The organism is Pseudomonas sp. KBW05, from assembly GCF_003852405.1.
Lineage (GTDB): Bacteria > Pseudomonadota > Gammaproteobacteria > Pseudomonadales > Pseudomonadaceae > Aquipseudomonas.
Genome location: NZ_QAJM01000002.1, coordinates 1 through 55825, shown reverse-complemented (window position 1 = coordinate 55825; position 55825 = coordinate 1). Strand labels below are relative to the sequence as shown.

55 protein-coding genes and 1 tRNA gene (1 of these 56 cut by a window edge) are annotated in these 55825 nt (G+C 62.2%); 23 read left to right on the top strand and 33 right to left on the bottom strand.

The window, feature by feature from the left end:
* The 6 genes from DBR46_RS01220 to deoR all read right to left on the bottom strand — a co-directional run.
* Positions 1 to 80, bottom strand: partial view of a sugar ABC transporter ATP-binding protein gene (locus tag DBR46_RS01220; RefSeq protein WP_124524668.1) — the 5' portion only. Its footprint begins 1408 nt before the window's first position; 80 of the gene's 1488 nt are visible here — the first part of the coding sequence; its start codon is at positions 78 to 80; its stop codon lies beyond the left edge, outside the window.
* Positions 73 to 1047, bottom strand: coding sequence for a sugar-binding transcriptional regulator (locus DBR46_RS01215; protein WP_124524667.1), 975 nt, complete (start codon positions 1045 to 1047; stop codon positions 73 to 75). Before DBR46_RS01215 ends, DBR46_RS01220 begins: the two co-directional genes overlap by 8 nt.
* A complete protein-coding gene (locus DBR46_RS01210) occupies positions 1044 to 2564 on the bottom strand; it encodes a ribulokinase (RefSeq protein ID WP_124524666.1) in 1521 nt (506 codons plus the stop codon). Before DBR46_RS01210 ends, DBR46_RS01215 begins: the two co-directional genes overlap by 4 nt.
* A gap of 91 nt (positions 2565 to 2655) precedes the next feature.
* A complete protein-coding gene (locus DBR46_RS01205) occupies positions 2656 to 3672 on the bottom strand; it encodes a galactitol-1-phosphate 5-dehydrogenase (protein WP_256659189.1) in 1017 nt (338 codons plus the stop codon).
* A 45-nt stretch (positions 3673 to 3717) separates the two neighbouring features.
* Positions 3718 to 4692, bottom strand: coding sequence for a substrate-binding domain-containing protein (locus DBR46_RS01200; RefSeq protein WP_124524665.1), 975 nt, complete (start codon positions 4690 to 4692; stop codon positions 3718 to 3720).
* A 154-nt stretch (positions 4693 to 4846) separates the two neighbouring features.
* Positions 4847 to 5605, bottom strand: a complete 759-nt coding sequence (gene deoR, locus DBR46_RS01195) for a DNA-binding transcriptional repressor DeoR (protein ID WP_124524664.1) — start codon at positions 5603 to 5605, stop codon at positions 4847 to 4849.
* 142 nt (positions 5606 to 5747) lie between these two features.
* Here deoR and deoC point away from each other — a divergent pair, with 142 nt between their 5' ends.
* Entirely contained in the window at positions 5748 to 6428 is a 681-nt protein-coding gene (gene deoC, locus DBR46_RS01190) for a deoxyribose-phosphate aldolase (protein ID WP_124524663.1), read from the top strand.
* A gap of 38 nt (positions 6429 to 6466) precedes the next feature.
* On the opposite strand, the gene DBR46_RS01185 is transcribed toward deoC, so the two are convergent.
* Complete coding sequence (locus DBR46_RS01185; RefSeq protein WP_124524662.1) at positions 6467 to 6931, bottom strand: hypothetical protein; 465 nt, start codon at positions 6929 to 6931, stop codon at positions 6467 to 6469.
* A gap of 224 nt (positions 6932 to 7155) precedes the next feature.
* Here DBR46_RS01185 and DBR46_RS01180 point away from each other — a divergent pair.
* Positions 7156 to 7242: transfer RNA gene (locus DBR46_RS01180), tRNA-Leu, on the top strand.
* A 62-nt stretch (positions 7243 to 7304) separates the two neighbouring features.
* On the opposite strand, the gene DBR46_RS01175 is transcribed toward DBR46_RS01180, so the two are convergent.
* Positions 7305 to 7907: a hypothetical protein gene (locus tag DBR46_RS01175; RefSeq protein WP_124524661.1), complete on the bottom strand. Its 603-nt coding sequence runs from the start codon at positions 7905 to 7907 to the stop codon at positions 7305 to 7307.
* A gap of 72 nt (positions 7908 to 7979) precedes the next feature.
* A complete protein-coding gene (gene hpaR / locus DBR46_RS01170; RefSeq protein ID WP_124524660.1) occupies positions 7980 to 8402 on the bottom strand; it encodes a homoprotocatechuate degradation operon regulator HpaR in 423 nt (140 codons plus the stop codon).
* A 207-nt stretch (positions 8403 to 8609) separates the two neighbouring features.
* Between hpaR (DBR46_RS01170) and DBR46_RS01165 the strand changes: the two genes are divergently transcribed.
* On the top strand, positions 8610 to 9866 hold the full coding sequence (locus DBR46_RS01165; protein WP_124524659.1) for an OprD family porin: 1257 nt from the start codon (positions 8610 to 8612) through the stop codon (positions 9864 to 9866).
* 145 nt (positions 9867 to 10011) lie between these two features.
* On the opposite strand, the gene hpaA is transcribed toward DBR46_RS01165, so the two are convergent.
* Positions 10012 to 10914, bottom strand: a complete 903-nt coding sequence (gene hpaA / locus DBR46_RS01160) for a 4-hydroxyphenylacetate catabolism regulatory protein HpaA (RefSeq protein WP_124524658.1) — start codon at positions 10912 to 10914, stop codon at positions 10012 to 10014.
* Positions 10915 to 11090: 176 nt separating this feature from the next.
* Here hpaA and DBR46_RS01155 point away from each other — a divergent pair, with 176 nt between their 5' ends.
* From DBR46_RS01155 to hpaI, 8 genes are all read left to right on the top strand, one after another.
* Positions 11091 to 11765 (top strand): fumarylacetoacetate hydrolase family protein, encoded by a 675-nt coding sequence (locus DBR46_RS01155; RefSeq protein WP_124524657.1) that lies wholly within the window; start codon positions 11091 to 11093, stop codon positions 11763 to 11765.
* Complete coding sequence (locus DBR46_RS01150; protein ID WP_124524656.1) at positions 11762 to 12562, top strand: fumarylacetoacetate hydrolase family protein; 801 nt, start codon at positions 11762 to 11764, stop codon at positions 12560 to 12562. The genes DBR46_RS01155 and DBR46_RS01150 overlap by 4 nt, the downstream gene beginning before the upstream one ends.
* 5 nt (positions 12563 to 12567) lie before the next feature.
* Positions 12568 to 14028, top strand: coding sequence for a 5-carboxymethyl-2-hydroxymuconate semialdehyde dehydrogenase (hpaE, locus tag DBR46_RS01145; RefSeq protein ID WP_124524655.1), 1461 nt, complete (start codon positions 12568 to 12570; stop codon positions 14026 to 14028).
* A gap of 84 nt (positions 14029 to 14112) precedes the next feature.
* Positions 14113 to 15036, top strand: a complete 924-nt coding sequence (hpaD, locus tag DBR46_RS01140) for a 3,4-dihydroxyphenylacetate 2,3-dioxygenase (protein WP_124524654.1) — start codon at positions 14113 to 14115, stop codon at positions 15034 to 15036.
* Positions 15037 to 15052: 16 nt separating this feature from the next.
* Positions 15053 to 15463 (top strand): 5-carboxymethyl-2-hydroxymuconate Delta-isomerase, encoded by a 411-nt coding sequence (locus DBR46_RS01135; protein WP_124524653.1) that lies wholly within the window; start codon positions 15053 to 15055, stop codon positions 15461 to 15463.
* 57 nt (positions 15464 to 15520) lie between these two features.
* Entirely contained in the window at positions 15521 to 16825 is a 1305-nt protein-coding gene (locus DBR46_RS01130) for an MFS transporter (RefSeq protein ID WP_124524652.1), read from the top strand.
* Between the two features lie 12 nt (positions 16826 to 16837).
* A complete protein-coding gene (gene hpaH, locus DBR46_RS01125) occupies positions 16838 to 17641 on the top strand; it encodes a 2-oxo-hept-4-ene-1,7-dioate hydratase (RefSeq protein ID WP_124524651.1) in 804 nt (267 codons plus the stop codon).
* Positions 17642 to 17654: 13 nt separating this feature from the next.
* Positions 17655 to 18458 (top strand): 4-hydroxy-2-oxoheptanedioate aldolase, encoded by an 804-nt coding sequence (gene hpaI / locus DBR46_RS01120; protein ID WP_124524650.1) that lies wholly within the window; start codon positions 17655 to 17657, stop codon positions 18456 to 18458.
* Between the two features lie 56 nt (positions 18459 to 18514).
* Here the strand turns inward: hpaI and hpaR (DBR46_RS01115) are convergent, their stop codons facing one another.
* On the bottom strand, positions 18515 to 18937 hold the full coding sequence (gene hpaR / locus DBR46_RS01115) for a homoprotocatechuate degradation operon regulator HpaR (RefSeq protein ID WP_124524649.1): 423 nt from the start codon (positions 18935 to 18937) through the stop codon (positions 18515 to 18517).
* A gap of 224 nt (positions 18938 to 19161) precedes the next feature.
* Here hpaR (DBR46_RS01115) and DBR46_RS01110 point away from each other — a divergent pair, with 224 nt between their 5' ends.
* Positions 19162 to 20460, top strand: coding sequence for an FAD-binding oxidoreductase (locus tag DBR46_RS01110; protein ID WP_124524648.1), 1299 nt, complete (start codon positions 19162 to 19164; stop codon positions 20458 to 20460).
* A 34-nt stretch (positions 20461 to 20494) separates the two neighbouring features.
* Positions 20495 to 20860, top strand: a complete 366-nt coding sequence (locus tag DBR46_RS01105) for a cupin domain-containing protein (protein WP_124524647.1) — start codon at positions 20495 to 20497, stop codon at positions 20858 to 20860.
* 53 nt (positions 20861 to 20913) lie between these two features.
* On the opposite strand, the gene DBR46_RS01100 is transcribed toward DBR46_RS01105, so the two are convergent.
* The 5 genes from DBR46_RS01100 to DBR46_RS01080 all read right to left on the bottom strand — a co-directional run bounded on the left by DBR46_RS01100 (position 20914) and on the right by DBR46_RS01080 (position 26000).
* Positions 20914 to 21510: a TetR/AcrR family transcriptional regulator gene (locus tag DBR46_RS01100; protein WP_124524646.1), complete on the bottom strand. Its 597-nt coding sequence runs from the start codon at positions 21508 to 21510 to the stop codon at positions 20914 to 20916.
* 27 nt (positions 21511 to 21537) lie between these two features.
* Positions 21538 to 22758 (bottom strand): multidrug effflux MFS transporter, encoded by a 1221-nt coding sequence (locus tag DBR46_RS01095; protein ID WP_124524645.1) that lies wholly within the window; start codon positions 22756 to 22758, stop codon positions 21538 to 21540.
* Between the two features lie 96 nt (positions 22759 to 22854).
* Positions 22855 to 23820, bottom strand: coding sequence for a transcriptional regulator FeaR (gene feaR, locus DBR46_RS01090; RefSeq protein WP_124524644.1), 966 nt, complete (start codon positions 23818 to 23820; stop codon positions 22855 to 22857).
* Between the two features lie 115 nt (positions 23821 to 23935).
* Positions 23936 to 24520 (bottom strand): DUF3156 family protein, encoded by a 585-nt coding sequence (locus DBR46_RS01085; protein WP_124524643.1) that lies wholly within the window; start codon positions 24518 to 24520, stop codon positions 23936 to 23938.
* Positions 24501 to 26000 (bottom strand): APC family permease, encoded by a 1500-nt coding sequence (locus tag DBR46_RS01080; RefSeq protein WP_124524642.1) that lies wholly within the window; start codon positions 25998 to 26000, stop codon positions 24501 to 24503. Before DBR46_RS01080 ends, DBR46_RS01085 begins: the two co-directional genes overlap by 20 nt.
* 272 nt (positions 26001 to 26272) lie before the next feature.
* Here DBR46_RS01080 and DBR46_RS01075 point away from each other — a divergent pair, with 272 nt between their 5' ends.
* Positions 26273 to 27601 (top strand): hypothetical protein, encoded by a 1329-nt coding sequence (locus tag DBR46_RS01075; RefSeq protein ID WP_124524641.1) that lies wholly within the window; start codon positions 26273 to 26275, stop codon positions 27599 to 27601.
* A gap of 121 nt (positions 27602 to 27722) precedes the next feature.
* Here DBR46_RS01075 and DBR46_RS01070 read toward each other — a convergent pair whose 3' ends face one another.
* Positions 27723 to 28673 (bottom strand): p-hydroxyphenylacetate 3-hydroxylase reductase component, encoded by a 951-nt coding sequence (locus tag DBR46_RS01070; protein WP_124524640.1) that lies wholly within the window; start codon positions 28671 to 28673, stop codon positions 27723 to 27725.
* A 68-nt stretch (positions 28674 to 28741) separates the two neighbouring features.
* Positions 28742 to 29911: a p-hydroxyphenylacetate 3-hydroxylase oxygenase component gene (locus DBR46_RS01065; protein WP_124524639.1), complete on the bottom strand. Its 1170-nt coding sequence runs from the start codon at positions 29909 to 29911 to the stop codon at positions 28742 to 28744.
* Between the two features lie 307 nt (positions 29912 to 30218).
* On the opposite strand from DBR46_RS01065, the gene DBR46_RS01060 reads away from it, so the two are divergent.
* The 3 genes from DBR46_RS01060 (at position 30219) to DBR46_RS01050 (ending at position 32742) form a co-directional block, all read left to right on the top strand.
* Entirely contained in the window at positions 30219 to 31706 is a 1488-nt protein-coding gene (locus DBR46_RS01060; RefSeq protein WP_124524638.1) for an aldehyde dehydrogenase family protein, read from the top strand.
* A 116-nt stretch (positions 31707 to 31822) separates the two neighbouring features.
* Positions 31823 to 32059 carry a hypothetical protein gene (locus tag DBR46_RS01055; protein ID WP_124524637.1) on the top strand — a complete coding sequence of 79 codons (237 nt, stop codon included), beginning with the start codon at positions 31823 to 31825 and terminating at the stop codon, positions 32057 to 32059.
* 77 nt (positions 32060 to 32136) lie between these two features.
* Positions 32137 to 32742 carry a cysteine hydrolase family protein gene (locus DBR46_RS01050; protein WP_124524636.1) on the top strand — a complete coding sequence of 202 codons (606 nt, stop codon included), beginning with the start codon at positions 32137 to 32139 and terminating at the stop codon, positions 32740 to 32742.
* Positions 32743 to 32784: 42 nt separating this feature from the next.
* Here DBR46_RS01050 and DBR46_RS01045 read toward each other — a convergent pair whose 3' ends face one another.
* The 9 genes from DBR46_RS01045 to DBR46_RS01005 form a co-directional block, all read right to left on the bottom strand.
* On the bottom strand, positions 32785 to 34203 hold the full coding sequence (locus DBR46_RS01045; RefSeq protein ID WP_124524635.1) for an aldehyde dehydrogenase family protein: 1419 nt from the start codon (positions 34201 to 34203) through the stop codon (positions 32785 to 32787).
* 14 nt (positions 34204 to 34217) lie between these two features.
* Positions 34218 to 35525 (bottom strand): aminotransferase class III-fold pyridoxal phosphate-dependent enzyme, encoded by a 1308-nt coding sequence (locus DBR46_RS01040; RefSeq protein WP_124524634.1) that lies wholly within the window; start codon positions 35523 to 35525, stop codon positions 34218 to 34220.
* Complete coding sequence (locus DBR46_RS01035; RefSeq protein WP_124524633.1) at positions 35522 to 37039, bottom strand: serine hydrolase; 1518 nt, start codon at positions 37037 to 37039, stop codon at positions 35522 to 35524. The genes DBR46_RS01040 and DBR46_RS01035 overlap by 4 nt, the downstream gene beginning before the upstream one ends.
* A 67-nt stretch (positions 37040 to 37106) precedes the next feature.
* Positions 37107 to 38387, bottom strand: a complete 1281-nt coding sequence (locus tag DBR46_RS01030) for an OprD family porin (protein WP_124524632.1) — start codon at positions 38385 to 38387, stop codon at positions 37107 to 37109.
* 128 nt (positions 38388 to 38515) lie between these two features.
* Positions 38516 to 40147, bottom strand: coding sequence for an ABC transporter ATP-binding protein (locus DBR46_RS01025; RefSeq protein WP_124524631.1), 1632 nt, complete (start codon positions 40145 to 40147; stop codon positions 38516 to 38518).
* A gap of 2 nt (positions 40148 to 40149) precedes the next feature.
* Positions 40150 to 41019 (bottom strand): ABC transporter permease, encoded by an 870-nt coding sequence (locus DBR46_RS01020; RefSeq protein ID WP_017734257.1) that lies wholly within the window; start codon positions 41017 to 41019, stop codon positions 40150 to 40152.
* Complete coding sequence (locus tag DBR46_RS01015; protein ID WP_124524630.1) at positions 41016 to 41957, bottom strand: ABC transporter permease; 942 nt, start codon at positions 41955 to 41957, stop codon at positions 41016 to 41018. The genes DBR46_RS01020 and DBR46_RS01015 overlap by 4 nt, the downstream gene beginning before the upstream one ends.
* Positions 41958 to 41968: 11 nt before the next feature.
* The gene (locus DBR46_RS01010) at positions 41969 to 43537 is read right to left on the bottom strand and encodes an ABC transporter substrate-binding protein (RefSeq protein ID WP_124524629.1); all 1569 of its coding nucleotides are present in this window, start codon (positions 43535 to 43537) and stop codon (positions 41969 to 41971) included.
* Between the two features lie 126 nt (positions 43538 to 43663).
* A complete protein-coding gene (locus DBR46_RS01005; protein ID WP_124524628.1) occupies positions 43664 to 44530 on the bottom strand; it encodes an alpha/beta hydrolase in 867 nt (288 codons plus the stop codon).
* A gap of 184 nt (positions 44531 to 44714) precedes the next feature.
* Between DBR46_RS01005 and DBR46_RS01000 the strand changes: the two genes are divergently transcribed.
* Genes DBR46_RS01000 through DBR46_RS00990 form a run of 3 tightly spaced genes read left to right on the top strand, consistent with a single transcriptional unit; the run spans position 44715 to position 46174 of the window.
* Positions 44715 to 44987 carry a CopG family ribbon-helix-helix protein gene (locus DBR46_RS01000; RefSeq protein WP_124524627.1) on the top strand — a complete coding sequence of 91 codons (273 nt, stop codon included), beginning with the start codon at positions 44715 to 44717 and terminating at the stop codon, positions 44985 to 44987.
* A complete protein-coding gene (locus DBR46_RS00995; protein ID WP_124524626.1) occupies positions 44987 to 45262 on the top strand; it encodes a type II toxin-antitoxin system RelE/ParE family toxin in 276 nt (91 codons plus the stop codon). Before DBR46_RS01000 ends, DBR46_RS00995 begins: the two co-directional genes overlap by 1 nt.
* Before the next feature lie 33 nt (positions 45263 to 45295).
* Entirely contained in the window at positions 45296 to 46174 is an 879-nt protein-coding gene (locus DBR46_RS00990) for a LysR family transcriptional regulator (RefSeq protein WP_017734261.1), read from the top strand.
* Between the two features lie 9 nt (positions 46175 to 46183).
* On the opposite strand, the gene DBR46_RS00985 is transcribed toward DBR46_RS00990, so the two are convergent.
* Positions 46184 to 46630 (bottom strand): hypothetical protein, encoded by a 447-nt coding sequence (locus DBR46_RS00985; RefSeq protein WP_124524625.1) that lies wholly within the window; start codon positions 46628 to 46630, stop codon positions 46184 to 46186.
* 137 nt (positions 46631 to 46767) lie between these two features.
* Between DBR46_RS00985 and DBR46_RS00980 the strand changes: the two genes are divergently transcribed.
* Positions 46768 to 47046 carry a hypothetical protein gene (locus DBR46_RS00980; RefSeq protein WP_124524624.1) on the top strand — a complete coding sequence of 93 codons (279 nt, stop codon included), beginning with the start codon at positions 46768 to 46770 and terminating at the stop codon, positions 47044 to 47046.
* On the opposite strand, the gene DBR46_RS00975 is transcribed toward DBR46_RS00980, so the two are convergent.
* From DBR46_RS00975 to DBR46_RS00955, 5 genes are all read right to left on the bottom strand, one after another.
* Entirely contained in the window at positions 47047 to 47418 is a 372-nt protein-coding gene (locus DBR46_RS00975; RefSeq protein ID WP_124524623.1) for a hypothetical protein, read from the bottom strand.
* Positions 47419 to 47429: 11 nt separating this feature from the next.
* On the bottom strand, positions 47430 to 47828 hold the full coding sequence (locus tag DBR46_RS00970) for a hypothetical protein (protein WP_124524622.1): 399 nt from the start codon (positions 47826 to 47828) through the stop codon (positions 47430 to 47432).
* A 63-nt stretch (positions 47829 to 47891) separates the two neighbouring features.
* The gene (locus tag DBR46_RS00965; RefSeq protein ID WP_124524621.1) at positions 47892 to 49277 is read right to left on the bottom strand and encodes an efflux transporter outer membrane subunit; all 1386 of its coding nucleotides are present in this window, start codon (positions 49275 to 49277) and stop codon (positions 47892 to 47894) included.
* On the bottom strand, positions 49274 to 52405 hold the full coding sequence (locus DBR46_RS00960; RefSeq protein WP_124524620.1) for an efflux RND transporter permease subunit: 3132 nt from the start codon (positions 52403 to 52405) through the stop codon (positions 49274 to 49276). The genes DBR46_RS00965 and DBR46_RS00960 overlap by 4 nt, the downstream gene beginning before the upstream one ends.
* 2 nt (positions 52406 to 52407) lie before the next feature.
* Positions 52408 to 53577: an efflux RND transporter periplasmic adaptor subunit gene (locus tag DBR46_RS00955; RefSeq protein ID WP_124524619.1), complete on the bottom strand. Its 1170-nt coding sequence runs from the start codon at positions 53575 to 53577 to the stop codon at positions 52408 to 52410.
* A gap of 114 nt (positions 53578 to 53691) precedes the next feature.
* Here DBR46_RS00955 and baeS point away from each other — a divergent pair, with 114 nt between their 5' ends.
* Both baeS and DBR46_RS00945 read left to right on the top strand, forming a co-directional pair.
* Complete coding sequence (baeS, locus tag DBR46_RS00950) at positions 53692 to 55113, top strand: sensor histidine kinase efflux regulator BaeS (protein ID WP_124524618.1); 1422 nt, start codon at positions 53692 to 53694, stop codon at positions 55111 to 55113.
* Positions 55114 to 55116: 3 nt separating this feature from the next.
* Complete coding sequence (locus DBR46_RS00945; RefSeq protein WP_124524617.1) at positions 55117 to 55779, top strand: response regulator; 663 nt, start codon at positions 55117 to 55119, stop codon at positions 55777 to 55779.
* Positions 55780 to 55825: the final 46 nt, after the last annotated feature.

Sequence of the window (55825 nt, the reverse complement as noted above, 5' to 3'; positions counted from 1 at the left end):
AGGGACGCATCGGTCAACGCGATCACATTCGGCGGAAAGCGCTTGCTGACATGGCGAATTTCCAGGGCCAACTCATTCATGATCCTGCTCCAGCAAATAACGGGCGGTCGCGGCGTCGGTGGCCAGCACATTGACGTAGCCGGCCTTGACGCTGGCGTGGACGATGCGGTGCTTGTGGGCGCCGACACACACGGCAATCGACCAGTCTTTTTCCCGCAGGGCCGACAGGCGCAGGCCGAGGGTGCGAGCGTCCAGCTCCGGCAGCACCGGCTCGCCGTCCATGCCGATAAAGCGGCCCATGATGTCGCCGACGGCTCCCAGGCGCTCCAGTTCGGCGAGCAAAGGCCGGTCGATGTAGCCGGACTCCATCAGCACCGAATGATCAGACAACTCCCCAAGGCTGAAGCACGCCACCGGTGCCTGCTCGCCAAGGCGCATGACCTCGGCGATCACCGGGTCTTGCTCCAGCGCTTCGCGGGTATGGGCATGCCCCAGAATCGCCGGCACCGGCAGCAAGGTGGCCTGGCCGCGCGCCGCCTGGGCAAAACGCTCGGCGACGTTATGGTTGGGCTCGCCTGAGGAGCGCGTATTGATCGCGCCATTGAGCAACACCACATTGACCCCTTCGTTCCAGCGCGGCACCAGCCATTGGGCCATCTTGGTCAGGGTGCGGCCCCAGGACACGCCGATCAGCGCGGGTTGGGGTTGCAGGTTGCACAGGTAGCGCGCCGCGGCTTGGGTGACCACGTTGAGGGCGTCGTCGTCCTCGACGTCCAGTACCAGGGCTTCACGCAGGCCGAAGCGGCGCTGCAACGCCACCTCAAGCGCAGGCACGCGCGCAGAGTGGGCGACGATATCGATGCGCACCACGCCACAGTCCCGCGCCTCGCGCAACAAGCGGCTGACCTGCCAGCGAGTCAGGCCGGTTTCTTTGGAAATCTCGCTCTGGGTCTTTTCCAGATCGAAGTACAGCTTGGCGACCTGCACCATCAAGTCGTCGCGCTGGGAGTCCCCGGTGAGCTTGGGTGACAGCGATTCGGCGCTCATGCTGCTGGCCTTACGCCGAGCACACGGTTGGCGGGCGGCTTGCAACTGATGGGCGCCACGCTGTCGGTGGCGGCGCGATAACGGCCAAGCAGCTCGATGTACTGCTCGTGGGCATAGGGGTCGGGTTCGATCAGGCGGCCGACGGTGGTAAACGCGGTGGCGGCTTGCTGCAAGTCAGTGAACTCGCCGAGGGCACATGCAGCCGCGGCGGCGGTACCGATCAACGTGAGGTTGTCGTGGGGCACCATCTCAAAGGGCACGCCAGTGGCATCGACGGTGGCCTGCAACCACAACGGGTTCTTCTGGAACCCACCGGCGGCGACCACCCGGGTGATCTCGATGCCTTCATTGCGCCAGGTGTGAAAAATATTCGCCGAGCCCAGCGCGATGGCTTCCACCGAGGCGCGGTAGAGGTCGTGCCGGTCGTGATTGAGGGACAAGCCCATGATCGCGCCGCGCATATCCGGTGAACGATATGGCGTACGGTTGCCCATCCAGTAATCGAGCACCAACAGGCCGGTGGAGCCCGGTTGCAACGCACCCGCCTGGCGGATCAATTGCTGATGGCCGGCGTCATCCAGGCCGAACATCTTTTGTGCCAGCCAATTGAGAATCGAACCGGCCGAGACCTGCCCGCCTTCCATCAGCCATTGGCCGTCCAGCAACGCGTCAGGGTACGGCCCCCAGATACCAGGTACATCGATGCGCTTGGGGGTGTGCATCAATTGCACCACCGACGTGCCACCGATAAACAGCAGTTCGCCCGCGCCGGTGGTACCGGCACTGAGCATGGCCATATGGGCGTCAATGCCGCCTTGCGCCACCAGCGTGTCACGGCTCAGCCCCAGGTGATTGGCCGCATCAAAGGTCAGAGGGCCGATGCGCCCGCCGACCTTGATCACTTCCGGCGGCAGCTTTTGCGCCAGTTCCGGGATACCCAATTCGGCATACAGCTCCACGGGAAAGCGTTGTTGCTGCGTGTCGTAGTTCCATTTGCAGCTGGCGTTGAGTTGGGAAGCCACCCAGCGCCCGGTGAGCTGGAAGTTGATCCAGTCCACCGCTTCGCAAATCCGCGCGGCACGCCGATACACTTCAGGCTCGTGCTCGGCCAGCCACATGGCCTTGGGCACCAGCCACTCCACCGCGTCGCCGCCCTGGTTCATCATGGGGTGGCTGATGTGGGCGGTGCGCGCCGACTCAACGGCGGCACGGCAGTCCATCCATAACAGTGCCGGGGCCAGGGGTTGGCCATCCGCTTGTGCAGCGACCACCGTTGAAGCGGTGGTGGCGACGCACACCGCCGCCACTTGGGGATGCCCGGCCTGGCTCATCAGCTGCCTGCACGCCTTGCCCAATGCCGACCACCAGTCGGCGGGCGCCTGCTCGGCCCAGCCCAGCTGCGGGTATTGCGTGGTGTAGGGCGCCTCGGCCACCTGCACCAGTTTGTGGCTGTGCAGGTCGTATAACCCGGCCCGCACGCCACCTGTTCCGAAATCCAGTCCCAACAACAAGGTCATCGGTCGTCCTCCTGCGTCTTGTGCTGCCGACGCTTTTTGTTTTAAACCCTGCAACGGCGGGCGTTGCAGGGCGGGGCCAAGCAAGCGTGCATCAAGGGCGGAAAATCACCTTGGCCGCCACTTCGCTACGGTCGGCGTAACGCTGGAACATCGCCGGCAACTCGGTCAGCGGCAGGTCGTGGGTGATCATGAATTTCCACTGCAAGTCACCCGAGGCCAGCTTGTCGATTGAGGCGGTCCACTCATCCCCCGGGAACGGTGCAGAGAACGAGTTCCAGGCGCCGTGCAGGGAGATTTCCTGGCGCAGAAAGTGCGAGAAGGTCGCGGTGCTCAGCGGCACTTCACCGGCAGGAATACCAATAAACACCACGTGGCCGCCGGCCTTGGTCAATTGCACCGCCTGGTTGATCGAGCTGGGATGGCCCGCCGCTTCGATCACCAACTGGCAACGTGGCAGGTCGACATCCGAAGCGCCACTGAGCAAGGTGTGGGTCGCACCGGCTTCACGGGCCATAGCGAGTTTTTCTTCGGCAATATCGATGGCGACAATGTCCTTGGCGCCCATGATGCGCAGCCACTGGATCACAAACAGGCCAATCGGCCCGCAACCCACCACCGCCCCGCTCTGCCCGGCCTTGAAGTCTGACTTCCAGATGGCGTGCAGGGCAATCGCCGCCGGGTCCACCAGGGACGCGGCAATCGGGTCCATGCCCGCCGGCACCTTGATCAGGTTGCTCAGCGGCACGTTGACGTATTCAGCGTAGGCGCCATCGCGGCGGCTGCCAAAGTAGTCGTAGCGCTCGCAGCGGGATGGGAAGCCACGGGCGTACTGGTCACTGGTCACATCGGGAATCATCGGTGGCACGGTCACCAGTTCACCGACGGAGTAACCTTCGACACCGCTGCCGATCTCTTCGATAAAGCCTGCGAACTCATGGCCGCAGATCAACGGCATCACGTGGGCGCCTTTGCTCAACATGCGCGGGATGTCCGAGCCGCACACGCCGCAGGCAGCGACACGCACCAGGGCATGGCCAGGTTTTACGCCAGGTTTTGGAACGTCTTCGACCCGGATATCACCCGGTTTGTACATGACGGCAGCTTTCACAGTGAATTCCCCTGTTGGATAGGCAATGTAGGTGTTCAGCGCGACTCAGAGTGCGCCGGGACGGTATTCGCCGAAGGTGGCGTCGTGCTTGATCTCGGCCGCATCGGCCTTGGTCACGACTTTGGTGCCGGCATCGACAAACGCCGGGATGGTCTTGCCGCTGATCAAGCCTCGCGCCGCTTCAATCGCGACTTCGCCGAGGTAGCGTGGATCGTTGAGGGCAGTGGCAACGTATTGATCGCCGTTCTGGATGGCGTTGATGGCTTCCGACAAGCCATCCACACCGGCGACCAGTACGTTTTTCTTGCCGCTTTCGTTGAGCACTTGCAGGGCGCCCATGGCCATGTCGTCGTTGTGGGCGATCACAGCCTTGAGGTCGGGGTGGGCTTGCAGCAGATCCTGCATTGCGGTCACTGCGTTGGCACGCATGTATTCGCTGTAGGGGCCGTCGATGATTTTGAAGTCGGTACCGGCCAGCGCCGTGTGGAAGCCTTTGCGGCGCTCTTTCATCACAGTGCCGCCGGCATCGCCCTGGATCTCGATGATCTTGCCGTTGACCACGCCTTTTTGTTTGAGGGCAGCCACCAGCGCCTTGCCGGACAGCTCGCCCATCTCGGCGTTGTTGCGCCCGATGGTGGCGGCAACGGGCGCGTTGATGGCGCGGTCCACGGCAATAACTGGCACTTTGGCGCGCTTGGCCGCTTCGAGGGAGGCGCCCACCGCATCCGGGTTGACGGCGTTGATGATCAGCACGTCGACCTTGCGGGTCAGCAAGTCCTGGATATCGTTGTTCTGCTTGCTGATGTCGCCGTTGGCATCGAGGAAGATCAGCTCGTCGCCGTCCCTGGCGGCGGCGGCTTTGGCGCCATCGCGCAGTTGCACATAGAAAGGGGATTGGAGGGTCACTTGGCTGAAACCGATCTTCAGGTCCTTGGCCTGGGCGTTCAACGCCAGTACCGAGGCCGCGACAGCCAAAGCAAGGGACAGCACATGAACAGGTTTACGGGCTATCTGTAGCATGGTGATTCCTATTTTTATTGTTGTCTGGATTCGGGCGCGACCTTCAGGGAGGCCGTGCTCACAAATGTGAACCGCGATCACATTTGAAAAACTATGCCTTGTGCCCGAAGGTGTCAAGGCTATTTTGTTAGAATCCAAACATACGATATAAAAATCACACCATCAGTATTGCTCCGCCCTCCTGGATGATTTGCTGGTGGGCCTGGGACAAAGCCGGGTCGCTGACGACCCGCTGGAAATCCGCCAGCTCGGCAAAATGCGCCGCACGCACCTGATCGAATTTACTGTGGTCGGCCACCAGCACACAGGTCTGCGCCCGCGCCATCACGCGCTGTTTCACGTCCACTTCATTGAGGTTGTAGCAGGTCACGCCATGGGCCGCGCTGACCCCGGCGGCAGAGATAAACGCCCAGGCGACGCGGATGCCGTCAACGATCCCCGCCTCGGCGCGGCTTTCAAATACGAGGTTGCGTCGATCGAGCATGCCGCCACACACGATCACCGTACACAGCGGCTTCTGCTGGAGTTTGAGCAGCACGTTCAGGGAGTTGCACAGCGCGGTGAACTCCAGGTCGTCGGGCAACGCATCGACGATAAACGGCGTGGTGGTCCCGCAATCGATGAAGATCGTATCGCCTGGGCGCACCAGGCTGGCGGCGCGCTGGCCGATCTGGCGCTTCTCGGCGATGTTGCGCAGGTCCTGCTCGGCCACTTGGTAATCTGGCTCAGGCGCGCCGCTGCGGGTGACGTGCCCACCCAGCAGGCGCAAGCCCTGGACGTTGTCCACGAGGTCGCGGCGCAGGGTCATTTCCGACACCCCAAGCAACGCAGCCATATCCCGCAGGTGGACCGCGGCCTCGCCTTGCAGGGCCCGGTGCATGGCTTTGAATCGTTCGGTTTTCTTTGAATCCACTGCGCTTTCACCCTGATCGATTGTGGCCGAATGACAAAACGGCTCACAAAATCCATTTACAATGTTATTTATTTCACATTTAATGCATTCAACTTAACACAAACCGGCTTTTGCCAGCACCCTCTCCCACAGGACTTCTGCCATGCCCCAAGACGCCTCCTCCCTCGCCGCCTACATCGACCACACCTTATTAGCCGCCGACGCTTCCCAGGCGAGCATTCGCCTGCTGTGCGACGAGGCCCGTCAATATGGCTTCAAGTCCGTGTGCGTCAATAGTGCCAATGTGCCGCTGGCCGCCGAGTGCCTGGCAGGCGCGCCGTCGCTGGTGTGCGCCGTTGTGGGCTTCCCGCTTGGGGCAGGCCTCGGTGCCGCCAAGGCCCATGAAGCCCACCTGGCGATCGAGGCCGGTGCGCGGGAAATCGACATGGTGCTGAACATCGGCTGGTTAAGGGACGGCCTGCTGGACCTGGTGCGCGATGACATTGCCCAAGTGCTCAAGGCCTGTGGCGAAGTACCACTCAAAGTCATCCTGGAAACCGGCCTGCTCAACGATGAACAGAAGACCCAGGCTTGTGTGATCTGCCGTGAGTTGAACGTCGCCTTCGTCAAGACCTCCACCGGCTTCGGCCACGGTGGCGCGACATTGGCCGATGTGCGCCTGATGCGCGAAGTGGTTGGCCCGGTGATCGGCGTGAAAGCCTCCGGCGGCGTACGCGACGTGGCGACCGCTCACGCGATGATCGAAGCTGGCGCGACGCGACTGGGCAGCAGCTCCGGGATCGCGATTGTCAGCGGCGCCACTGCGGTGGCAGGCGCCTACTAAGACCGGGTTTGGAGCGAGCAGGCTCGCTCCAGCACGCGTTACTTCACCTTGCTGCTCAAGGTATCCACACTGCGCTTCAAATCGTCCAGGCTGCGCTTGAGGCTGTCGATATCGCTCTTTTGTCGCTCGATCGTGCTTTTTTGATCGGCCACCGTGCGCTGCAGATCCGATAACTGACTGTCACTGGCGCTGGAACTGGAGCCGTTCTTGCGCTTGAACTCGTCGAACTCGCGGCCTTGGGCATCCAGTTTGCTTTTAACGTTTTGCAGGTCGGTATCAGTACGCTTTTGGCTGGCTAGCAGGCCTTCGATGTCAGCCACGGAGATGGCCGAGGTCTTCAGGACATACCTGTTCCCGGCCTCCTGCGAGGCGCCGGTCAGCCGGTCGCCGCCTGACGCACTAAACACTCCCCACTGCACCGTATCTGCCGCTTGCGCCGCACCCGCCAACATCCCCACAACACTTGCAGCAATCATCCAGGCACGCTTGCGAACACTGAGCATCATTGATTCCTTTCCAGAATGCCAAGATGGCATATCGCTATGACTGCACGATATGAATCTTGTTCCCGCGCCGTAGGAATCCTCTGTTTCCCCCCGGAAAGTCGGCGTAGATCACTGATCTATCGAGGTTTTTCTTCTGCGCCTTGGTGCAATAAAGCTGCCCCTCGGCCTTGCACCGAAGCGCCTGGGTCTATATATTCCCAACCCTGCGACAACGCGCTACCGCCCGAATGGCGAAACTGGTAGACGCATGGGACTTAAAATCCCCCGCTCGTAAGGGCGTCCCGGTTCGATTCCGGGTTCGGGCACCATATATATCAAGGGCTTGCGTGATTAACTTCATGCAGGCCCTTTGTGTTTCTGCTCCGCAATGCTAGAAAAGTTGTTTCATAAATTCCTGAGTCGTTACATCCAGCCCACGATCTTCACCGAATACAACTTTAACCCCCTCATTTGCCCTTAGCAGCATCTCACTGTGCATCCCAAGAGCGGCCTCTTGATGGTAATACTCGTACCGCTCCTGCATGTACTTATCCTTGTAGGCTTGCAGGCGCTCAGATGCCAGGGCCTTGCGGTTCGGATCCGTCTCTTGGGCTAGCGCGCGCTCATCCTCTAGCAGTCGCCGCTCAGTCATACCGACCCGCAAACTTGCCGTACGAAAGCGCGTCTGGGTGCGTATGACGTTCAAGGCGCGAGTTGTGAATTCTATTGCCGCCTCTCTTTTCGTCTCGGCGCCCGACCAATCGGCAGATTGCATCTCAAGCAGGTCGGCCGCCAGCTCCTTCTCAGCATCTTCACCGCGCGCCAAGTAGCTGGACAGGTCTAGTTTCGGTTCCCGTTTAAAAGCAAGCAGATGCCTGGACACCATTGATGACGCTTTTGCCACGTTATCCCGGCTATGCAGTTCGCTCCATCTATAAGCGGCTGCTCCACATCCGAGAATGACCAGTAAAAGCACGACAATAGTTTTTTTCATGGATCCCTCCACGGCCCCCTTTAAAACCCGCCTCCTGGCGGTTTTTTCGTTTGATCGTCACACACTGCCACATCAAGGCTTGATCTTTTTCAGCTCGCCCAGCAACTCAAGCAACTGCTGCATGTTGTCTTCGCCAAACTGACGCTGGATCTCCAGATAACCGCGCTCCATGCCCTCGCTCATCGACAGGAAGCACTGATGCCCCTGCACCGTCAGGCTGAGAAAGATACGCCGCTGATCCTCGGTGGATTTGCGCCGTGTTACCAGACCATCGCGCTCAAGGCGCTTTAACACACCGCTCATGCTGGGTTTGAGAATGCACGCCTGGTTGGCCAGCTGATGGCTTTCCAGTTCGCCCTGCTGACGCAGGATGCGGATCACCCGCCATTGCTGCTCGGTCAGGTCGTGTTCGTTGAGCCCTGGACGGAAGAAGGCCATTGCGGCCTCGCGTGCCTGGAGCAATGTGAGGGTCAGAGAAGGTCTGGGATTGGCCATTTCGTGTGCGCGCTGTGGAAGAACGGCCAGATTAAGGTCGACGGCCTTCGGGTGCAACAGCGGGACGGATGGCATGTCGCTTCGACCCACACGAAGTGTCGCAGGAAGGCTTTGCTTTTTTGCATTATCGATAATATGTTAACGACACAAAGGGGCACCCATAGTCCCTGCCAACGATCCCAATAAAAACAACAAGGAATCACCCCCATGCGCGTCAGCACCCGCAGTGCTTTGGCCTCATTGAGCCTGTGCACCACCGCCCTCCCGTTCCAGGCCTTTGCCGACTTTATCCAGGACAGCAAGGCCACGCTGGAAACCCGCAATTACTACTTCAACCGCGACTATCGCCAGGCAAATGCGCCGCAAAGCCAAGCCACCGAATGGGCCCAGGGCCTGGTCTTGCGTTATGAGTCCGGCTTCACCGACGGCACACTGGGGTTCGGCCTGGATGCGCTGGGCCAGCTGGGGCTCAAGCTGGACTCAAGCCCGGACCGCCACGGCACTGGCCTGTTGCCCTACGGCGCCAGTGGCCGAGCTGCCGACAGTTACAGCGAGCTAGGGCTGACCGGCAAAGTGCGCTTGTCGCAGACCGTGCTGAAAGTGGGCACCCTGCAACCGCAACTGCCGGTGGCCGCGTTCAACGACACGCGCCTGCTGCCCTCCACCTACAGCGGCGAACTCATCACCTCCAAGGAAGTCGGCGGTTTGACCGTAAACCTCGGCCGCCTGGAACAACAGAACCTGCGGGACTCCAGCAGCAACGATTCCATGAGCTACGCCGGCGTCAACACCCGCTATCTGGACCTGGCCGGCGGCAGCTATGCGCTGACCCCGACGCTCACCGCGAGCTACTACCATGCGCGCATGAAGGACATCTACAGCCAGGACTTCGCCGGTTTTACCCACGATATGCCCCTGGGCGGTGGGGTCAGCTTGCGCTCGGACCTACGCTACTTCGTCACCCGTGAAGACGGCGACCACCGCCTGCGCGCCGCCACCCGCGTGGATGGCGGGCGGATCAACAACCGGTTCTTCAACGGCATGGAAAGCTTGAGCATCGGCGGTCATCGACTCGGCGTGGGGTATCAGAACCTGTCGGGCCAAGGTGATTTCGCCTACCCGGGCCTTGACCCCTACTCCGTCAACCTGGTCACGATCAACGTCTTCACCAAAGCCGAAACCGACGCCTGGCAGCTGCGGTACGACTACAACTTCGCCGCCATGGGCCTGCCGGGGCTGACCTTCATGACCCGTTACGTCAGCGGTTCCCACATCGACACCAACCGCGTCAGTGGCGGCACCGAGCGCGAGCGAGACACAGACCTGAGCTACGTGGTGCAGAGCGGCACGTTCAAGAACCTCAACATCCGTCTGCGCAATGCGACGCTGCGCTCCGGCGGCGGCTTGACCACCGACATCGACGAAACCCGGCTGATCGTGGGCTACAACCTGTCGCTGTTCTAACGCCGTGGAAAGTGCAATCGATCCACCGTAAAGCGCATGTCCGTGCCGCGTAAAATCCATCAGCATGGGTCTCTCTTTCTTCAGCCGCGCCCTGCGCGGTTTTTTCGCAGCCGTTGGATGAAGACGGAACAGACCGATGCTGACGCTAGCGCAAACCCGCCTGACGTTGCCGATACTCCCCCGGGGTCATGTGGGCGTAGCGCTGGAAAAAACGGCTGAAGTAAGCCGGGTCCTTGAAGCCCAGCTGGTAGCAGATTTCGTTGGCCGAACCCCGTGTAAACAGCAACAAACGCTTGGCTTCCTGCATGACGCGCTCAAGCACCAGGCGCTTGGAGGGCAAGTCGGCGATACGCCGGCACACGTCATTAAGCCTTGCCTCCGTGACGCCTGCGGCCTGCGCATAACGTGCCAACGCCCAGTGCTCAAGGTAATGGGCTTCGATCAGCTCGTTGAAGCGATGGAAGATCTGCAGGTCCTCATGGCGCGCGGGTGTTGCCTCCAGGGAGTTGGCGCACAGGCGCAACAGGCTGATCATGATCAAGCGCGTCAGGCTCAACAGCGCCGCGCTGTGACCTGCCGCCGTGTTGTTCATCTCGACGCGCAACTCTTCGAACAAAAATGCCAAGCGCCGCGCTTCGCCCTGGTATTCGGGGGCCAGCCGATCCAGCGCAACACACGCCGCCGCCAATTGCGAGCCCGGTGCCAATTGCGGGTCACTCTCGATCAATTGCCAGACCAGTTGCTGGCGCACCGTCAACACATGCCCGTCGCTGTCGGCTTCGGTGACGAACGAATGGGGGATCGTCGGCGGCGTGAGGAAAAACATCGGCCCCGACTCCAGGTATTGCTGGTCGTCAAGGTAGACACGCACCGCGCCGCTTTTGACGTAGTGCACCTGGAAAAAACGGTCGTGCCGATGCACCGGCATATTGCGCCCGAAAAAGCCGGCGAGGTTGCCCAGCTTGTCGTAGTGCACCTCGCTGTCGCTGTAGCGCTGGTCGTAGACCTGCCCGATGTTGATGTTGGGGATCGGGTGACGATCATTCATCTGTCTGTACTCATTATTTTTATCGGTATCGCCTGCAGCGCCGCTCATGTTGCGCCTGCGAAAAGACTTTCGCCACCAGCGCAGGCCTTGACGATCGTTAACATCTTAATTATAACGTTAACACATTAACAATTGAGGTGAGGCCAACCGCGCCCCGCCCCTGCCAGGAGAAAAGCATGAGCCGTGCCTTGCATGACGCTGCGACCGGCACCCTGTTCGGTGTTGCACTGAACTACCAGGGTCTGGTTGATCAGCATCTCGCTCAATTCCACGAAGCGCCGTATAAACAGCCGCCGGTCAAACCGGTGTTGTTTATCAAGACGCCCAATACGCGCAACGGCCACGATCAGGCAGTGATTTACCCTGCGGGTATCCAACACCTGCAACCCGGCCCCGCGCTGGGTGTGGTGATCGGCAAAGACGCCAGCCGCGTCAGTGAGGCGCAGGCACTCGACTACGTGGCCGGTTACACCATCGTCAATGAGTTCAGCCTGCCGGAAGACAGCTACTACCGCCCGGCGGTCAAGGCGAAATGCCGTGATGGTTTTTGCCCGATCGGCCCTGAATTGATTCCCCGCGACCAGGTTAACAACCCACACGACTTGAGCCTGAGGCTGTGGGTCAACGGCGAACTGCGCCAGGAAAACTCCACGGCCAACTTCGTGCGCAGCCTCCCGCAACTGATCGCTGAAATCACTGAATTCATGACCCTGCACGCCGGTGACGTATTGATCACCGGCACACCGGAAGGCCGCGTCGACGTGCTGCCGGGTGACCGGGTCGAAGTGCAGATCAGCGGCCTGGGTAGCCTGGTCAATCACATCGTCGCCGAGCAGGAGGCCGCTGTATGAGACACGCACGTATCCGTTTTGAAGGCGCCATTCATGCCGCCACCGTGGAAGGCGACGACAACACCCTGCTCCTCGCCGACGGCCGCCGCGTCCCGGCCAGCGCCGTCGAGTGGCTGCCGCCTGCCACCGGCAGCATGTTCGCCCTGGGCTTGAACTACGCCGACCACGCGGCGGAACTGGCCTTCGCGCCGCCGACCGAACCCCTCGCCTTTGTGAAATCCGTAGGCACCTACACCGGCCACGAGCAGATCACCTGGCGCCCGGACAACGTCGCCTACATGCACTACGAGTGCGAATTGGTGGCAGTCATCGGCAAACCTGCCCGCAACGTCAAGCGTGAGGATGCGCTGGACTACCTGGCCGGCTACACCGTGTGCAACGACTACGCGATCCGCGATTACCTGGAAAACTACTACCGCCCCAACCTGCGCGTGAAAAACCGCGACGCCACCACCCCGGTCGGTCCGTGGATCGTCGACGTGGCAGACTTGCCCGACGCCTCGGACCTGAAGCTGCGCACCTGGATCAACGGCGAGCTGCGCCAGGAAGGCAGCACCAAAGACATGATTTTCGACATCCCCTACTTGATCGAATACCTGTCCAGCTTCATGACCCTGCAACCGGGCGACATGATCGCCACCGGCACCCCGGAAGGGCTCGCCGATGTGGTCCCGGGCGATGAAGTGATCGTGGAAGTCGAGGGCGTCGGCCGCCTGGTCAACCGGATTGTCAGCGAAACCGAATTCTTCAAGCAGCAAACTCTCAAGAACAAAAAACTCGCTGAGCAAGAGGCGTGAACAGCATGATCAAGCACTGGATTAACGGCCGCGAAGTCGAAAGCAAAGACGTGTTCATCAACTACAACCCCGCCACCGGCGAGGCGATTGGTGAGGTGGCCAGCGGCGGCGCCGAAGAAGTCGCGCAAGCCGTGGCCGCGGCCAAGGAAGCCTTCCCCAAGTGGGCCAATACCCCGGCCGCACAACGCGCCAAGCTGATGCGCAAACTGGGCGAGCTGATCGAGCAGAACGTGCCGCACCTGGCCGAACTGGAAACCCTGGACACCGGCTTGCCGATCCACCAGACCAAGAACGTGTTGATCCCGCGCGCCTCCCACAACTTCGATTTCTTCGCCGAAGTGTGCACCCGCATGGACGGCCACACCTACCCGGTCGATGACCAGATGCTCAACTACACCCTGTACCAGCCGGTGGGTGTGTGCGCGCTGGTGTCGCCATGGAACGTGCCGTTCATGACCGCCACCTGGAAGACCGCGCCGTGCCTGGCGCTGGGCAATACCGCGGTGCTGAAAATGTCCGAGCTGTCACCGCTCACCGCCAACGAACTGGGGCGCCTGGCCGTCGAGGCCGGCATTCCCAATGGCGTGCTCAACATTATCCAGGGCTACGGCGCGACGGCCGGTGACGCACTGGTGCGGCATCCCGATGTGCGTGCCATTTCCTTCACCGGCGGTACGGCCACCGGCAAGAAGATCATGCAGACCGCCGGGCTGAAAAAGTACTCGATGGAATTGGGTGGCAAATCGCCGGTGGTGATCTTCGAAGATGCCGACCTGGAGCGCGCATTGGACGCAGCGTTGTTCACGATTTTCTCGTTGAATGGCGAACGTTGCACCGCCGGCAGCCGGGTGTTCATTCAGGAAAGCGTGTATCCCGCCTTTGTCGCCGAGTTCGCCGCGCGAGCCAAGCGCCTGATCGTCGGTGACCCGCAAGATCCGAAGACCCAAGTGGGCTCGATGATCACCCAGGCCCACTACGACAAGGTCACCGGCTATATCAAGATCGGTATTGAAGAAGGCGCCACCCTGCTGGCGGGCGGCCTTGAGCGCCCGGCCAACCTGCCCGCGCATCTGGCCAAGGGGCAGTTCATCCAGCCCACCGTGTTCGCCGATGTGAACAACAACATGCGCATCGCCCAGGAAGAAATCTTCGGCCCGGTGGTGTGCCTGATTCCGTTCAAGGACGAAGCCGAAGCCTTGCAACTGGCCAACGACACCGAGTACGGCCTGGCGTCTTACATCTGGACCCAGGACATCGGCAAGGCCCATCGCCTGGCGCGTGGCATCGAGGCCGGCATGGTGTTCATCAACAGCCAGAACGTGCGTGACCTGCGTCAACCGTTCGGCGGCGTAAAAGGCTCGGGGACCGGGCGCGAAGGCGGCCAATACAGCTTTGAAGTGTTCGCCGAGATCAAGAACGTGTGCATCTCGATGGGCAGCCACCACATCCCGCGCTGGGGCGTGTAACCGGACCACCGTGTGCGGCGGGCTTCACTTATATTCGTCGAAGACCGCCGCACAAGCACCCAACAACAAGAAAGGAGCCTCATCATGGGCACGCTGGCACTAGCCGCCAAGATTACCCACGTTCCGTCCATGTACCTCTCTGAACTGCCCGGCCCACGCCAGGGCTTTCGTCAGGCGGCCATCGACGGCCACTATGAAATCGCCCGCCGCTGCCGCGAACTGGGGGTCGATACCATCGTGGTGTTCGACACGCACTGGCTGGTCAACGCCAATTACCACGTGCTGTGCGGCCCGCATTTCAAGGGCGTGTACACCAGCAATGAACTGCCGCACTTCATCAGCAACATGCCGTACGAGTTCCCCGGCAACACTGAACTGGGGCTGTTGCTCGCCGAAGCCTGCAACCGTTTCCAGGTCGAGACCATGGCGCACCATGCCACCACCCTCGGCCCGGAGTACGGCACGCTGGTGCCGATGCGCTACATGAACCAGAACCAGGACTTCAAGGTGATCTCGGTGTCCGCCCTGTGCACCTCGCACTATCTGGCGGACAGCGCGCGCCTGGGCTGGGCCATGCGCAAGGCCGTCGAAGACCACTACGACGGCACGGTGGCGTTCCTCGCCAGCGGCTCGCTGTCGCACCGCTTTGCGCAGAACGGCCAGGCGCCGGATTTTGCCACCAAGGTCTGGAGCCCCTTCCTGGAAACCCTCGACCACCGCGTGGTGAAAATGTGGGAGGACGGCGAGTGGCCGGAGTTCTGCGGGATGCTCCCGGAATACGCAGCCAAAGGCCACGGCGAAGGGTTCATGCACGACACCGCCATGCTCCTTGGCGCGCTGGGCTGGAGCGACTATGACGGCAAGGCCGAGGTGCTGACGCCCTACTTCGGTTCCTCCGGCACGGGGCAGATCAACGTGGTGTTCCCGGTGACCCCGCAAGACGGCGCCAACATTCCCCCGGCTCAAGCGGCCAACCCTGGCGCAGTGTTATCCACCAGCCGCCTCTAAGCGCAGGAGACTCGACATGCCGCACCTGGTGCTGCTTTACACCCCCGAGCTTGAGCAAGAGACCGACGTTTCTGCGCTCTGCCGTGCCCTGGCCGACACCATGCTGGAACAGCGCGACGAGGCCGGCAAAGCCGTGTTCCCCACCGGCGGCACCCGCGTGCTGGCCTACCCGGCGGCCCACAGCGCCGTCGCCGACGGCAAGGGCGACTACGGCTTTTGCTACGCCAACCTGCGCATGGGCAGCGGCCGCAGCCCAGCGGTGCACCAGGCCGTCGGCGACAGCTTGCTGGCGGTGCTGCGCGCCCATCTTGAGCCGATTCTCCAGCGCCGCCCGCTGGGCATCACCCTGCAAATCGATGAAAGCGCGGCGCAGGTCTACGACGCCAAGCACAGCAGCCTGCACCCGTTGTTCACCAAACCCACTTGAGGGCGGCCCGCCGCCCTCCTCCCCGTGCCTATCTCATATAAAAAGAAGTACAACATCATGAGCACAGCCAACACTGCCACACAGCCTTTGCGCCATTCGCAAGACAACACCCACAGCACCATCACCTGGCGGCTCATGCCGCTGTTGCTGGTGTGCTACCTGTTTGCCCACCTGGACCGCATCAACATTGGCTTTGCCAAGATGCAGATGAGTGCCGACCTGCACTTCAGCAATACCGTGTACGGCTTCGGCGCCGGCCTGTTTTTTGTCGCCTATGCCTTGTTTGGCGTGCCCAGCAACCTGGCGCTGGACCGTTTCGGTCCGCGGCGCTGGATCGCGTGCTTGATGGTGGTATGGGGGATTTTGTCCACCAGCATGCTGTTCGTGAACGATGCCGCTGGCTTCTACGTATTGCGCTTTTTGCTCGGCGTGGCGGAAGCGGGATTCTTCCCGGGCATCCTGGTGTTTCTCAATCGCTGGTACCCGGCGCGCCGGCGTGCCCAGGTCACCGCACTGTTCGCGATTGCCGTGCCCATGGCCGGGGTGATCGGCGGCCCATTGTCGGGTGGCATCCTTGAGGCCTTCCACGACTTCGGCGGCCTGCGGGGCTGGCAGTGGATGTTCCTGATCGAAGGCGCACCCGTGGTGCTGCTGGGGCTGGTGGTCCTCAAATGCCTGCCTGACTCTTTTGAAAGCGTGAACTGGCTGACCGATGCACAAAAGGCTCAACTGCGTGAGCAACTGCACAGCGAAGAGCAACGCAAAGCCATCACCTCGTTTGCCGGCATCCTAAAAGACACCCAGGTCTGGGTCCTGGTGGCGGTGTATTTCGCCGTCATGCTGGCGGTGAACACCCTGGCATTCTGGATGCCGTCGCTGATCCACGGCGCCGGTATCGGCAGCGATGGCAAGGTCGGCCTGCTGAGTGCCGTGCCGTACCTGGCGGGGTGTTTTTTCATGATCGCCTGCGGGCGTTCTTCGGACCGTCGCCGCGAGCGCCGCTGGCACTTGCTGGTGCCGCTGCTGATGTCCGCCGCCGGCATTGCCATCGCCGGCCTGCTGCCACACAACCCGCTGCTGGTGATGACGGGCTTGATCATCGCCGGCATGGGCGCCAGTGCCGCCCTGCCGATGTTCTGGCAACTGCCTCCGGCGTTCTTATCCAACTCGACCCAAGCGGCGGGCATCGCCCTGATCAGTTCCTTCGGCAGCATTGCGTCGTTCCTGGCACCGTACCTGATCGGCTGGATGCGCGACAACACCCAAAGCGCCAGCCTGGCCCTGTATGTCCTCGCGGCCTTTATCACCTTGGGCGCCTTGCTGGTGCTGCGCACCCAGGCCGCCATCGTCAATCCACAGTAAGAGACCCTGAACATGCTTCCTTCCAGCGTGATAAAGCAAGCCGCCGCACAACTGGACCAGGCCGAACGCACGGGCGAACAAGTGCGCCAGTTTTCCCTGGACTACCCCGACATCACCATCGAAGACGCCTATGCCATTCAACGGGCCTGGGTCGAGAAAAAAATCCAGGACGGGCGCAAGCTCGTCGGCCACAAGATCGGCCTGACTTCGCGCGCGATGCAAGTCTCCTCGAACATCACCGAACCGGATTACGGCGCGCTGCTGGACGACATGATTTTTGACGAAGGCACCGACATCCCGTTCAGCCGCTTTATCGTGCCGCGGGTCGAAGTGGAGCTGGCCTTTATCCTCGGCAAGCCGCTCAAAGGCCCGAACTGCACGATTTTCGACGTACTCGACGCGACCGAATGGGTCATCCCCGCCCTGGAGATCATCGACGCGCGCATCCAGCAAATCGATCCGCAGACCAAGGCCACCCGCAAAGTGTTCGACACCATCTCCGACAACGCGGCCAACGCCGGCGTGGTCATGGGCGGACGCGCGGTGCGCCCGACGGACATCGACCTGCGCAAAGTCCCCGCCGTGCTCTACCGCAACGGCGTGATCGAGGAATCCGGGGTGTCCGCCGCGGTGCTTAACCATCCGGCAAAAGGCGTGGCCTGGCTGGCGAACAAGCTGGCGCCGTATGACGTCACCTTGCAGCCCGGGCAGATCATCCTGGGCGGCTCGTTTACGCGCCCAGTGGCCGCCAATCCCGGCGATACCTTCCATGTCGACTACGACATGCTCGGTTCCATCTCCTGCCGTTTTGTCTGACGAGGAACCTGTCATGGATATGCCGGTAAATCTCTTCAAGCAACGCCTGGGCAGCGGCACCGCGCAAATCGGCTTATGGCTGGGCCTGGCGGACGCCTATTGCGCCGAACTGGCGGCCAATGCCGGTTTCGATTGGCTGTTGATTGACGGCGAACATGCGCCCAACGACCTGCGCGGTATGTTGAGCCAGCTGCAAGCGGTGGCGGCCTATGCCAGCCAGCCGGTGATTCGCCCGGTGATTGGCGATACGGCGCTGATCAAGCAAGTGTTGGACCTTGGCGCGCAGACCCTGCTGGTGCCGATGGTGGAAAGCGCTGAGCAGGCGCGCCAGCTGGTGAGTGCGATGCACTATCCGCCCCAGGGCATTCGCGGTGTTGGCAGTGCGCTGGCGCGGGCTTCGCGCTGGAACAGCATCCCCGGGTATCTGGAGTTGGCCAACGCGCAGATGTGCCTGCTGGTGCAGATTGAAAACCCCGAAGGGCTGGCCAACCTCGACGCGATTGTTGCAGTGGAAGGCGTCGACGGGGTGTTTATCGGGCCTGCCGACCTCAGCGCCGCCATGGGCCATCGCGGCAACCCTGGCCATCCTGACGTGCAAGCGGCCATCGAGGACGCGATCGTGCGCATTCAACGGGCGGGCAAAGCGGCTGGCATTCTGAGCGCTGACGAAACCCTGGCCCGCCGCTATATCGAACTGGGCGCGGCGTTTGTCGCGGTCGGTGTCGACACCACTGTGCTGATGCGCGGGCTGCAAACCCTGGCCGGTAAATTCAAGGACTCGCCGCTGCCCGGCAATGCTGGCGGCGGCGTTTACTAAGGCCGGCATCATCCTGTACCCAGACCGCTTTCATGTGAATGAAGCGGTCTTTTTGCTTAGCGCTTGATCGCCTTCAGTTCTGTGAGCAAGGCCAGCAAGGTCTGGAGTTTCTCGGCGCCGAAGCGTTCCTGCAAGCGCTGGTAGTTTTGCTCCATGCAATCGCTCATCGAGGCAAAACACGCCTGCCCGCCTGCTGCCAGCGTCACCAAGACCCGACGCTGGTCCTGGTCGGCCTTGCGCCGATGCACCAGGCCAGCCGCTTCCATACGGCTCAGGACACCGGTCATGCTGGGTTTGAGAATGCAGGCCAGGTCGGCCAGGCGATTGGTTTCCAGTTCGCCCTGCTGAGTGAGGATGCGGATAACGCGCCACTGCTGTTCAGTCAGGCCATGTTCATTGAGTGAAGGCCGGAAAAAGCTCATGGCGACTTCGCGTGCTTGCAGCAGATTGAGGGTCAAGGACGGACGGGGTTTGGACATGCTTCACAGCCAGCTATTTTGTTAATACGTTAACCAACTTATCACAGCCTGCCCAGCCTGTGGTTCTGCATCAGCCATCTGGCGCTGGCGATGGCACGCAGGTACAAAAGCGAAGGCAGGCACAGTCAAGACACCTACCGCTCGTTAGGCCCTTAATGTACGCCATGGAACAGGGCTTGCTAACGCCTTGTCGTGACGTTTTTTCAATCTATTCAGGCCGCGCCATGATCACTATCGAAACGCCAACCTATTACTCGGCCACCAAAAAATACAACCTCGCTTTCCCGACCCTGGAACAGGATATCGAAGCGCAAGTGGTGATCATTGGTGGCGGTTTTTCGGGCATCAACACCGCGCTTGAACTGGCCGAAAAAGGCATCACCAATACCGTGGTCCTGGAGGCGCGCTACCTGGGCTTCGGCGGCACGGGGCGCAATGGCGGCCAGATCATGGCGGGGATCGGCCACGACCTGGAAAAGATCAAGAGCAGCGTCGGCGAACAAGGCCTGCGCGAGATCTTTGAAATCAGTGAATTGGGCGCGGGCATCATCAAGGACCGCATCGCCAAATATGCCATCGATGCGGACTTCTGCCATGGCTATGGCTACATGGGCTTCAATGCTCGCCAGGCGAAAACCCTGCGGGCCTGGGAGAAGGACTTCAAGAGCATCAATACCCGCGATGAGATTCGCTTCATGGAAGGCCGCGAGGTCAAGCAGATCATCGGCTCCGACGCCTACAGCAGCGCCCTGCTGCACATGGGCGGTGGCCATGTGCATTCCCTCAACTTGCTGCTGGGCGAAGCCAAGGCGGCATCCGGCCTCGGCGTACGCATCTTTGAACACAGCCCGGCCCTCGAAGTGACCTACGGTGAACAGATCACCGTGCGCACTGGCCGTGGCTCGGTCAAGGCTGAAAAGTTGCTATGGGCGTGCGACAGCTTCCTCAACAAGCTGGAGCCGGAACTGCACAAAACCACGATCAACACCTACGCGTTCCAGATGATGACCGAGCCTTTGCCCGAAGCGCTGATCCAGCGCATCAGCCCGATTCGCGGGGCCTACAGCGATATCCGCCCGGTGATCGACTACTACCGTGTGACCAATGAGAACCGCCTGCTGTTCGGCGCGGCCACGCCGGTGATCGAGCATATTCCCAAAGACCTCAAGGCGTGGAATCGCCAACTGATGCTGAACATCTTCCCCTACCTCAAGGACGTGAAGATCGACCTCGCCTGGGGCGGACCGATGGCGACGGGCGCCAACCTGTTCCCGCAAATCGGCACGCTGAGCGGGCGCCCCAACGCCTTTTACGTCCAGGGTTACGCCGGCTTCGGCGTCACGCCGAGCCACATTATCTGCAAGGTACTGGCCGAGGGCATGAGCGAAGGCTCGTCACGCTACAACCTCATCAGCTCCGTCAAACACGCACAAATCCTCGGCAAGGATCATATCCGCCCCTTGATCCTCACCGCCGGCAAAAGCCTTCACCAACTCTCGGGCTACTTCAACGGCCGCCGTTGACTGCCCCGCTCACCCTACTCACTGGAGAACTGCCATGACCATTACCACTATCGAGCAACACGTCAAGCTGTCGGCACTGGATGCCTGGGGCACCGTGGCCGACCTCGGCTCGACCATCCTCGAAGGCGAAGTCAGAGCCTTTGGCAAAATGACCTTTGGCGCGCCCACCGACCCGGTCAGCAGCGCCTACTTCGGCACCACCAAGGGCAAGTTCCGCATGGAATACCCGTTCAACGAGCAAGCCACCGTCGTCACCGGTGAAGTCATCCTCACGGAAGAAGCCACCGGCAACAGCACGCGTTATGGCGTGGGTGACAGCTGGTTCGTGACCAAGGGCACTGCCGTGGTGTGGGAGATCGTCAGCGAAGAGTTCGTCAAGCACTACTTCGCTGTCGCTTGATCGCGTTGCGGTCGCTGCCTTGAAACCACTGCCGATCTTCGGCAGTGGTTTTTTTATGCCTGCCCGGCCGCCAGGGCAATCGAGTCCCCGAGGATTCGCCACAACGCAGCGACGCGGCGGCGGTAGGTGGCCTCGTTACCGTAGATCAGCTCGACGTGCAGGCTGTCGATCAGCCCGATATACGCGTCCTGGAATATCCCGAGATCGGTGGCGTTCAGCGCGGGGTACTTGGCCTTGAGGCTGATCCCGAACAGTTCGCGCATGCGCTCAAGGTAAGCTTCAAAACCTGCACTCACCTGCCCCTTCAGTTCGGCAGGTGGAAAAAACGCTGTGCGCAGCAGAAAGCGCAGCGCCGCCGAAGACTCATAGCGCTGCGCAAGGTGGTCGGTGTACAGCGTGTCAAGGCCAACCGAAGGGCTGGCAGCCACGGCAAACCGCTCCTCGAGGTACTGGCGTTCGGTGGTCAATGCCAATGCCAGCACCGCACTGAACAGGTCATCCTTGCTTTTGAAATGCGCATACAACGACGGCTTGCGCATGCCCGCCAGCACCGCGATGTCGTTGAGTGAGGAGGCGTCGTAGCCCCGCTCGGCGAAATGCACCAGGGCGATGTCGCAAATTCTGCCCGCTGAAGGGCTGAGCACTTTCATGTGAATATCCTTGCCAGCAATCTTTTATCAATGATTTAACGCGGTGACCTGATCCGCCTTGCCTTGGCGCACGCTGATCCAGGTAAGCAACCCCACCACCGCGGCGCACAGCACCAGCAAGCCGCCCCACGCCGTGGCGCCGTGGTTACTCACCAGGCCGGTCAGGGGTGTGGCGCACGCCGAGATGCCCAGTTGAAAAGCCCCCAGCAACGCGGCGGTCGAACCCAGCGCGGTGGTTTGCGAAGACATCACCAGGGTCATCAGCGTGGTTTCGGCGATCCCCACGCCCAGCAACGCAAGCGCCACTCCGGCCACCAGCCAGTACAAGCCCAGCCCGGCGGCTGCGGCAGCACAGGCGATGAGCGCACCGGCGCCGATGCAGCAAGAGCCCGCCACGGCCAGGGTAGCCAGACCGTATTTACCCACCAGCTTCGCCGCCAGCGAGGCCCCGACAAGGATCGCAATACCGGTTGCGCCGAACAGGGTACCAAACTGGGCAGCGGGCAACCCGAAGTCGTTCTGGTAGATGAACGTCGCCCCGCCGATGTAGGCGAACAGGAAGAAGAACACCGCTGACAGGGCCAGCGCCGGTTGCAGAAAACGCCAGTCCTGGGCGATGCGCGCGTACGTGCGGATCGCCCGCTTGAAGTTCAGCGGCTCACGCTTGTTCGCGGGCAACGTTTCCCGCAACACCACCATGGAATTGACCGCCACCAACGCGCCCAGGGCCGCCAGTACCACCATCACCGCGCGCCAGCCAAAGTGCGCATCAATGTAGCCGCCCAGTGCCGGCGCGATAATCGGCGCCACGCCTTCGATGGTCATCAGCAAGCCAAACAACTTGGCCGCCTGCACGCCCTGGGTGACATCACGCACCATGCTCATGATCACCACCAGGGTCAGCGCACTGCCCAGCCCCTGAACGAAGCGCGCCAGCAGCAACCAGTCCAGCGTCGGTGCTGCACCGGCCACCAGTGCGCTCACGCTGAACAACGCCAGGCCGGCAATCAATGGGCGCCTGCGCCCCCACGCGTCGACGACAGGGCCGAACAGCAATTGGCCGAGGCCCATCGCCAGCAGGAACACGGTGAGTGTCAGCTGGATACTGGCCACGCTGGCCGAATACTCCACCGCCATCTCCGGCAAGCTGGGCAGGTACATGTCGACGGCCGACGGGCCGAGGGCACCAATGGCACCCAAGGCCACGGCAAATTTCAACGAAGGATGGTTTGAATTGATCGGTTTCATCATAAGCTCACGACTTGCAACCTACCGGTCGGTAGGGTGAAGTCGTGAGGTTAGCCAATGCCCTGGCGAAAGGTCAAGCCGTTAATTAATTAACAGTCAGGCGGCACCGGCCAAGGCGCCCGAGAGCGCCTGCGCGCGGAAATCCTTGGGCGATTGCTCGAAGTGTTTTTTGAAGGAACGGCTGAAGTGCGCGGAATCGGTAAACCCCCACTTATAGGCAATCGAGGTGATCGACTCCGCACGCAGGAAGGGATTGGCCAGGTCCGTAGCGCTGCGCTCCAGCCTGGCGCGCTGGATGTAACGGCACACACTGTCGCCCTCTTCCTCGAACAGTCGGTAGAGGTGCCTGACCGAGATTTTCAGGCGCCCCGCCAGGCACGCGGGTGTCAGGTTGGTCTGGGCCAGGGACTCGTCGATGACCTTCTGCACATAGCTGCGCAGGTTCACGCCGCCGAGCACGGCAGCGTCGTTGGTCTTCTCCTCGGCCTGCTCGAACCCGGAAGCCAACAGCAGGATAAAGGCACTCTGCAAGGCTTCACCCTCGGCCGCCGCGCTGTCGTTGCCGTCACTGCCCTTGCAGGCCTGGTCCATCAACAAATGCAGCATGCGCCCGCAGGCTTTGGTCGACGAGATCTTGCCGAAGATCGGCGACACGCCTTTGAGCTGGCGCTGCACTTGCGCGCGCGACAAGGACAGCGACACGTGCTCGATCAGGCCATGGGGGGCAATGGCGCAAGGACCGACCGAATCCATCAGCATCAGGTCGCCGGGCGCCAACTGGATGGTCACGCCGCCCTGGGTGATGTGGGAGTAACCGGTGCGCTGGCTGACCAGGAAACAGTGTTCGTCGTTGTCGCAATCGGCACGATCACCGTAGCGCACAATGTTGCCAGCATTGGTGCGCATATTGGCCAATGACAGCCCGCCATGGGACCAGGTGGAAATCTCGCCGATAAACAGCGAGCGATTAAACGCCAGTTGGGTTTCGAAACGACCACACAATGCCTGCATGGTGGTGGTCCAGTGGTCCAACCCGTCCCAGGCAGCCTGATGGATGCTCATGAATACCTCCGCACGCGATGCTTATTTTTGTGCGCCAATAGTTAACATGTTATCTATAGGCGCACAACTGTAGATCTATGCAAAGTACATAAGCACAAGCCATGCCATTCAAGGCTTAAAGCGTCTTGAGTACTTGGTGTAGAGCCAAAATGCTCTGCTGCAACAGGCGGGTTTGTTCAATACTCAACGAAATATAGCGGCGAAAAGCCGGCATCCGATTGACCACCTCGCTGCCGCCCATATGCTCCAACGCCACGCTCCAGCCGCCTCTGGTGTATTCAAGGGTGATCTTCTTGAAATCCAACGGCATCAGCGCCTCGCGCAACCTCTGGTTGGCGCTCAGCTGAAGGGTCAGCCAATCGGCAAAGTCCTGCGGCCCTTTGCGGCGGCGGCAGACCAACCCCGTGCGGGTAATGGCCCCCGTGTGGTGCAGTTGGTAACACCCCTCGCTCCACGGCGAGGCAGGCGTGTGGAAGCGAAACTCCGTGAGCACCACATGCATCAGCAACTGCGCTTCGGCACGCTCATGCACCTCGATGAGCGGCCCCTCTGGACTGAACTGGAACTGCGCGCACACCGGGGCCGAACACTCAAACGAGGGCTGGCCCAGGTTACGGCGCACACGCTCAAGCGTCGCCCCCGGCCAATACCCCGTCGGCGCACGCTGGGCGCCGAACAGCTCAGACAGCCTTGCAAGCATGATCAAATTCCTCACGAGCCAGAACACCAGGTTCCATGGCGAACTCCTTGGCCAATACGTCCTCCACCCGCGCCGGCTTGAAGGGGTTGACCTTCTGCACCACCAGCGTCCAGAACAACGCGTACACGGCGGTGCCGCCCAACATCACGCCAAACGGAATGTACACGTCCGCCGGGTTCATGCCGGGCGGAGTGATAAACCACATTCCCAGCAAAATCCCCGCGCTGGAAACGATCTGCGGCAGCGGAAAGAACGGCGAGCGATAGGCCCGTGGCAAGTCCGGGCGACGGATACGCAGGATCACTACCGACAGCGTGACCAGCAGGTAAGCGGTGCTCCAGGCACACACGGCTGCCAGTACCAGGTGCAGGATGTTGTCCGCGTTACCGCCCAGGTACCAGGCATGCAGGCACGGAATCAGCATTGCCACGAGAATGCACAACAGAGGCGTCTTGAAGCGCGGGTGCAAATAGGTGAACACCTTCGGCAACGCCCCATCCACCGCCATGCCGTACAGGATGCGCGGCACGCCGGCCATCAAGGTGTTGATGGTGGCAGCGCCGGCAAACAAAAAGCCGATGCCCAGCCACACCGGGCCGATATCCCCCATGACCTGGGCGGCGAACTTGGGAATCGCCATCGGCGTATCCAGCAAGTGCAGGCCGGTCGCCGGGTCCAACACCAGGTTTTCCACCTGGCGCTTCATCGCCGCGCCATAAATGAACATGCACGATGCCACGCCCACCAGGCCCAGGAGCATCGCCTTGGGCATGGTCGAGGCGGATTTGCGCAAGTCCGGCGCCAGCGGCGTGACAAACTCACAGCCGACAAACATGAACATGGCCATGCCCACCAACGACAGGATGGTCATCGGGTCACTGCCCACCAGAGACTCGCCAAACCAGCCGTCCAGCTCCACCGCCGGCGCTGCGATCAACCCCAGCACGCCAAACACCATCAGCGTGGTCCACATGCCGAAGGTCAGGATGATTTCCGCACGGCCAAACACGCTGACACCAAAGGCGTTGAGAATGCCGAAGCTGATCACAAACGCCACCCCCAGCAACCACGACCCACCGGCCGACTCGGCCAGCGTGTTGAGGTGTTCGAAGTTCACCAGCGCCATGACCCCTGACAGGATGGTTTCGGCGGTCCCCGCGAACACATGCACGATCAGGTAGGCGGACAACGTCCCGGTGATGGCAAAAAAACGCCCCATGCCACAGTTGATGTAGTCATACACCGAGCCGGTGGTGGGCAGGATCGCCGCCGCTTCGGCAAACGTGGTGGCCTGGGCCAGCATCATCACCACCGCGATCACCATCGCCACGGCAAAGGCTTTGCCGCCAATGCCAAAGCCCATGGTGGCCGTAAGGATGACCGGGCTGGCCATGATCAGGCCTACCGTACTGGCCAGTGCAGTAGGAAACCCCACCGATCCGCGATTCAAGTGCTCAGTGAGCTTATGGTTGCTCGACATTTTTTAATGTCCCTGACGTTAGGTTGGCGTAAGTAGCGACAGGCTGATCCTTTCTACAGGAGGCTGGCGTCGCCGCACACCCTCACTGTGCGCCCCTGTTCCATGAGCGTCTTGCCCACGGCTGCCGGCGGATTTGTTGCAGCCTGCCAACGGCGTGCAGCTGGCGAGCTGAGTCAAATGGCTGGCACGGTGGTTAAAGACGCCTGGCCCTCACGCCCCCATTAATGGCGCGCTTGATCTTCAACCGCACATCAACAACAGGGGCAATAACCATGGGGCACACCTCAACTACCCGTTCACTCTCAATGGCCGTGGCGCTGGGACTGGCCAGCGCTGCGTGCGCCCAGGCCGCACAAGCCTATGAGCTGTATGCCGACAGCGACACCCATATCAACGGCAATTTCCTTGCCGTTTATGGCTTGTTCAACAGCCGCAAGAACTACGACGGCACGACCGGTGGTTCCACCTGGCGCGAAGGGTTCATCAAATATGGCTTAAGCCTGGACCGTACGCTAGGCAGTTACGGCAGCGTGTATGGCACGGCCAACCTGGTCAGCTCAGGCACCTGGGGTGACGGCGATGCCGTGGGCCTGAGCAACGGCAGTGAACGCACCACAAAATTTGACGAAGCCTTCGCCGGCTGGCGCTCAGGCGAGCTGTTCCCGGCCTTGGGCAAGGATGGCGTGGACCTGTCCTTCGGCCGGCAGATCATCCAGTTGGGCAACGGTTTTATCATCAACGATGACGGTTTGAATTTCGGCAAAGGCCCGGCGGACGGCGAGTTGAATCGCGGCGGTGCCTACTACCTCGCTGCCCGCCACGCCTTCGATGAAACCGCAGTATTGCGCCTGGGTGGCAAGGACGGGTTGCACGGCAGTGTCATGTGGATCAAGTCGGACAACCGCGCCCAGGCCAAGACTGAGATGGCCGCTGGCACCCTGGACTACACCGCAGCCCCCGGCACCCTGGGCTTGACCTACATCCATGGCATCGACGTGGATAAGCGCTACGCCAGCGACTTCCAGCAGCAACGCAAAGGCATGGACATCTACAGCCTGCGCGGCAGCGGCGACGCCGGCATCCAAAACGCCCACTTCGGGTTTGAATACGCCTGGCAAGACAAAGACGCCGGCGCCGAGAAAGCCTGGTATGCCGAAGCGGGCTACACCTTCGCCGATTCCCTGTGGAGCCCCGACATCACCTACCGCTACAGCCGTTACTCCGAAGGCTGGGACTCCATGTTCAACGGCTACAGCACCGGCTATGGCACCTGGTTCCAGGGAGAAGTGGCCGCCAACTACGCAGGGCCCTTCAACAGCAATACCGAGATCCAACATGTGGCGCTCAAGGTGCACCCGCTGGAAAACCTCACGCTGGGCACGCTGTTCTTTGATTATTCAACCACCCACAAGCGGGGCAACCTCGACCTGAGCGGCCGGGAACTGGATGTGTTTGCAGAGTGGGCGGTCAACGAGCACCTGATCATTACCCCGCTTGTCGGCCTCTATAAGCCCAAGCAGGATGAAAACACCGGAGGCAATCAAGTCGGCGGCAATGGCACCAACCTGTACAGCCAGGTGACAGTTGCCGTGCCGTTTTAAAAGAGTAAAAGCAAAATGTGGCGAGGGAGCTTGCTCCCGCTGGACTGCGCAGCAGTCCCATTGTTGGGGCCGCTTCGCGGCCCAGCGGGAGCAAGCTCCCTCGCCACAGATACAACAAACCTCAGCTGGCAATCACCGCCTTGAGCACGGCCTTGAACGTGTCGATCTGCTCGGCCGAGAACTGAGCGAACACCTTGTCCTGCTGCTCCCGGGCAATGGTCCACAGCGACTCGGTCTCATCCACCCCTTTGACGGTCAGCCGCACACGCTCGTTATCATCCACCACCAGGCCCTTGCGCTTGAGATTGGCCACCGCCTCCTCGATTTCACGCACTGGCATCGCCACTTCACGCTGCAACTGGTTCAGATCCAGCCCGGCGTCATTTTCCAGCACCATCAACATCCGCGCTTCACTGGTACGCAGCCCGGTGGACAGCTGGCGCGGCTGATAGCTGGCCTGATAAGCCCGCAACGCCTGGGTCATCAGGTAATAGAGGTTATGGCTCAGGCGCCCCTGGAAATGGCTGCTGGGCGGCTGGCCTTCGTCGCGCTTGGTCATGCGGGTGTGGGGCAACACCATCGAGTAGGCCCCCTGGTGATACAGCAGGGGCGAACGGCCGAAATCGTCAAACGCAACCACTTTGCCGATCATGATCCAGTGGTCGCCACCGTCGACCTGCTGGAACTTTTCACAGTGAAAACGCGCCGAGCAGTCCGCAAACACCGGTGCACCGCCCTCCCCTGGTTCGAACTCAATCTCAGCGAAACGATCATCCTTGGGCCGGGCAAAATTATTCGACAAATCGATCTGATCCGCCGCCAGCACGTTGACCGCGAAGTGACTCGCCGCTTCAAACACCTCGTGGCTGTTGGAGCGCTTATCGATGCTCCACAAGATCAACGGCGGGTCCAGGGACACCGAGTTGAAGCTGTTGGCCGTCACGCCGACTTTACGGCCGCTGGCGGTGGCCGCCGTCACCACCGTGACACCGGTGGCGAAGTTGCCCAAGGCACGGCGAAACGCGCGCGCGTCGAATGGATTGGCGGGTTGGGATGCAAGGACTTCAGACATGAAAAACTCCCGGGCTGGCCCACAGACCAGCCCTGTTTGTTGTTATGGGGATAGCGCTACGGCGGGGATCAGACCATCGAAGGATCGGGCTCAAGCCCCATCAACTCGCGCCCGAGGATCTGCGCGCACACGTCATAGTCGGTGTAGGCATGCGCACCAGTGAGGTGGGAATCGCGGAACAGGCGTTGCAGCTCGTTGCTCTCAAACCAGGCGCCACCGCCGGCGGCTTCCATCAAGCGATCCACGGCCTGGATACACATCTTGGTGGCATAGCCCTGGTTGGTCCGCCAGAACGCCAGGGTTTCACGGCTCGGGTACTGATGCTGCTCGCTGTACCAGGCGATCTCGTTCCAGCTTTTTTCCAGCAAGGCACGCGCCGCTGCCACCTGGTGGGTGGACTCGGCCAGGCGCATCAACGCCGGCGTGGCGGCCCCCACCGCAGCGCCGGTGTAGGCGCGCACGCGGGTTTTGGTTTTTTCGCGGAACACCTCCAGCATGCGCTCGGCGATTCCCAGGCTGACGGTGGAAAAGCCGCTGGCAAAATAAGGCCGGTACGGTGCGAAGAAGAGCTTACTGTCCGGGTACAGCCCGAAGCCTGCCGACTTGCCTTCCATCATGTCCTTGGCTTTCTGGATGCGGTGATCAGGCACGAAGGCATCCTTGACGATCAACGTCTTGCTGCCGCTGCCACGCATGCCTACCGCATACCAGTCATCACGGATCGCGTAATCGCTGCGGGGCAATACCGCGAAGCAATAGTCCTGGCTGCCCTCGGCGTTTTTGCGGCGAAAGCCCATGATTGCCCACTCCGCGTGATCGCACCCCGAACTCCAGCCCATTTCACCGCTGAAGGTCACCCCGCCGTCGACTTCCTCGGTGCGGCCGAAGGGCGCAATGCTGCTGCTGGCGGTGGCATCCGGGTCATCGCCCCACACCTCGTCCTGCAACGTCGACGAGAACATCGCCAATTGATGGCTATGGGTGCACAACAGGCTCATCGCCCAGGCGGTACTGGCGCAAGACGCGGCCAGAAGCGCGATGCAATCGGCAAACTGCGGGAGCGAAATCTCCAGGCCGCCATACTTGCGCGGCTGCAACGCATGGTGCAGGCCGATGCTTTTGAGCAAGGCGATATTCTCGGCAGGAACACTGCGATCCTTCTCGGCGGCAAAGGCGTTGGCGGCGATGGCAGGCAACACGGCCTTGAGGTCTTCGAGCAGAGGATTGGGCTTTTTCATGGCGGGGCTCTTTATTATTGGAGGTGAGCGCCTCCCGTGCCGAGCAGCCATGGTTCTCAGGTAAACCGTGGCTTCTGGCCGGGAACAGGCAAAAGTACCGGGCCAGTATGCGTCGCGCAAAAGCCGTGGAAAATGCACGTTCCACGTAGAAGGTTGTACTTTTCATAGCTTGCAAGCTGGCAGGCTCGGTCATGCCCGTGACACGCACAGACAAGATAAATGGCGGCGCCCAGCGTACTTTTCCTTGCCAATGCCCGCGCCTAAACAGCGGCACTGTCACCTGCTGGATTATTGGAGCCTGCCCCCCATGAGCGATATCCCACTGCTACCCCGCGTCAGCCAGTTTCTCGGGCGCGATCACGGTCTTTACATCGATGGCGGCTATGTCGCCAGCAGCAGCCACAGCAAACTCAAGGTCATCAACCCGGCCAATGGCGAAGTCATCGCCCAGGTCAGCGATGCCGCCCAAAGCGATGTTGATCGTGCCGTCGAATCCGCCAACCGGGGTTTCAAGACCTGGTCCAACACCAGCCCGGCAGCACGCGCGGCGGTGTTGTTCAAGCTGGCCGACCTGCTGGAGCAACACCGCGAGGAACTGGCGCAGATCGAAACCTGCCAATCCGGCAAAATCATTCACATTGCCCGCGCGTTCGAGGTCGACCAGGCCGCCCATTTCCTGCGCTACTACGCCGGCTGGGCGACGAAAATCACCGGCGAGACCATCACCCCGTCACTGCCTTCCTTCGCGGGGGAACGCTACACCGCCTTTACCCTGCGCGAGCCCGTCGGCGTGGTGGTGGGCATCGTGCCGTGGAACTTCTCCACCATGATCGCCATCTGGAAGCTGGCTTCGGCTCTGACCACCGGTTGCAGCGTGATCATCAAACCCAGTGAATTCACCCCGCTGACGATCCTGCGCATCGCCGAACTGGCCAGCGACGCCGGCCTGCCGCCCGGTGCCTTGAACGTGGTGACCGGCAGCGGCACCGTCGGCAAAGCGCTGATCGAGCACCCGGGCACCGACAAGGTCTCCTTCACCGGCTCCGTGCCCACCGGGATTGCCGTGGGCAAAGGCGCGATGGACGCCAAGCTGACCCGCGCCACCCTGGAGTTGGGCGGCAAGAACTCGGCTGCGTTCCTGCGCGACATCGACCTGGATAAAGCCGCCGACGGCATCATCGAGGCCGGCTTCCTGCACTCCGGCCAGATCTGCGCCGCCGCCGAGCGTTTTTTTGCCCACCGCTCGCAGATCGAACCCCTGATGGACAAACTCGCCCAGCGCCTGGCCACCTTGAAAATCGGCTCGCCCCTGGATGAAACCACCCAGTTCGGCCCGGTCACCCACAAACAGCATCAACACAAACTCGCCGGCTTCTTTGCGACGGCACGCGCGCAAAACAACAGGATTGTCTACGGCGGCAACCTGATCGAGGGGCCCGGCTGCTACGTCGAACCCACGATCATTCTCGCCAACGACGTCAACGACAGCTTGCTCAACGAAGAAACCTTCGGCCCCATCGCGACGTTCTTCCCGTACGACACCGAAGAAGAACTGCTGCACCTGATGAACAACACACCCTACGGCCTCAGCGCCAGCCTGTGGACCAACGACCTGTCCAAGGCCCTGCGCCTGGTGCCGCAAATCCAGGCCGGTACGGTGTGGGTCAACATGCACACCCTGCTCGACCCGGCGGTGCCCTTTGGCGGCACCAAGTCATCGGGGATCGGCCGTGAGTTTGGCGCGGCCTTCATCGACGATTACACGGAGCTGAAATCGGTGATGATTCGCTACTGAGTTGAAAGTACCGATTTGCAAGCGCACGGGCGCCTACGTAATACTTGCGCGATGAAACTCAGCGACCCTATAAAAAACACTCGCCAGCAGGCTGCTCCAGAGAAGAGGTTTCCCTGATGCCGTCGGCACTCGATAACCCGGCGGCGCAAAACCAGAGCTTCTGGAAAAAGGCCTCGGGTTATGCCCTCCTGGCCTGCCTGGTGGCGTTTTCCAACGGCACCGACCTGACTTGTCTTGCCGAGGGATTATCGAACCGAAAGCGCGTCTTCAGTCCTGGCTTCATTGCTGTGTGCGTATTTGTGGCCTTGGTTGAGCTGATCCTGCTGAACCACTTCTACGGCACACGCGGCTGAGGTAGGACCAGGGCACATTTCCCATCCTGGGAGTCTCAAGGCGAACTACGCTTGAAGCCACTAACCGGAGAGCTGCCATGAACCCGCACACTACCGCCCTTGTCCTGATCGAGTTCCAGAACGATTTCACCACGCCAGGCGGCGTATTCCATGACGCCGTCAAAGACGTCATGCACGCATCCGACATGCTCGCCAACACCGCAACCACGGTGCAGCAGGCGCGCCAGCTGGGCGTGAAAATCATCCATTTGCCGATCCAGTTCGCCGAGGGTTACCCGGAACTGACCACCCGTGACTACGGGATTCTCAAAGGTGTGGCCGATGGCAGTGCCTTTCGCTCCGGCAGTTGGGGCGCCGACATCAGTGAGGCGCTGAGCCGTGAGGCCGCAGACATCTTGGTGGAAGGCAAGCGCGGGCTCGATGGGTTTGCCACCACTGGCCTGGACTTGGTGCTGCGCAACAATGGCATCCAGAACCTCGTCGTCGCGGGTTTCCTCACCAACTGTTGCGTCGAAGGCACCGTTCGTTCGGGTTATGAGAAAGGCTACAACGTGGTCACCTTGACCGATTGCACGGCAACCTTCACCGACGAGCAACAACACGCCGCAGAAAACTTCACCCTGCCGATGTTTTCGCAGACGTTGCAGCACACGGCCTTTCTCAAGGCGCTGAGCGCCCCGTAATCCACAAACGGCGGCTGAACATTCAGCCGCCCCGCCCTCCCCCTAGTACCCAAACAGCGACTTGCTCTCCAGGTACTCATCAAACCCCAACTCGCCCCATTCACGGCCATTGCCCGACTGCCTGTAGCCGCCAAACGGCGCAGCCTGGTCGGCCCGTGCGCCGTTGAGGTGGACCATGCCGGTGCGCAATTGGCGCGCCACCGCGCGGCTGCGTTCCAGGCTCAACGAGGTGACATAGCCCGATAAGCCATACGGGCTGTCATTGGCGATGGCAATCGCTTCGGCTTCGCTGTCGTAGGGCATGATCGCCAGCACCGGGCCGAAGATTTCCTCCCGCGCCACCAGCATGGCCGGCGTGACGTCGGCAAATACCGTCGGTTTCACGTAGTAACCGCACTCAATCCCTTGGGGCCGGCCCAACCCGCCGGCGACCAACCGCGACCCTTCGGCGATGGCCGCGGCGATCATCGCCTGGACCCGCTCGAACTGCATGACGTTCGCCACCGGGCCGACGGCCGTGAGCGGGTTGCTGTCGTCATGACACACCTGGGCCAGCACTTCCTGGGCAATCGCGATCACCGCCCCTTGCTGCTCGCGCGGCACCAGCAGGCGCGTCGGGGCATTGCACGACTGGCCGCTGTTGCGCATACAGCCCAATACCGCATGGCGTACGGCGCTTGGCAGGAACGCATCGTCGAGGAGGATATTCGCCGACTTGCCGCCCAATTCCTGGGAGACACGCTTCACCGTGTCCGCCGCCGCCTTGGCCACCGCGACGCCGGCGCGGGTCGAACCGGTGAAGGACACCATGTCCACGTCAGCATGACTGGCCAGCGCCGCGCCCACACCGGGCCCGTCGCCATGGACCAGGTTGAACACCCCCTTCGGCACCCCGGCCTCGTGCAGCACTTGCGCGATGATCTGCGCGGACAACGGCGCCCGTTCACTGGGTTTGAGCACCACGGTGCAACCCACCGCCAACGCCGGCGCCAGCTTGCAGGTGAGTTGGTTGAGGGGCCAGTTCCACGGCGTGATCAGCGCGCAGACGCCAATCGGCTCGCGCACCACCAGTGTGTTGCCCAGGCGCCGCTCGAAGCGGTAGTCGCGCAACACGTCCAGCGCCTGTACCAGATGGCCGAGGCCGGCCGGCACATGGGCGCTGCGGGCCAGGGACAGCGGCGCGCCCATCTCCAGGTGCACCGCTTCGATCAACGCTTCGCTGTGGCGTTTATAGGCTTCGATGATGCCTTGCAGCAGGTCGATGCGCGCCGCCACCGAACTTGCGGCAAACCCCGGGAATGCACGCCGGGCAGCACTGACGGCGCGATGCACATCCTCGCCATCGCCGAGCATCACGCGGCCGATCACCTGTTCGGTGGACGGGTTCACCACTGCTTCGACACTGCTGCCGTGAGGTTTGACCCAAGCACCGTCGATGTAGAACTCAAACAGATCCGACATGCCCTGCACTCCCTTCAAGACACTTGATTCAAGGCGCCCGCCAAGGTGTCGAACACCTGGGCGATTTCCTGCGGGCTGATGACCAGCGGCGGCGAAATCACGATGGTGTCGCCCGAGCCGCGCACCAATACGCCGTTGTCGAAGCACCACTGCGCAACCTCGCTGCCCCGTGCACCGGCCGCACCAGCGCGTGGTTCCAGTTCGACGGCGCAGAGCAGACCGAGGGTGCGCACGTCCAGCACCGGGCCCACTCCGCGCAACGCCAGCGCCGCCGCCTGCCAAAGCCCACTGACGGCGTTGACGTGTTGGTTGATGCCCAGCTCGCGATGCACCTCGATGGTTGCCAACCCGGCCGCACACGCCAGCGGATGCGCCGAATAGGTGTAGCCGTGCATCAGTTCGATCACGTTGGCGGGGCCAGCCATGAAGGCTTCATACACCGCTGCGCTGACCAGTACGCCGCCCATGGGCACGGCGCCGTTGGTCAGGCCTTTGGCGGTGGTAATCAAGTCCGGGGTGACGCCAAAGGCTTGCGCGGCAAAGCTGTCGCCCACGCGGCCAAAGCCGGTGATCACTTCGTCGAAAATCAACAGCACACCGTGGCGCGTGCAGATCTCCCGCAGGCGCTGCAAATAACCCTGGGGCGGCGGGTACACGCCACCGGAACCGGTGACCGGCTCGACGATCACGGCGGCGACGGTGCTGGGGTCCTGGATGTCGAGCAGTTGCGTCAGCGCATCGGCATAACTCGCGCCGTGTTCAGGCTGGCCGGCGCTGAAACGCATGCTCGCGTCGTACGGCAGCGGCAGGTGGGACACCTCCCCCAGCAGCGGGCCGAAGTCGCGCTTCTGCCGACCAATGCCAGACACCGACAGCCCGCCGAAGCCCATGCCGTGGTAACCCTTGGCCCGCCCGATCAGCTTGGTACGGCGGCAATCGCCCCGCGCCTGGTGATACGCCCGGGCGATCTTCAACGCCGTGTCCACCGCCTCGGAACCGGAGTTGGTGAAGAACACCTGCGCCATGCCCGCCGGGCTGATTTCGATCAACCGCTCGGCCATCTCCAGCGCCTGGGGGTGGCTCATCTTGAAGGACGAGACAAAGTCCAGGCGCCCCGCCGCTTCGCGAATCGCTTCGACGATCTTCGGCTGGCCATGCCCGGCATTCACGCACCACAGCCCGGCCATCGCGTCGAGTACACGGCGCCCGTCGGTGGTGGTGTAGTGCATGCCGTCGGCACTGGCGAACATCATTGGTTGTTGCTGGAACTGACGCATCGGGGTGAACGGCGCCCAAAAGGCGGGGCTGGCAATAGTGCTCATAACGACTCCTGCAAAACGGTGGTCTGATGGCCGATCAGCGTCGGGCGCTGCAACGGGCCGGCGTTAACGTTGACGCGGCGGTCCACCGACAAGGTGCCGCCCTCGATCCGGCACGTGACCTGGTCACAAAACGCCGTCTCGACAAACTGCCAGGTCATGTTCAGCACGCCGTCTTCGCGCCAGCGCGCCTGCGCCACGACGGGGGTGATGTCCGGTTGGTATTGGTGATGCAGATAGTGGCCGGTCATGCCTGTCTGGCTTTCGATGGCATCCACCAGCCCGGCACGGATGCAATGGGTGCCACGGGGGTCGGTGAGGTAGAAGTCGCAATAGTCAGGACCGAACTCCAGGCGCACCTGGCTGACCTGGTCTTCATTGGCCTGCATCACGAACGTGCCGCTGAACTCAGCCTGGCGTGACGAACGCGAAGCTCCCGTCAGCGACGGCCGCCGCTGGTGGGCCAACAGTCGCGCCAATTCGCCATCCGCTGTGCCATCGGTGGGCACGCCCAGCGCGGGCAGCAGGTGTTCCCAGAGCAGGCTGTGCAGGCGCCGCTCGCCCAGGGGCAAGCCGGCGGTAAACGCGATCACCGCGTTATGCCGGGGCAAGACGATGCACTGCTGGCCGAACACGCCTGAGGCGTAATAACCGCCGTGCAAGGTCATCCACCACTGGTAGCCGTAGCCTTCGCGGCGCGTGACGGCGGCGTCGCTGGATTCATCGCGGCCCAGGTAGCGCTTGCCATCGAAGGCGCCCATCCACACATCATCGACGTGGCCACGGGTGGCTTCGGCCACCCACTCTGCGGACAACAATGGCTGCCCTTCCCATTGGCCTTGCTGCAAATGCAGCACGCCAAACTTGAGCAAATCTTCGGTGCTGCAACTCAAACCATTGCCACCGGTGTTGAAGCCACCAGGGGCCAGGTCCCACTCAATCGGGCCCATGCCCATAGGTTGGAAAATACGCGCGTTGCACAGCTCAAATGCCGTCTGGCCACTGACCACGCTGACGATGGCCGACAGCATGAAACTTGACGCGCTGCTGTAGATAAACCGATGCCCAGGCGCGTCTTCCACCGGTTCATTGAGGAACAACTTGACCCAGCTGTCACTGCGCCCACGCCAGGCGCCACCGGAGATGCCCTGGCGGTGCCCGGTGCGCATGGTCAGCAGATCGCGCACGGTCATGGCCGCCAGGTTGGCGCTGATGGCGGCCGGGCAATCGGCGGGAAAAAAGTCCACCACCTTGGCGTCCAGCGACAGCACACCGTCATCCACCAACAGCCCGACGGCCATGGCCACCCAGCTTTTGGTCGCCGAATGCTGGACATGCAGGCGCTCGGCGCGATACGGCGCCCAGAACGCCTCGGCCACCACCGCTCCGTCGCGGTAGAGCATAAAACTGTGCAACTCCAGGCCCGCAGCATTCACCGCTTCGATGAAATCACTGACGCCCCGCGCCGATACACGTTGTTGGCTGGGCAGTGCCCGGCGCAACGGCAAACTTGTCATTTGATCTATCCCTTAATGTGCACTGCGTGGGCGTGCAACAGGCCGAGCCTGTTGCACGCCATGACGGCTACCAGAGCGCCACGGTGTAGCCCAGGATCACGCGGTTTTCGTTGGTGTCACGGGCGAAGTTGCTGGTAGCGCTGGCGTTCTGCCAACGCAGCGACACGTCCTTGAACGTGCCGCTCTGCACCACGTAGCCCAGGCTCAAGTCGCGTTCCCACTCGCGCCCTTCGCCGTTGAAGCCAATGACCTTGGCGTTGTCGCCCTTGGCGTAACGCGTGGAGAACAGCAGGCCCGGCAGGCCCAGCGAGGCGAAGTCATAGTCGTAGCGGGCATGCCACACGCGCTCGCCGGTCTGGGAGAAGTTGGCCAGTTGGTACTCAGTGAACAGGTAGGTGTTGGTGCCGTCCACGTAGGTGAACGGTGTCGAACCGTACTGCGCCTGGTAACCGCCGCTGAGGTTGTGGCCGTCCAGGCTGTAGCCGATGCGCGTACTCAACGCACGGTTATCCACCTTACCGGCCAGGGCGGCGGCGTCTTCGCTGGCATTGAAGTAGCGAATGTCGGTCTTGAAGGTGCCGGGGCCCCACTTGAAGCTGTTTTTCACGCCCAGGTAGTGCTGTTGGTAGAGGCTTTCCAATTGCGCGTATTGATAGGTCAGCGCAGTGTTCGGCGTGAGTTTGTACTCGCCGCCGGCATAACGGAACTCATCGCTTTTCGCGCTGCTTTTGTAGGCGCCGTACTGGCTGGTGAGGCCCATGTCTTCGTAGTGCGTGGAGTCGCGCTGCTTGACCTGGTCCAGTTGGCCGGCGCTCAAGGTCAGGTTGTCGATGTCTTTGGACGTGACGGCCGTGCCGCTGAAACTCTGCGGGAACAGGCGGCTGAGGTTGGGTTGCAGGGTCGGCAGGTCGGGCACCATGTAGCCCACGCGCAGCTCGCTTTTGGCCAGGCGCGCCTTGCCGGTGATCCCCAGTTTTGAGTAGTTGTCGTGGGCGCGGCGGGCATAGCTCGGTGAGCCCGGTTCGGCCACGCTGGAGCGTGCAAGCAGGCCGGTGCCGGAGTTGTCCGGGCTGGAATCGAGCTTCACGCCAAGCATGCCCACCGCGTCCAAGCCAAACCCAACCGTGCCTTCGGTAAACCCCGATTGAACGTTGAGAATAAAACCCTGCGCCCATTCGGCACGCTTGTTCTGCCCGCTGTCTTCGCGGTAGTCGCGATTGAAGTAATAGTTCTTCAATTCCAGCGCGGCCTTGCTGTCGGCGATGAAGTCGGCGTGGGCCAGCAAGGGCATGAAACCGGCGCCCATGACGCTGGCTCCGGTGACGACTTTAGTGATGCGGTTATTCATGTGCAGGTTCCTGGCAGACAGGTTGAGTGGGGTTGTTTTTGTTTTCTTCGGCCATGGCTTCGCCCACCTCGTCAATCCGCGACTGACGAGGGATGGGGTGCAACGCATGGCCTGGGGTGCAGCAGTACCTAAATCACACTGGCGCGCAGGCGATAACTGCCGTCCGCACGTTTCTCCAAGGGGCTTGCCGCCGCCAGCAAGCGGCGGGTGTACGGGTGTTGCGGGCTATCGAAGATCGTGTCACGCGGGCCCATTTCCACGACCTCGCCTTGGTTCATCACTGCCACCCGATGGGCAATACGCTCCACCGCCGAGAGGTCGTGGGAGATAAACAGGCAGGCGAAGCCGTATTGGCGTTGCAGGCGCTCGAACAGTTCGAGGATCTGCTTCTGGATGGTCATGTCCAACGCGGAAATCGGCTCGTCGGCGATCACCAGTTTCGGCCGGCGCACCAACGCACGGCCAATCGCCACGCGCTGGCGTTGACCGCCCGAGAGTTGGTGGGCGAAGCGCTCGCGAAACTGCTCGGGCAAGCCCACGTCCACCAGGGTGTCGGTGACGCGCTGACGTTTTTGCGCGGCGCTCAGGGCCGGTTCATGGCGCAGCGGTTCGGCCAGGATCTGGCCGACGGTCATGCGCGGGTCGAGGGACGAGTACGGGTCCTGGAAAATCATCTGGCATTGCAGGCGATGCACGCGGTTGGCGGCCTTGAGGATATCCACGCCCTGGAACAGGATCGCCCCGGCACACGGATTGACCAAGCCGACCACCGCCCGCCCGAGGGTGGTCTTGCCCGAGCCGCTGCCGCCGACCAACGCCAGGGTTTCACCCGGGGCGATGCTCAGGTTCACCGAATGCACCACGCGCTTGGGCACGCTGCGCCCCCAGAAACTGCGCGGGCCCGGATGTTCGATACACACGTCGCGCACCTGCAACAACGCTGCGTCCGCCGCAGGCAATGGCACCAACTCGCCGCGCCGGGGCAGCGCTTCGAGCAACTGGCGGGTGTATTCGGCCTTGGGCGCGAAGAGGATATCTTCGATACGCCCCTGCTCCACCGCCTTGCCCGCACGCATCACCACCACTTTGTGCGCATAGCGCGCCACCAGCGACAGGTCGTGGCTGATAAACAGAATCGCCGTGCCCTGTTCGCGGGTCAGCTCCAGCATCAACTCGATCACGTCCAGTTGGGCCAGGCAGTCCAGCGCCGTGGTCGGTTCATCGGCGATCAACAGCGCCGGGCGCAGCAACATCACCGAGGCGAGCATGATGCGTTGGCGCATGCCACCGGAGAACTGATGCGGATAAGACGCCAGGCACTTTTCCGCGTCCTTGATGCCGATGCGTTGCAGCATGGCGACGCAGCGCTCGCGGATCGTCGCCGCATCCAGCGCGGTGTGCAGCTTGAGTGCCTCGCTCATCTGCCGGCCAATGGTCAGCGCCGGGTTGAGAGAGACCATCGGTTCCTGGAACACCATGCCGATCCGCGCGCCGCGCACTTCACGCATGGCCTTGGCGTTGTTGCTGTCCAGCGGCTCGCCCTGGAAGGTGATGCGCCCGCCGCACACTTGCATCGGCGCCGGCAGCAAGCCAATCGCAGCGCGGGCGGCCATGGTCTTGCCGCTGCCGGACTCGCCCACGAGGGCGACGATTTCACCGGGGGCCAGGGTAAAGCTAAAATCATCGACAGCCAGCGGGCCGTCCACACCAACGCGAATCTGTAGATTTTCAACAGCCAACAAAGGCACGGGTACGCTCATGCTCATTTCCTCATGCGCGGGTCGAGACGATCACGCAAGGCATCGCCGAACAGATTGATCGCCAGCAACGTCAGGCTGATAAAGATGCCAGGGAAGATCCCCAGCCACGGCGCGTTGGAGATATAGGTGCGGCTGGCCGAGAGCATGCTGCCCCAGGTCGCGGCCGGTGGTGGTACGCCAAGGCCGAGGAAACTCAGCGCGCTCTCCGAGAGCAGCGCCCAGCCGAACATGCTGGTGGCCAGCACACACAACGGCGCCAGGCAATTGGGCGTGATGTGGCGGAACATGGTGTACAGCTCGGAGTTGCCGATCACCCGCGACGCCTCGATAAACTCCAGCTCACGCAACGACAGCACACTGCCGCGCACCACCCGCACCACCGACGGCGTGTAGGCAATGCCGAGGGCGAGCACGATGCCGTACTGGCTGGCCCCGACAATCGCCATGATACCCAGGGCCATAAGGATGCCGGGGAACGCGAGCAGTGCATCGTTGAGCATCATCAGGATGCGGTCGGTCCAGCCGCGCAGGTAGCCGGCGAGCATGCCGATCAGTGTGCCGCAGACCACCGCCACGCTCACCGACAGCAGGCTGATCCACAGGCTGGTGCGCGCGCCGATGATCAAGCGGCTGAACACATCCCGGCCAAATTCATCGGTGCCCAGCCAGTGCACGGCATTCGGCGCATGCAGACGCGACAGCAGGTCGAGCTTGAGCGGGTCGTACGGTGTCCACACCACGCCGAGCAAGGCCAGCAACACCAGGGCTGCGAGCAAGCCGCCGCCAATCAGCGCATTCAGCGGTGGGTAGCGCCGACGTCGGCGCGGCGCGATTGCCGTTACGCCGGGCAAGGCAGGCGTCTTCAGGTTCATAGCTTCACCCTTGGATCGAACAGCGGATACAGCAGGTCCACCAACAGGTTGACCAACACATAGATGCAGGTGATCAGCAGCAGGCAACCCTGCAACACCGGGTAGTCGCGGGAGAAGATCGCGTCGACCATCAGCCGGCCGATGCCGGGCAAGGTGAACACGGTTTCCAGCACCGCGATGCCGCCGAGCAGGTTGCCGAGGATCAGGCCGATCAGGGTCCAGGTTGGCGCGAAGGCATTGCGCAAGGCGTGTTTCCACAGCACCGCGCCCTCCGACAAGCCCTTGGCCCGGGCATGGGCGATGTATTCCAGGCGCAGCACTTCAATGGTGCTGGCCCGTGCCATGCGGGCAATGGCGCCGAACTCCACCAGGGTCAGGGTCACAATTGGCAGCACCACATAGGTCAGCGCTTTCATCGGGTCGCTGCCAAAGCCGACGTAGCCGATCACCGGCAACCAGCCCAGCTGGATGCCGAACACGTAGAGCAGCAACAGGCCCAACCAGAAGCTCGGCACCGACAGCAACAGCGTCGCCGTCGCCACCAGGCCCAGGTCCATCGCGCTGTTTTGCTTCCAGGCCGCGAGCAGACCCACTGGCACCGCCAGCAGGGTCGCCAGCAGCACCGCCACCAGCACCACCGTGGCGCTGACGCTGAAGCGCTCCACCAGCAAATCCAGGACCGGCTGGCGGCTGCTGATGGACACCCCGAGGTCGCCACTGAGCACCGACTTGATCCAGATCAGGTACTGGGTCACCACCGAGTGGTCCAGCCCCAGGCTGCTGCGCATGTCGGCCAGGCTTTGCGGGTCGGCCATGTCGCCGAGCATCAGCAAGGCCGGGTCGCCGGGGATCAGGCGGATCAAGGCAAACACAATCACCGAGATCAGCAACAGGGTCGGCACCGCCATGCCGAGCCTGTGTGAGATGAATCGAAACATAGCGCTACGCCTTACTTGGAAATGTCGGCCAGCTTCACGCCCCACAGGCGCGGCTTGGCAACAGGCCAGGAACGATAACCCTCGACACGCTTGCCCATGGCGCCGATGGCGGTGCCGTTGTAGACGACCACCATGGGTACATCCTTGAGCATCAGCGTGTGCAATTGGTCGAACAGCGGCCGACGCTTGGCGGGGTCCACTTCGCGCTGGGCCTCACGCAGAATCGCCAGGGCCTCGGGGTTGTCCCAGACTTTGCGCGGTTCCTTGTCCTTGTCGCCGATCACCGACTCGTAGCTTTGCGCGGCGTCGAAACGCCCCGAATAAGAGAACGCCATCATCTGGTAGCTGCCGGTCTGGTAGCGCTCCAGCTGGGTGCCCCACTCCAGGGTTTCCATCTCGATGTTCACGCCGGCCGCTTGGGTCATGGCTTGGCTGAGCAGGCCCAGGTCAAACATCTGCGGGTAGCGCTTGTTGACCAGCATGCGGATTTTTTCGCCGCGGTAACCAGCCTCTTTCAACAGGCGCCGGGCCTCGTCGAGGTTATAGGTGTAACCCTGGTGCGCAGTGGCGTCGTAGTAAGGGCTGGCGGTGGGGATCACCGAGTTGTTGACCACCGACAAACCATCGGACAACGCTGCGACCATCTGCGCGTAATCCAGGGACAACGCCACCGCACGGCGGATGCGCACGTCCTTGAGCAGCGGGTCGCGGGTCTGGAACAGCAGGCCGCTGATGGTCATGATCGGGCTGACTTGCACTTGCAGGTTCTTCACCTGCTTGAGTTGCGCAGCGTCCATCGCCGTGACATCCGGCAGCAGGTCCACGCCACCCGACAGCAACGCGGCCTTGGCTGAGGCCGAATCCGGGATCACTTCAAAGCGCACCTTGTCGACAAAAGCCTGCTTGTTGCCGGTGTAGCCGTCCGCCGTGGCCTCGGCCCGTGGGCTGTAGTCCTTGAACCGGTCAAGTTCGACGTACTGGCCTTTCTGCCATTTGCCCAGGGTGAACGGCCCAGTGCCAATCGGTGCGCGCCAACTGCCATCGGCGGCCAGGGAGTCCGGGTGCAGGATGCCGCTGCCGGCACAATCCGGGCGGGCCATGGCGGCGAGGAACAAACCGTTGGCCTGGTCCAGGGTGAACACCACGGTGTTTGCGTCGGGGACGGCGACATCGACGATCTTGGCCGCACCACGCCCGTCGAACTCCGCCAGGCAACGCCACTGGGTCTTGGGGTCGAGGTAACGCTGCCAGGTCCATTGCACGTCCTTGGCGGTCAGCACCTGGCCATTCTGGAAGTGCACGCCATCGCGCAGGGTAAAGGTGTAGCGCAGGCCATCCGCCGACACGTCGACCGCACTGGCGAGCATCGGCGCGATGCTGGTGTCTTCGCGGTACGCCACCAGGCCTTCGACGATGTGCATCATCACCGCGTCGGTATTGTCGTCGCGGTTGACGCCCGGGTCGGTGCTGCGGATATCACCATTGAGGCCAACGCTGATGACCTTGTCCTGGGCGACGGCCATGGAAAATGTGCACGCCGAGAGCGCGACGGCCAGTGCCGTCTTTACGTAGTTGTTCACGGGAGAAAGACTCCTTGAAGAAATGTTCCGGTCGTTGGCGTGGGCCAAGGCAGGACCGGCATCAGAATGAGTGAATCCTTGGTTATTGTTATACGGTCTGTTCTGAGTGCAGCGTGCAGCGGTGAATCAGCCCAGGCTGCGCTTGTGGCGCAACACCTTGGCGAAAAAGTCCTGGGCCGCCGGCATGGCCTTGATGCCCTGGTGCGCGACGTTGGGCAACAGGTCGAACTGCACCTGTACGCCGGCGGCTTCGAAGCTGGCCTGCAAACTGGCCAGGCGTTCCGGGCGCGTACGCCCCGCCGTGTTGGCCCCGGCCATGTAGTGCTTGCCACCTTCGCGGTGGGTGATTTCCCAGGTTTCCAGGTCGGCGTCGCCCACCACCATGTGCACTGGCAACTGCTGCAAGGCCTTGAGGTTCAGGGGCTTGCCAAAGCGTACGGCGAAATCGCGCACGCCGACCCACCAGTCCTGATCGGCATCGAGCAAGGTCACCGAGCCCGGCGCGCCGATGGAGGCGGCCCAGAGTTTTTCCGGGTGCAGGTAGCAGAAGCGATGGGTGAATTGCCCACCACCGGAATAACCGAACAGCGCGAACGTATCGAAGCGCCGGCCGTAACGCTCGCCGACGTTGGCGATCATGTCGAGCAGGATCTGGTCGTAGCGGATATCGCCTTCGACCATCTGCTTGTAGCCATCGCCATTGCCATCCCCCAGCACACCAACCGGGAACAGCGGCGACAGGATCACACAATCGTTCCAGCGGCCAAACTCCGCGAAGCCATTGCGGTAGATCTCCATGGCGCGAGTCGAGCCGTGCAGCGACACCACCAGGTCGATGGGCCGGGTGGCGTCTTCGATGGTTTCGGGTACGTAGAGGGTGTAGGCAAAACGGCTGTCCTGGGCGTGGGAATACACCGTGGTCGCGCCGAGGTGGTAGACGTTCTTGGCAGCGCGCAGGGCTGCGTCTTCAGGGCTGGTATCTGCATTGCTCATGGGGTTCATTCGCCGAGTCAGTTCGGATTTGAGTATTGGCCGGGCGCTATAAAAAGAAAAACTAATTAAACTTTAGCCTGAGTAAACAAAACCTTTACCATTCAGTCTGACGGCTCGCTTGACGACCTATTGTTATTCACTATGATTAATTTTCAATCGACCAATTATCAGGAGTCACCCCATCATGGCAACCACCGCAAAAACCAGATCGGTCACGGCTCATGTGCCTGAGCAATTGGCGCAAAAAGTCGATTTGATGGCGGAGCGCCTGGAGCGCTCGAAAAACTGGATCGTCAAACAGGCTTTGTCCGCGTGGATCGACCAGGAAGAAGAGCGCAGTCGCCTAACGCACGAAGCCTTGGCTGACGTTGATGCGGGCCGTGTGATTGATCATCAAGCTGTCCAGGCCTGGGCGGATAGCCTCAGCACTGATACTCCGCTGCCGGTACCGCGCTGATGGAGTTGAAGTGGACAAGCAAGGCGCTTTCCGACATTGCCCGCTTATACGAGTTTCTGGCAGTGGTAAATCAGCCCGCCGCCGCGCGAACCGTGCAGCAACTCACGTCAGCGCCGACGACGCTGCTGGTCAACCCGCGAATTGGCGAACGCTTGGAAGAGTTCGAGCCAAGGGATGTGCGGCGAATCCAGATTGGCCACTATGAGATGCGTTACGAAATAGTGGACTCTACTGTCTATCTACTGCGCCTGTGGCATAGCCGAGAAGATCGCTAGCGTCGTCTTTTTCCCGATTTCTGTAGGCTCCCCATGAGCAGCATTCGCTTCTTCAAGACCTTTATCGCCGTCGCCGAGTACGGCAGCTTTGCCGCTGCCGCCGACCGCGTAGCCCTCACCAATGCCGCCGTTGGCCAGCAAATGCGCGCCCTTGAAGAGGAAATGCGCCGCCCGCTGTTCGACCGCAGCCAGCGCCAGATCAAGCTCAGCCGCGACGGCGTGTTGTTGCTGCCCAAGGCCAAGCGCCTGCTGGCGGACTACGAGCAGATGATCGCCGAAGCGCCCGATGGCGAGGCCATGGAGGGTGAGGTGTCGATTGGCGGGATTACCTCGGGCATGGGCCTGCTTGCCAACTGCCTGGTGCAACTGAAAAAGCTCCACCCGCGCATCTCGGTCAACCTGATGACCGCGCGCTCCGACGAAGTGGTCAACCTGGTCCACGCCGCCAAGCTCGACGCCGCCTTGCTGATCGAGACGGCGCGGCAAAACTTCGACGGCCTGAGCTGGACCCTGCTCTACAACGAACCCATCGTGATGCTCGCGAATGCCACGCAGACCGCCGGGATCAACGATGCCGTGGAGTTGCTGCGCACCCAGCCGTTCATTCGCTATGACCGCTCCACCGCCGTGGGCCGCAAGGTGCAGTCGATCATCAAGAGTGAGTCGGTGGAGCCGCTGGAGATCCTGGAGCTGAACTCGATCATCGGCATCGCCGATCTGGTACGCCAGCAAGTCGGGGTGGCAATCGTGCCGTTGCTGAAGAACTTTGACTGGCACAAAGACCCCAGCCTGCGCGTCCTGCCGCTGCCGGGCGACTTGGCGGTACGGCGGGTGGGGATTCTGGAGCAAGGCACCAAAAGTGCGATTACCGGGGAGATTCGCAAGCTGCTGATGGCCGCCGTGGCGAAGTGAAGCGTGGCGTCAGGCCGTGGTGCTGACCAGCGTGCCCGAGGTGTCGCCGCCCTCAGCGGTGACCGCCTGCAACAATGCCGCCGTCGCGGTCTGCAATGCCGCTGAGGTAGCGCTCACCTGGGATTGCGCCGCCGCCACTGCCGCGACCTTGGCGTCTTCGCTCTGTTTGCTGGACTGGGCTTTCTGCACCGCTTGCTGTTGTTCTTGCAGTTGCTTTTGCAGTTCTTCGATCTGTTTTTTCAGGGCCTTGACGGTATCGGACTCTTCCGAGGTCGAGGTGGTTGCCGCGCCTGCACCTGCGCCTGCGCCGCCTGCCTTGTTGCTATCCGTGCTGGCGCTGGTGCTGCTGGAGGCTTCGCTGGTGGTGGTGTCCGTCGCCGTGGTGTCAGTGCTGCTGGCACTGCTGACCGCGGGTGTGGTTGCTGCGCTGGGGGTACTGGCGATAGTGACGTTCATGGCAAGTTCTCGATAGCAATTGGCGAACTTTATACGCCGCGTAGCCATCATTACGCCAGCTTCGCCGGGGTAAACTTGGTATCAAAAAAGCTATAATATGCCGCGCTCGGTTACACACCCCAAGGAAGAAACAACAGATGAGCAAGACCGCTTACTGGCTACGTCTTGTGGCCTCGCTCCCGGTATATGTCCTGTCCATCATGATGTGGATTCAAACCCCAAGGACGATTGCCGACGCCGTACACCTGTGGCGCCGGGGCTATTTGACGTCCTACGAGCATGGCCTGGCGATCGGCCACGTCATCGGCGGCGTGCTGGTGGCGGCGGTGGCCTACGGCATCTGGCGCCTGGCGCGCTACCTGCGCACGGGCTACTTCAAGAAGCAGCCCAAACCTGCGCCCACACCGTGGCCGTGATCAAGGTGCTTTGGTTGAGGGCTTGGAGGTAATGGCGCCGAAGCAGCGCATCTCCATCTGCTTGCCGTATTTTTCAATAACCGCCATGCGGGCTTCCTTGGTGCTTTCGATCGGGTAGTCCTGGACCTGACGCATAAACACAGTGCGTATGCTTTTTTCCATATCAGTGGTGCCGCTCCCCTGCCAAGGCGGCTCGGTGTTTTCCTGCCGCGCCCACATGGCGGCAATGCCATCAGCCTCCCACGTGCGGCAGTACTGGCGCTCCTGCACGGTCATGATGATCTTGTCGCCCTCGCTGTACCACGCCCAGGCACCGGAACTCGCGAACACGGCGCTCAGCGCCAAGGCATGGGTAAAAAACCTGCGCAGCATAGTGTGATCCCTCACGGCTTGACGACCGAGGCACTTTGCCCCGTCTCGATGTCACGAATGTCATAGCTCCACTGGTTCAACGACGAAAAACCATACAGCCCATACGTACGCCCCGGGGCCAGCTCCACGGTCAGCGGAACCAGTGCCGTGTTCGTCTGCGCGGTGATGAACTTGCGCACCTGCAGGGTATGGACGCCAGCCCCCACGCGGTATTCGCTCTGGCGGCTCAGCCAGTACAGGGTCTGCTCCCCGTCGATCTTGACGATCGTCAGCGACTTATCGAACTGCTGGATCGTCACGACTTGCTCGGCGGGTTTGCCTTTCGCACTGTCGTGTTCGTAATGGATACAACCGGTCAGGGCCAGGCTCGCCGCGAACAGCGCGCCAATCTTTTGCAAGTTTGCCAGCATCGTCTCATTCCCTTGAAAAAGGGCATGATCCTAGTGGCATTCCTACAAGGGATCAACGCAGGCTTACTGCCACCCTCCCCCCATGACCTTGTACAACGTCACCCGATTGCTCTGTTCGGCCAGGCGCAAGGTGATCAGGTCCTGTTCGGCGCTGTACAGCGAGCGCTGCGAATCCAGGGCCTCAAGATAGCTTTGCGACCCGGCGCGATAGAGTGCATCGGACAGCTCGAAACTTTTCTGGCTGGCATCGGTAAACGCCTGCTGCGCGGCCAGGCGCTGGTCAAGGGTGCTGCGCACTGCCAGCGCATCGGCGACTTCCTTGAACGCGGTTTGCAGGGTTTGTTGATAGGTCTGCACCTGGATCTCCTTCTCGACCTTGGCCGCATCCAGCGTGGCGCGGTTACTGCCGGCATCGAAAATCGGCAGGCTGATGCTCGGCGCAAACGTCCACGCGCCACTGCCAGCCTTGAACAGCCCGGACAAGGCCGAACTGGCAGAACCGGCGTTGGCCGTCAGGCTGATGGTGGGAAAGAACGCCGCCCGCGCCGCGCCAATGTCGATATTCGCCGATTGCAGGCTGTGTTCCGCCGCCAGCACATCCGGCCGTCGCTGCAACAGGCTCGACGGCAATTCACCCGGCACTTGCACCAAGGCAGCGGCAGACTCCAGGTGCGTGCCCGGCAGCAGCGCGTCGGGGATGTCGCTGCCGACCAACAGGCGCAACGCGTTGCGGTCTTGCAGGATCTGGCTCTGATACTCCGCCACGTCGCCGCGCGCCGACTCGACGGTGGTTTGCGCCTGGGCTACCGCCAGCGCGGCGGAACCGCCGAGGGCGTGGCTGCGCTGGGTCAGCTCATAGGTGGCCTGCTGGCTGGCCAAGGTGTCCTGGGCCAGTTGCAAGCGCTCGTTGTCGGCGGCCAGGGTCAACCAGGCCGTCGCCACTTCGGCCACCAGGCTGATCTGTGTGCTGCGCCGGGTTTCGGTCAGCGCCAGGTAGGCTTGCAGGGCTTCATCCTGCAGGTTCTGCACGCGGCCGAACACGTCCACTTCATAACTGCTCAACCCCAGTTGCGCGCTGTAGTCGTGGCTGGTCGACGCCGCGCCGCTGCTCGACAACGAGCCCGGCGTGCGGCTGTGGGTGCCGCTCACGCCCGCATCAATGCTCGGCAACGCCGCCGCACGCTGGATGCGGTATTGGGCCTGGGCCTTTTCGATATTCAGGCTGGCCAGGCGCAGGTCGCGGTTGTTGGCCAGGGCCAGGGTCTGCAATTGGGCCAGGCGGCTGTCGGTAAAGAACTGCTGCCATTGGATATCCGCCGCGACATCACCTTTGACGCCGGCTTGCCACTGCACGGGGATGGGGGCTTCGGGCCGCTCATACTGCGGCGCCAGATTGACGCAACCACTCAGCGCCAGGACGGCCAGCAAGGGCCAGTGAAACTTGATCATGCGTCACCTGTAGGGGCAGATGGAGTCGACACGCGACCGAAACGGCGGCGGATCATCACGAAGAACAGCGGGACAAAAAAGATCCCCAGCAGCGTGGCGCTGAACATGCCGCCCAGCACGCCCGTGCCGATGGCCTGCCGCCCGGCAGAACCTGCGCCGCTGCTCAGGGCCAGGGGGAGCACGCCGAACATAAACGCCAGGGAGGTCATCAGGATCGGCCGCAGGCGTTGGCGCACGGCGATCAAGGTCGCCTCGCGCAGGCTTGCGCCCTGCTCTTGCAGGTGCTTGGCAAACTCGACGATCAGGATCGCGTTCTTCGCCGCCAGGCCCACGGTGGTCAACAGCCCGACCTGGAAGTACACGTCATTGCTCAGGCCGCTGACTTTGGTCGCCAGCACCGCGCCAACCACCCCCAGCGGCACCACCAGGATCACCGAAAACGGCACCGACCAACTCTCGTACAACGCCGCCAGGCAGAGGAATACAAACAGCACCGAGACCGCATACAGCAACGGCGCCTGCGAACCGGACAGGCGCAGCTGGTAAGACTGCCCCGTCCACTCATAACCAATGCCCACGGGCAGTTGCTTGACGATGGCTTCCACCGCGTCCATCGCCGTGCCGGAACTCACGCCAGGCGCCGGGTCACCCACCACTTCCAGGGACGCGCTGCCGTTGTAGCGTTCCAACAGCGGCGAGCCGTAGCTCCACGCACTGCCGGCGAAGGACGAAAACGGCACCATCTCACCCAGGCTGTTGCGCACGAACCAATGGCTCAGGTCGGCTGCCTGCATGCGCGATTCGGCGGCGCCCTGCACGTACACCTTCTTCACCCGGCCCTGGTTGAGGAAGTCATTCACGTAGCTGCCGCCCAACGCCGTGGACAAGGTGGTGTTGATATCGCTGGTGCTCAGGCTCAAGGCCCCGGCCTTGCGGTCGTCGATCGTCACCTTGAGCTGCGGCGTATCGTCCAGGCCGTTGGCGCGCACGCCGAGCAAGCGCGGGTCTTGCTTGGCCAGCTCGATAAATTGTTCACGGGCCGCGACCAACGCATCGTGACCGAGGCCGCCGAGGTCCTTGAGCTGCAAATCGAACCCCGAACTCTGGCCAAGGCCACGCACTGCCGGCGGTTGCATGACGAACACGTCGGCATCCCCGATGCTTTGCAACGCCAGCGTCGCCCGCTGGGCAATCGAGGCCGCATCCTGGCCGCGGGCCGTACGCTCGCTCCAGTCCTTGAGGCGGATAAACGCACGCGCGGTGTTCTGGCTGTTGCCGCCAATGCCCAGGCCGGTGATGCTGATCATCGCGTCGACTTCCGGCTGCTTGAGCATGTAGTCCTCGAACTGCGTCATCACCGCCTGGGTGCGGCTGTCGGTGGCGCCCACCGGCAATCGGAGCTGCGCCATCAGGGTGCCCTGGTCTTCATCCGGCAGAAACGAGGTGGGCAGGCTCGCGTACCCCGCTGCCATCGCCGCCGCCACCAGCCCATAAATCAACAGGCTACCGCGCCCGCGTTGCAACACGCCGTCGACCAGGCGTTCATAGGCAAGGGAACTGCGCTCGAAGCTGCGGTTGAACCAGCCAAAGAAACCACGCTGGGCGCCATGGCCCTGGGCGTCCGTGGGCTTGAGCAAGGTGGCGCACAGCGCGGGCGTGAGGGTCATCGCCACCAACACCGAAAGAACCATGGCCGAGACAATGGTCACGGAAAACTGCCGGTAGATAATCCCCGTCGAGCCGCCAAAAAACGCCATGGGGATAAACACCGCGCTCAGCACCAGCGCGATGCCTACCAGGGCGCTGGTGATCTCCGCCATCGACTTGCGCGTGGCCTCCAGGGGCGGCAGCCCTTCTTCGCTCATCACCCGCTCGACGTTCTCCACCACCACAATCGCATCGTCCACCAACAAACCGATGGCCAAGACCATGGCGAACATGGTCAGGGTGTTGATCGAATAGCCAAACAGGGCCAGCACGCCAAAGGTGCCAAGCAGTACCACCGGCACGGTAATCGCCGGGATCAGCGTGGCGCGAAAGTTCTGCAGGAACAGGAACATGATCAGCACCACCAGCACGATGGCCTCGCCGAGGGACTTGACCACTTCCTCGATGGACAGGCTCACGAACGGCGTGGTGTCGTAGGCAATCACGTTTTTCAGCTGCATTTCGCTGGGGTAGAACGGCTCCAGTTCCGCCAGCTTGGCCTTGACCGCTTCGCCCACGCTCAGCGCATTCGCACCCGCCGCCAGTTGCACGCCCATGGCTGCTGCCGGCTTGCCGTTGAGCGCCGAGTTGATGTCATAGCTCTCGCTGCCCAGCTCTACCGTGGCCACGTCGCCCAGCAGCACCAGCGCACCGTCGCTGCCGGACTTGACCACCACATTGCGAAATTCTTCGGCGGTTTGCAGTTTGCTGCGCGCGGTAATGGTGGCGTTGAGTTGCTGGCCTTTCACTGCCGGTAACGCGCCAAGCTGGCCGGCCGAGACTTCGGTATTTTGTGCTTCAAGGGCGCTGCTCACGTCAGACGGCATCAGTGCGTATTTTTCCAGCAGCTCCGGATCCAGCCAGATGCGCATGGCGTAGCCCGAGCCGAGGGTTTGCACCTCGCCCACGCCGTCGAGGCGGCTGATGGAGTCGAGCAAGGTGCTGGAGACGTAATCACCGATCTGCGTGCCGGTGACACTGGGATTGTCCGAGGTCAGCGCGGCGATCATCAGGAAGTCCGAACCGCCCTTGGTCACCGTCAAGCCTTCGCTTTGCACCGACTGCGGCAAACGCGACTCGGCCTGTTGCAGCTTGTTCTGCACCTGCATTTGCGCCACGTCCGGGTCGGTGCCGGCGCCAAAGGTCAGGTTGATGCTGGCGCTGCCCGCCGAGCTGCTGGAGGACGACATGTAGGTCAGGTTGTCGAGGCCGGTGAGCGCCTGCTCGATGACTTGGGTCACCGAGTCTTCGACGGTCTTGGCCGACGCACCGGTGTAGGTCGCGGAGATACGCACCGTCGGCGGCGCGATGTCGGGGTATTGCTCCAGCGGCAACTGGCTGATGGACAGCGCACCGCCGAGCATGATCACGATGGCAATGACCCAGGCAAAAATCGGGCGATCAATAAAAAAACGCGCCATGCTCAACCCTCCTGCGCCAGTGCGCCGGCGACGGCGGCCTTGGTCTGCACCACGGCGCCGACGCGAACTTTTTGCCCGCCTTCGACGATCACCTGATCACCGGCCTGCAACCCGGCCGTCACCCACCATTGGTTGCCCACGGTACGGTCGACCGTCAGCAGGCGTTGCTCGACCTTGCCATCCACCACCAGCAACACCGAGGTCACGCCGCTGGCGCTGCGGCTCACGGCCCGTTGCGGGATGAGGATCGCCTGTTGGTCACGGGCCTGCTCCAGCACACCGCGCACGTACATGCCCGGCAGCAGCAAGTGCTCGGGGTTTTCGAACACCGCACGCAAGGTCACGGTGCCGGTGCTCTGGTTGACGCTGACGCCGCTGAAGGTCAGGCGGCCTTCATGGTTGTAGGTGCTGCCGTCATCCAGTTTGAGGCTGATGCGCGCTTCACCGTCGGCGTTGGCCTGCAATACGCCGCTGGCCAGGTCGCGCTTGAGGCCGAGCAGTTCGGTGGTGGACTGCACGACATCGACGTACAGCGGGTCGAGTTGCTGCACGGTGGTCAGGGCCGTGTCCTGGTTGGCCACGACCAGTGCGCCGGGGGTCACGGTGGAGGTTTCGATGCGCCCGCTCACCGGTGAGCTGATGCGCGTGTAGCCGAGGTTGATGCGCGCGGTGGCCACGTCGGCTTCGGCCACTTGTACGTCGGCAGTAGCGGTCAGCAGCGTGGCCTGCGAGTCTTCGTGGGTTTGCTGGCTGATGGCGTCGATCTTCACCAACTGCGCATTGCGTGTGGCGGTGGTTTGCGCCGACTTGAGGCTGGCGCGCGCCTTGCTCAGGGTGGCTTCGGCCTGGGCCAGCGCCGCCTTGTAGGGCGCCGCATCCAGCTGGTACAGCGCTTGCCCGGCCTTGACCTCGGCGCCTTCGACGAACAGGCGCTGCTGCACGATGCCGCCGACCTGCGGGCGGATCTCGGCGACCATAAAGGCCTGGGTGCGCCCGGCCAGTTCCGTGGTCAGCACCTGGGCTTTCGGTTGTACGGTAAGCACCGTGACCTCTGGCGCGACAGCCTGCGGCGCCGGGTCGCCGGCCGAACAGCCGCCGAGCACGGCAAGAATAATCAGGGAAAGGACAACGGCGGCGGTTACCAGGTATTTGGCGAAGAATTTGGTCGACATATCTGCCTCTGCAAGACGGGATGGCGCAAGCGTTACCCTTATGCTGCGAGGCAAATGTGCAGGAAAATTGAAGATTGCCCGCCCGGGTTGAATCTTTCGCGCCTGGGGGCCTAAATGGGCGGGTGTCTTTTTGATGACGGCCCTGTGTGCATGAAGCTGAGTATCTCCACCAAGTTATTTATTGCAGTGCTGGCCGGTGTGCTGCTGGTCATCCTCAGCATGGGCGTGGCCACCAGTTGGAGTTTTGGCCGGGGCTTTCTCGGCTATATCAACGAGCAGGCGCTGGAACGCATGGCCCCGGTGGTGCCGCGCCTGGCGGCCGCCTACGAACGCGAGGGCAGTTGGGAGTTCTTTCGCAACCAGCCAGACCGCTGGTTTGAGGTGATGCGCCCCGAGCCGGGTGTAAAGCAGGCGATTCGTGATTTGAAGACGCCGCAGATTTCCGACCTGACCGGCGCCCTGTTCCGCATCGCCCTGCTGGATAAAGACAAAAAACGCGTGACCGGCTACCCTGCCATCGGCGACGACGCCCTGGCCCTGCCGATTGTGGTGGCCGGTGAAACCGTCGGCTGGCTTGCCGTGACGCCGTTCCAGAGCGTGACCGAAGCCGGCGGCGAGCGTTTCCAGCAATACCAGTTTCGGACCAGCCTGGCGATGGGCGTGTTCTCGCTGTTGATGGCGATGCTGATTGCCTGGTGGATCGCCCGCACGTTGCTGGAGCCGGTCAAGCGCGTGGCCGCCGCCACCCACCGCCTGGCCAGCGGCGACTACAGCAGCCGCGTGGCCGTTGCATCCTTTGATGAAGTCGGCCAGTTGGCTCGCGACTTTAACCAGTTGGCCTACACCCTGGAGCGCAACGAACAGATGCGCCGTGAGTTCATGGCCGATGTCTCCCACGAGCTACGCACGCCGCTGTCGGTGCTGCGGGGCGAGCTGGAGGCGATTGAAGACGGCGTGCGCAGCCTGGACCAGAACGCGATGAAATCGCTGCAAGGCGAAGTCAGCATGCTGAGCAAGTTGGTGGATGACCTGTATGAGCTGTCGCTGGCGGACGTCGGCGCCCTGACCTATCGCAAGGCGCCGTGCGGGCTGAATGGGTTGTTGGAACACAGCGTGGCCATGTTCCAGGAGCGCCTCAATGCGCGGCGGTTACGCGTGGAGTTGGAGCTGCCGAGCCAGCCGCTGGAGTTGGTCGCGGACGCTGATCGCTTGCAGCAGTTGTTCTCCAACCTGCTGGAGAACGCCGTGCGCTATACCGACCCGGGCGGCGTGGTGCGGATCAGCGCCGTCGTGGAGCGGGACGAGGTGCGCATCGAATTCATGGACTCCGGCCCCGGCGTCTCAGCCAGTCAGCTGCCGCGTCTGCTCGAGCGCTTCTACCGGGGCGAATCCTCACGCAACCGTGAAAGCGGCGGCGCCGGGTTGGGGTTGGCGATCTGTCGCAGCATCGCCCTCGCCCACGGCGGCAGCCTCAGCGCCGATCACTCGCCCCTGGGCGGCCTGTGGCTGACCCTGCGCCTGCCCCGCAGCGTATAAGCCATGGACATTCTGATCGTCGAAGACGAACCCAAACTCGCCGCCCTGATGCAGGACTACCTGAACGCTGCCGGCTACACCACGCAGTGCCTGGACAACGGCCTGCAAGTGGTGCCCGCCGTGCGCGCCCACGCGCCGAAACTGATCCTGCTCGACCTGATGCTGCCCGGCCGCGACGGCATCCAGCTGTGCCAGGACCTGCGGGGGTTCAGCGCCGTGCCGATCATCATGATCACCGCCCGCGTGGAAGAAGTGGACCGCCTGCTCGGCCTGGAACTGGGGGCCGACGACTACATCTGCAAGCCCTTCAGCCCACGGGAAGTGGTGGCCAGGGTCAAGGCGATCCTGCGCCGTGGCCCGCAATTGTTGACCGGCGCCGCACCACGGCTGGTGATCGACGAAGCGCAATACCAGGCAACCCTCGACGGCGTGGCGCTGGACCTGACGCCACTGGAACTGCGCTTGCTCAATACCTTCGCCCGTGCGCCGGGGCGGGTGTTCTCCCGCGACCAGTTGCTGGACAAGCTCTACTCCGACCACCGCGTGGTGACCGACCGCACGGTGGACAGCCATATCCGCAACCTGCGGCGCAAGCTGGAGCAGGTGTGCCCGGGGGAAACGCCGATTGAGTCGTTGTATGGCGTGGGGTATCGCTTTCAACTCTAAGACCAATGCGGAACGACGGTAGGAATGAGCTTGTGTGGGAGCGGGC

Coding starts and splice junctions, on each gene's coding strand:
- DBR46_RS01215 (WP_124524667.1), bottom strand. CDS start 1,047: ATGAGCGCCGAATCGCTGTCACCCAAGCTCACCGGGGACTCCCAGCGC.
- DBR46_RS01210 (WP_124524666.1), bottom strand. CDS start 2,564: ATGACCTTGTTGTTGGGACTGGATTTCGGAACAGGTGGCGTGCGGGCC.
- DBR46_RS01200 (WP_124524665.1), bottom strand. CDS start 4,692: ATGCTACAGATAGCCCGTAAACCTGTTCATGTGCTGTCCCTTGCTTTG.
- deoC (WP_124524663.1), top strand. CDS start 5,748: ATGCCCCAAGACGCCTCCTCCCTCGCCGCCTACATCGACCACACCTTA.
- DBR46_RS01185 (WP_124524662.1), bottom strand. CDS start 6,931: ATGCTCAGTGTTCGCAAGCGTGCCTGGATGATTGCTGCAAGTGTTGTG.
- DBR46_RS01175 (WP_124524661.1), bottom strand. CDS start 7,907: ATGAAAAAAACTATTGTCGTGCTTTTACTGGTCATTCTCGGATGTGGA.
- hpaR (WP_124524660.1), bottom strand. CDS start 8,402: ATGGCCAATCCCAGACCTTCTCTGACCCTCACATTGCTCCAGGCACGC.
- DBR46_RS01165 (WP_124524659.1), top strand. CDS start 8,610: ATGCGCGTCAGCACCCGCAGTGCTTTGGCCTCATTGAGCCTGTGCACC.
- hpaA (WP_124524658.1), bottom strand. CDS start 10,914: ATGAATGATCGTCACCCGATCCCCAACATCAACATCGGGCAGGTCTAC.
- DBR46_RS01155 (WP_124524657.1), top strand. CDS start 11,091: ATGAGCCGTGCCTTGCATGACGCTGCGACCGGCACCCTGTTCGGTGTT.
- DBR46_RS01150 (WP_124524656.1), top strand. CDS start 11,762: ATGAGACACGCACGTATCCGTTTTGAAGGCGCCATTCATGCCGCCACC.
- hpaE (WP_124524655.1), top strand. CDS start 12,568: ATGATCAAGCACTGGATTAACGGCCGCGAAGTCGAAAGCAAAGACGTG.
- hpaD (WP_124524654.1), top strand. CDS start 14,113: ATGGGCACGCTGGCACTAGCCGCCAAGATTACCCACGTTCCGTCCATG.
- DBR46_RS01135 (WP_124524653.1), top strand. CDS start 15,053: ATGCCGCACCTGGTGCTGCTTTACACCCCCGAGCTTGAGCAAGAGACC.
- DBR46_RS01130 (WP_124524652.1), top strand. CDS start 15,521: ATGAGCACAGCCAACACTGCCACACAGCCTTTGCGCCATTCGCAAGAC.
- hpaH (WP_124524651.1), top strand. CDS start 16,838: ATGCTTCCTTCCAGCGTGATAAAGCAAGCCGCCGCACAACTGGACCAG.
- hpaI (WP_124524650.1), top strand. CDS start 17,655: ATGGATATGCCGGTAAATCTCTTCAAGCAACGCCTGGGCAGCGGCACC.
- hpaR (WP_124524649.1), bottom strand. CDS start 18,937: ATGTCCAAACCCCGTCCGTCCTTGACCCTCAATCTGCTGCAAGCACGC.
- DBR46_RS01110 (WP_124524648.1), top strand. CDS start 19,162: ATGATCACTATCGAAACGCCAACCTATTACTCGGCCACCAAAAAATAC.
- DBR46_RS01105 (WP_124524647.1), top strand. CDS start 20,495: ATGACCATTACCACTATCGAGCAACACGTCAAGCTGTCGGCACTGGAT.
- DBR46_RS01100 (WP_124524646.1), bottom strand. CDS start 21,510: ATGAAAGTGCTCAGCCCTTCAGCGGGCAGAATTTGCGACATCGCCCTG.
- DBR46_RS01095 (WP_124524645.1), bottom strand. CDS start 22,758: ATGAAACCGATCAATTCAAACCATCCTTCGTTGAAATTTGCCGTGGCC.
- feaR (WP_124524644.1), bottom strand. CDS start 23,820: ATGAGCATCCATCAGGCTGCCTGGGACGGGTTGGACCACTGGACCACC.
- DBR46_RS01085 (WP_124524643.1), bottom strand. CDS start 24,520: ATGCTTGCAAGGCTGTCTGAGCTGTTCGGCGCCCAGCGTGCGCCGACG.
- DBR46_RS01080 (WP_124524642.1), bottom strand. CDS start 26,000: ATGTCGAGCAACCATAAGCTCACTGAGCACTTGAATCGCGGATCGGTG.
- DBR46_RS01075 (WP_124524641.1), top strand. CDS start 26,273: ATGGGGCACACCTCAACTACCCGTTCACTCTCAATGGCCGTGGCGCTG.
- DBR46_RS01070 (WP_124524640.1), bottom strand. CDS start 28,673: ATGTCTGAAGTCCTTGCATCCCAACCCGCCAATCCATTCGACGCGCGC.
- DBR46_RS01065 (WP_124524639.1), bottom strand. CDS start 29,911: ATGAAAAAGCCCAATCCTCTGCTCGAAGACCTCAAGGCCGTGTTGCCT.
- DBR46_RS01060 (WP_124524638.1), top strand. CDS start 30,219: ATGAGCGATATCCCACTGCTACCCCGCGTCAGCCAGTTTCTCGGGCGC.
- DBR46_RS01055 (WP_124524637.1), top strand. CDS start 31,823: ATGCCGTCGGCACTCGATAACCCGGCGGCGCAAAACCAGAGCTTCTGG.
- DBR46_RS01050 (WP_124524636.1), top strand. CDS start 32,137: ATGAACCCGCACACTACCGCCCTTGTCCTGATCGAGTTCCAGAACGAT.
- DBR46_RS01045 (WP_124524635.1), bottom strand. CDS start 34,203: ATGTCGGATCTGTTTGAGTTCTACATCGACGGTGCTTGGGTCAAACCT.
- DBR46_RS01040 (WP_124524634.1), bottom strand. CDS start 35,525: ATGAGCACTATTGCCAGCCCCGCCTTTTGGGCGCCGTTCACCCCGATG.
- DBR46_RS01035 (WP_124524633.1), bottom strand. CDS start 37,039: ATGACAAGTTTGCCGTTGCGCCGGGCACTGCCCAGCCAACAACGTGTA.
- DBR46_RS01030 (WP_124524632.1), bottom strand. CDS start 38,387: ATGAATAACCGCATCACTAAAGTCGTCACCGGAGCCAGCGTCATGGGC.
- DBR46_RS01025 (WP_124524631.1), bottom strand. CDS start 40,147: ATGAGCGTACCCGTGCCTTTGTTGGCTGTTGAAAATCTACAGATTCGC.
- DBR46_RS01020 (WP_017734257.1), bottom strand. CDS start 41,019: ATGAACCTGAAGACGCCTGCCTTGCCCGGCGTAACGGCAATCGCGCCG.
- DBR46_RS01015 (WP_124524630.1), bottom strand. CDS start 41,957: ATGTTTCGATTCATCTCACACAGGCTCGGCATGGCGGTGCCGACCCTG.
- DBR46_RS01005 (WP_124524628.1), bottom strand. CDS start 44,530: ATGAGCAATGCAGATACCAGCCCTGAAGACGCAGCCCTGCGCGCTGCC.
- DBR46_RS01000 (WP_124524627.1), top strand. CDS start 44,715: ATGGCAACCACCGCAAAAACCAGATCGGTCACGGCTCATGTGCCTGAG.
- DBR46_RS00995 (WP_124524626.1), top strand. CDS start 44,987: ATGGAGTTGAAGTGGACAAGCAAGGCGCTTTCCGACATTGCCCGCTTA.
- DBR46_RS00990 (WP_017734261.1), top strand. CDS start 45,296: ATGAGCAGCATTCGCTTCTTCAAGACCTTTATCGCCGTCGCCGAGTAC.
- DBR46_RS00985 (WP_124524625.1), bottom strand. CDS start 46,630: ATGAACGTCACTATCGCCAGTACCCCCAGCGCAGCAACCACACCCGCG.
- DBR46_RS00980 (WP_124524624.1), top strand. CDS start 46,768: ATGAGCAAGACCGCTTACTGGCTACGTCTTGTGGCCTCGCTCCCGGTA.
- DBR46_RS00975 (WP_124524623.1), bottom strand. CDS start 47,418: ATGCTGCGCAGGTTTTTTACCCATGCCTTGGCGCTGAGCGCCGTGTTC.
- DBR46_RS00970 (WP_124524622.1), bottom strand. CDS start 47,828: ATGCTGGCAAACTTGCAAAAGATTGGCGCGCTGTTCGCGGCGAGCCTG.
- DBR46_RS00965 (WP_124524621.1), bottom strand. CDS start 49,277: ATGATCAAGTTTCACTGGCCCTTGCTGGCCGTCCTGGCGCTGAGTGGT.
- DBR46_RS00960 (WP_124524620.1), bottom strand. CDS start 52,405: ATGGCGCGTTTTTTTATTGATCGCCCGATTTTTGCCTGGGTCATTGCC.
- DBR46_RS00955 (WP_124524619.1), bottom strand. CDS start 53,577: ATGTCGACCAAATTCTTCGCCAAATACCTGGTAACCGCCGCCGTTGTC.
- baeS (WP_124524618.1), top strand. CDS start 53,692: ATGGGCGGGTGTCTTTTTGATGACGGCCCTGTGTGCATGAAGCTGAGT.
- DBR46_RS00945 (WP_124524617.1), top strand. CDS start 55,117: ATGGACATTCTGATCGTCGAAGACGAACCCAAACTCGCCGCCCTGATG.